General features: G+C 61.2%; 47 protein-coding genes (1 of these 47 cut by a window edge). 15 read left to right on the top strand and 32 right to left on the bottom strand.

What is annotated here, in order from left to right:
• From AC0L2U_RS20845 to pxpA, 4 genes are all read right to left on the bottom strand, one after another.
• A protein-coding gene (locus tag AC0L2U_RS20845) for a 5-oxoprolinase subunit B family protein (protein ID WP_127811209.1) crosses the window boundary here: on the bottom strand, positions 1-713 show its 5' portion. It extends 163 nt beyond the left edge of the window; the window shows 713 of its 876 coding nt (coding positions 1-713); it begins with the start codon at positions 711-713; its stop codon lies off the left edge, out of view.
• A 9-nt stretch (positions 714-722) separates the two neighbouring features.
• The gene (locus AC0L2U_RS20840; protein ID WP_127811208.1) at positions 723-2,087 is read right to left on the bottom strand and encodes an acetyl-CoA carboxylase biotin carboxylase subunit; all 1,365 of its coding nucleotides are present in this window, start codon (positions 2,085-2,087) and stop codon (positions 723-725) included.
• Entirely contained in the window at positions 2,087-2,320 is a 234-nt protein-coding gene (locus tag AC0L2U_RS20835) for an acetyl-CoA carboxylase (protein ID WP_013533152.1), read from the bottom strand. The genes AC0L2U_RS20840 and AC0L2U_RS20835 overlap by 1 nt, the downstream gene beginning before the upstream one ends.
• A gap of 66 nt (positions 2,321-2,386) precedes the next feature.
• Positions 2,387-3,109, bottom strand: a complete 723-nt coding sequence (pxpA, locus tag AC0L2U_RS20830) for a 5-oxoprolinase subunit PxpA (RefSeq protein WP_128287401.1) — start codon at positions 3,107-3,109, stop codon at positions 2,387-2,389.
• Positions 3,110-3,244: 135 nt separating this feature from the next.
• Here pxpA and AC0L2U_RS20825 point away from each other — a divergent pair, with 135 nt between their 5' ends.
• Positions 3,245-4,150, top strand: a complete 906-nt coding sequence (locus AC0L2U_RS20825; protein WP_013533150.1) for a LysR family transcriptional regulator — start codon at positions 3,245-3,247, stop codon at positions 4,148-4,150.
• Between the two features lie 249 nt (positions 4,151-4,399).
• On the opposite strand, the gene AC0L2U_RS20820 is transcribed toward AC0L2U_RS20825, so the two are convergent.
• Entirely contained in the window at positions 4,400-5,131 is a 732-nt protein-coding gene (locus tag AC0L2U_RS20820) for an NADPH-dependent F420 reductase (protein WP_128362542.1), read from the bottom strand.
• A 363-nt stretch (positions 5,132-5,494) separates the two neighbouring features.
• On the opposite strand from AC0L2U_RS20820, the gene AC0L2U_RS20815 reads away from it, so the two are divergent.
• Positions 5,495-6,094: a TetR/AcrR family transcriptional regulator gene (locus AC0L2U_RS20815; RefSeq protein ID WP_473602598.1), complete on the top strand. Its 600-nt coding sequence runs from the start codon at positions 5,495-5,497 to the stop codon at positions 6,092-6,094.
• Between the two features lie 192 nt (positions 6,095-6,286).
• Here AC0L2U_RS20815 and AC0L2U_RS20810 read toward each other — a convergent pair whose 3' ends face one another.
• From AC0L2U_RS20810 to AC0L2U_RS20800, 3 genes are all read right to left on the bottom strand, one after another.
• Positions 6,287-7,426, bottom strand: a complete 1,140-nt coding sequence (locus tag AC0L2U_RS20810) for an alpha-hydroxy acid oxidase (RefSeq protein WP_292134021.1) — start codon at positions 7,424-7,426, stop codon at positions 6,287-6,289.
• A 103-nt stretch (positions 7,427-7,529) separates the two neighbouring features.
• Complete coding sequence (locus tag AC0L2U_RS20805; protein WP_473602597.1) at positions 7,530-8,627, bottom strand: isocitrate/isopropylmalate dehydrogenase family protein; 1,098 nt, start codon at positions 8,625-8,627, stop codon at positions 7,530-7,532.
• A 25-nt stretch (positions 8,628-8,652) separates the two neighbouring features.
• Positions 8,653-9,396 (bottom strand): glucose 1-dehydrogenase, encoded by a 744-nt coding sequence (locus AC0L2U_RS20800; protein WP_127811203.1) that lies wholly within the window; start codon positions 9,394-9,396, stop codon positions 8,653-8,655.
• Between the two features lie 141 nt (positions 9,397-9,537).
• Between AC0L2U_RS20800 and AC0L2U_RS20795 the strand changes: the two genes are divergently transcribed.
• Positions 9,538-11,034 carry an aldehyde dehydrogenase family protein gene (locus tag AC0L2U_RS20795; protein ID WP_473602595.1) on the top strand — a complete coding sequence of 499 codons (1,497 nt, stop codon included), beginning with the start codon at positions 9,538-9,540 and terminating at the stop codon, positions 11,032-11,034.
• Positions 11,035-11,131: 97 nt separating this feature from the next.
• Here the strand turns inward: AC0L2U_RS20795 and AC0L2U_RS20790 are convergent, their stop codons facing one another.
• The 10 genes from AC0L2U_RS20790 to AC0L2U_RS20745 all read right to left on the bottom strand — a co-directional run bounded on the left by AC0L2U_RS20790 (position 11,132) and on the right by AC0L2U_RS20745 (position 22,833).
• The gene (locus AC0L2U_RS20790) at positions 11,132-11,614 is read right to left on the bottom strand and encodes a LysR substrate-binding domain-containing protein (RefSeq protein WP_473602593.1); all 483 of its coding nucleotides are present in this window, start codon (positions 11,612-11,614) and stop codon (positions 11,132-11,134) included.
• On the bottom strand, positions 11,563-12,027 hold the full coding sequence (locus tag AC0L2U_RS20785) for a LysR family transcriptional regulator (protein WP_473602592.1): 465 nt from the start codon (positions 12,025-12,027) through the stop codon (positions 11,563-11,565). Before AC0L2U_RS20785 ends, AC0L2U_RS20790 begins: the two co-directional genes overlap by 52 nt.
• A 124-nt stretch (positions 12,028-12,151) precedes the next feature.
• Positions 12,152-13,651 (bottom strand): sugar ABC transporter ATP-binding protein, encoded by a 1,500-nt coding sequence (locus AC0L2U_RS20780; protein ID WP_292335669.1) that lies wholly within the window; start codon positions 13,649-13,651, stop codon positions 12,152-12,154.
• A 3-nt stretch (positions 13,652-13,654) separates the two neighbouring features.
• Positions 13,655-14,749 (bottom strand): NHL repeat-containing protein, encoded by a 1,095-nt coding sequence (locus AC0L2U_RS20775; protein ID WP_292335670.1) that lies wholly within the window; start codon positions 14,747-14,749, stop codon positions 13,655-13,657.
• Entirely contained in the window at positions 14,746-16,863 is a 2,118-nt protein-coding gene (locus tag AC0L2U_RS20770; protein ID WP_127326922.1) for an ABC transporter permease, read from the bottom strand. The genes AC0L2U_RS20775 and AC0L2U_RS20770 overlap by 4 nt, the downstream gene beginning before the upstream one ends.
• A gap of 12 nt (positions 16,864-16,875) precedes the next feature.
• A complete protein-coding gene (locus tag AC0L2U_RS20765; RefSeq protein WP_292335671.1) occupies positions 16,876-17,892 on the bottom strand; it encodes a sugar ABC transporter substrate-binding protein in 1,017 nt (338 codons plus the stop codon).
• Positions 17,893-17,927: 35 nt separating this feature from the next.
• The gene (locus AC0L2U_RS20760; protein WP_236383139.1) at positions 17,928-18,881 is read right to left on the bottom strand and encodes an ABC transporter permease; all 954 of its coding nucleotides are present in this window, start codon (positions 18,879-18,881) and stop codon (positions 17,928-17,930) included.
• Between the two features lie 392 nt (positions 18,882-19,273).
• The gene (locus AC0L2U_RS20755) at positions 19,274-20,098 is read right to left on the bottom strand and encodes an alpha/beta hydrolase (protein WP_292335778.1); all 825 of its coding nucleotides are present in this window, start codon (positions 20,096-20,098) and stop codon (positions 19,274-19,276) included.
• A 10-nt stretch (positions 20,099-20,108) separates the two neighbouring features.
• Positions 20,109-21,590, bottom strand: coding sequence for an NAD-dependent succinate-semialdehyde dehydrogenase (locus AC0L2U_RS20750; RefSeq protein WP_473602590.1), 1,482 nt, complete (start codon positions 21,588-21,590; stop codon positions 20,109-20,111).
• Positions 21,591-21,606: 16 nt separating this feature from the next.
• Positions 21,607-22,833: an iron-containing alcohol dehydrogenase gene (locus AC0L2U_RS20745; protein WP_473602589.1), complete on the bottom strand. Its 1,227-nt coding sequence runs from the start codon at positions 22,831-22,833 to the stop codon at positions 21,607-21,609.
• Between the two features lie 175 nt (positions 22,834-23,008).
• Between AC0L2U_RS20745 and AC0L2U_RS20740 the strand changes: the two genes are divergently transcribed.
• From AC0L2U_RS20740 to AC0L2U_RS20695, 10 genes are all read left to right on the top strand, one after another.
• Positions 23,009-23,710 (top strand): GntR family transcriptional regulator, encoded by a 702-nt coding sequence (locus tag AC0L2U_RS20740; protein ID WP_473602588.1) that lies wholly within the window; start codon positions 23,009-23,011, stop codon positions 23,708-23,710.
• An 11-nt stretch (positions 23,711-23,721) separates the two neighbouring features.
• Positions 23,722-25,314, top strand: a complete 1,593-nt coding sequence (locus tag AC0L2U_RS20735; protein WP_473602586.1) for a sugar ABC transporter ATP-binding protein — start codon at positions 23,722-23,724, stop codon at positions 25,312-25,314.
• The gene (locus AC0L2U_RS20730; RefSeq protein ID WP_127395959.1) at positions 25,302-26,300 is read left to right on the top strand and encodes an ABC transporter permease; all 999 of its coding nucleotides are present in this window, start codon (positions 25,302-25,304) and stop codon (positions 26,298-26,300) included. Before AC0L2U_RS20735 ends, AC0L2U_RS20730 begins: the two co-directional genes overlap by 13 nt.
• Positions 26,301-26,354: 54 nt before the next feature.
• Positions 26,355-27,305, top strand: a complete 951-nt coding sequence (locus tag AC0L2U_RS20725) for a substrate-binding domain-containing protein (RefSeq protein ID WP_023808960.1) — start codon at positions 26,355-26,357, stop codon at positions 27,303-27,305.
• Positions 27,306-27,377: 72 nt separating this feature from the next.
• Entirely contained in the window at positions 27,378-27,971 is a 594-nt protein-coding gene (locus AC0L2U_RS20720) for a DJ-1/PfpI family protein (protein WP_013533129.1), read from the top strand.
• Between the two features lie 1,283 nt (positions 27,972-29,254).
• On the top strand, positions 29,255-31,990 hold the full coding sequence (locus AC0L2U_RS20715) for an AMP-binding protein (protein ID WP_473602585.1): 2,736 nt from the start codon (positions 29,255-29,257) through the stop codon (positions 31,988-31,990).
• Positions 31,987-32,970: an NAD(+) synthase gene (nadE, locus tag AC0L2U_RS20710; protein ID WP_281061695.1), complete on the top strand. Its 984-nt coding sequence runs from the start codon at positions 31,987-31,989 to the stop codon at positions 32,968-32,970. The genes AC0L2U_RS20715 and nadE overlap by 4 nt, the downstream gene beginning before the upstream one ends.
• A 3-nt stretch (positions 32,971-32,973) precedes the next feature.
• Complete coding sequence (gene asnB / locus AC0L2U_RS20705; RefSeq protein ID WP_473602583.1) at positions 32,974-34,995, top strand: asparagine synthase (glutamine-hydrolyzing); 2,022 nt, start codon at positions 32,974-32,976, stop codon at positions 34,993-34,995.
• The gene (locus AC0L2U_RS20700) at positions 34,992-36,545 is read left to right on the top strand and encodes a class I adenylate-forming enzyme family protein (RefSeq protein ID WP_164873901.1); all 1,554 of its coding nucleotides are present in this window, start codon (positions 34,992-34,994) and stop codon (positions 36,543-36,545) included. The genes asnB (AC0L2U_RS20705) and AC0L2U_RS20700 overlap by 4 nt, the downstream gene beginning before the upstream one ends.
• 40 nt (positions 36,546-36,585) lie before the next feature.
• On the top strand, positions 36,586-36,852 hold the full coding sequence (locus AC0L2U_RS20695; protein ID WP_127398978.1) for an acyl carrier protein: 267 nt from the start codon (positions 36,586-36,588) through the stop codon (positions 36,850-36,852).
• 58 nt (positions 36,853-36,910) lie between these two features.
• On the opposite strand, the gene AC0L2U_RS20690 is transcribed toward AC0L2U_RS20695, so the two are convergent.
• The 7 genes from AC0L2U_RS20690 to AC0L2U_RS20660 form a co-directional block, all read right to left on the bottom strand.
• Positions 36,911-37,603, bottom strand: coding sequence for a N5-glutamine methyltransferase family protein (locus AC0L2U_RS20690; protein ID WP_164873900.1), 693 nt, complete (start codon positions 37,601-37,603; stop codon positions 36,911-36,913).
• A gap of 114 nt (positions 37,604-37,717) precedes the next feature.
• Complete coding sequence (locus AC0L2U_RS20685) at positions 37,718-38,929, bottom strand: polysaccharide biosynthesis/export family protein (protein ID WP_292632279.1); 1,212 nt, start codon at positions 38,927-38,929, stop codon at positions 37,718-37,720.
• A 37-nt stretch (positions 38,930-38,966) separates the two neighbouring features.
• On the bottom strand, positions 38,967-40,226 hold the full coding sequence (locus AC0L2U_RS20680) for a hypothetical protein (protein WP_127811194.1): 1,260 nt from the start codon (positions 40,224-40,226) through the stop codon (positions 38,967-38,969).
• A complete protein-coding gene (locus AC0L2U_RS20675) occupies positions 40,223-41,227 on the bottom strand; it encodes an SDR family NAD(P)-dependent oxidoreductase (RefSeq protein ID WP_473602582.1) in 1,005 nt (334 codons plus the stop codon). Before AC0L2U_RS20675 ends, AC0L2U_RS20680 begins: the two co-directional genes overlap by 4 nt.
• An 86-nt stretch (positions 41,228-41,313) precedes the next feature.
• The gene (locus AC0L2U_RS20670) at positions 41,314-41,988 is read right to left on the bottom strand and encodes a sugar transferase (RefSeq protein ID WP_127811193.1); all 675 of its coding nucleotides are present in this window, start codon (positions 41,986-41,988) and stop codon (positions 41,314-41,316) included.
• Positions 41,985-43,121 carry a DegT/DnrJ/EryC1/StrS family aminotransferase gene (locus AC0L2U_RS20665; RefSeq protein ID WP_127811192.1) on the bottom strand — a complete coding sequence of 379 codons (1,137 nt, stop codon included), beginning with the start codon at positions 43,119-43,121 and terminating at the stop codon, positions 41,985-41,987. The genes AC0L2U_RS20670 and AC0L2U_RS20665 overlap by 4 nt, the downstream gene beginning before the upstream one ends.
• Positions 43,122-43,160: 39 nt before the next feature.
• On the bottom strand, positions 43,161-43,883 hold the full coding sequence (locus AC0L2U_RS20660) for a nucleotidyltransferase family protein (RefSeq protein ID WP_127396530.1): 723 nt from the start codon (positions 43,881-43,883) through the stop codon (positions 43,161-43,163).
• A gap of 510 nt (positions 43,884-44,393) precedes the next feature.
• Between AC0L2U_RS20660 and AC0L2U_RS20655 the strand changes: the two genes are divergently transcribed.
• Positions 44,394-45,068 (top strand): LuxR C-terminal-related transcriptional regulator, encoded by a 675-nt coding sequence (locus AC0L2U_RS20655; RefSeq protein WP_127811191.1) that lies wholly within the window; start codon positions 44,394-44,396, stop codon positions 45,066-45,068.
• On the opposite strand, the gene AC0L2U_RS20650 is transcribed toward AC0L2U_RS20655, so the two are convergent.
• On the bottom strand, positions 45,061-46,803 hold the full coding sequence (locus AC0L2U_RS20650) for a PAS domain-containing protein (RefSeq protein ID WP_292632284.1): 1,743 nt from the start codon (positions 46,801-46,803) through the stop codon (positions 45,061-45,063). The two genes, AC0L2U_RS20655 and AC0L2U_RS20650, sit on opposite strands and share 8 nt — an antisense overlap.
• A gap of 213 nt (positions 46,804-47,016) precedes the next feature.
• Here AC0L2U_RS20650 and AC0L2U_RS20645 point away from each other — a divergent pair, with 213 nt between their 5' ends.
• The gene (locus tag AC0L2U_RS20645) at positions 47,017-47,724 is read left to right on the top strand and encodes a helix-turn-helix transcriptional regulator (RefSeq protein ID WP_292699520.1); all 708 of its coding nucleotides are present in this window, start codon (positions 47,017-47,019) and stop codon (positions 47,722-47,724) included.
• An 82-nt stretch (positions 47,725-47,806) separates the two neighbouring features.
• On the opposite strand, the gene AC0L2U_RS20640 is transcribed toward AC0L2U_RS20645, so the two are convergent.
• The 6 genes from AC0L2U_RS20640 to AC0L2U_RS20615 all read right to left on the bottom strand — a co-directional run bounded on the left by AC0L2U_RS20640 (position 47,807) and on the right by AC0L2U_RS20615 (position 57,089).
• Complete coding sequence (locus tag AC0L2U_RS20640) at positions 47,807-48,847, bottom strand: glycosyltransferase family 2 protein (protein WP_127267494.1); 1,041 nt, start codon at positions 48,845-48,847, stop codon at positions 47,807-47,809.
• Positions 48,844-50,211 (bottom strand): oligosaccharide flippase family protein, encoded by a 1,368-nt coding sequence (locus AC0L2U_RS20635; protein WP_292655408.1) that lies wholly within the window; start codon positions 50,209-50,211, stop codon positions 48,844-48,846. The genes AC0L2U_RS20640 and AC0L2U_RS20635 overlap by 4 nt, the downstream gene beginning before the upstream one ends.
• 183 nt (positions 50,212-50,394) lie before the next feature.
• Positions 50,395-52,626 (bottom strand): GumC family protein, encoded by a 2,232-nt coding sequence (locus AC0L2U_RS20630; protein WP_292699517.1) that lies wholly within the window; start codon positions 52,624-52,626, stop codon positions 50,395-50,397.
• Position 52,627: 1 nt separating this feature from the next.
• Complete coding sequence (gene asnB, locus AC0L2U_RS20625) at positions 52,628-54,625, bottom strand: asparagine synthase (glutamine-hydrolyzing) (RefSeq protein ID WP_292699514.1); 1,998 nt, start codon at positions 54,623-54,625, stop codon at positions 52,628-52,630.
• Complete coding sequence (locus AC0L2U_RS20620; RefSeq protein WP_128287387.1) at positions 54,625-55,884, bottom strand: O-antigen ligase family protein; 1,260 nt, start codon at positions 55,882-55,884, stop codon at positions 54,625-54,627. The genes asnB (AC0L2U_RS20625) and AC0L2U_RS20620 overlap by 1 nt, the downstream gene beginning before the upstream one ends.
• Positions 55,881-57,089 carry a glycosyltransferase family 4 protein gene (locus AC0L2U_RS20615; protein WP_128287386.1) on the bottom strand — a complete coding sequence of 403 codons (1,209 nt, stop codon included), beginning with the start codon at positions 57,087-57,089 and terminating at the stop codon, positions 55,881-55,883. Before AC0L2U_RS20615 ends, AC0L2U_RS20620 begins: the two co-directional genes overlap by 4 nt.
• Positions 57,090-57,671: the final 582 nt, after the last annotated feature.

Here is a 57,671-nt window from a genome sequence, read left to right as displayed (position 1 = left end):
TTGACGATGTCGCCTGGCTCGAACAGGCACATATCATCTGAGAGGTAGCGCACCTTCCTGGTCGGGTCGTAGATCGGAGCCGGGGTTATGCCATACATCTGGTAGCCGCCAGCGCCGCGCACCGAATAGATCGCTGCAAAGCAGCCGCCATGGCCAATGGTGAGCTTGGGAGTGTCGGTGCGTGGACGCAAGTATTTCGGCGCCTGAATCTGTTTCTTGCGCTCAACCATCTGGTACAGGAAGGGGAGTCCGGCGACGAAGCCGACCATGGACACGAACCAGGGCTGGCCGGAATATGCCGTGATAAACTCTTCCACCGTGGCGTAGCCGTTGATGCGTGCCGAATATTCAAGATCGGTGGAGGAGGGGTCCTGATGGCGCTCGCGGAAGCGCAGGCAGGTTTCACGCGTCCATGGATCCTGGAAATAAACCGGCAGTTCGATGATCCGGGTCTTCAGCACCGGGTCCGCCTTCGAGGCCGCCTCTTCCATCGACTTCAGTTCGCTGAGCAAATCCTGCGGCTTGACGATGTCGGGGTTGAAGCGAATCTGGAAGCTGGCGTTGGCTGGGCAGATCTCGGTGACACCTCGGATGCCTGCCGTACGCACCGCGTTCGTCATCGAAAGGCCGGTAAAGAAGGAGGTGAGCGACATTTCTTCGGACACCTCGCCGAAGATATGTTCGTCACCGCCAAAGTTGAATCGTATCGACATCGGTCCTCCTTAACCCGCCAATGTTGCGGCGTTTTCGATGAGCCAGCCTTCCAGCCAGCGGGTATGCACGTCTCCCGCCCGTACCGCCGGATCGGCGGCCAGCGCAAGAAACAGCGGCTTGGTGGTCTTGAGCCCGCCGATCTTCAACTCGTTGAGCGCGCGGATCAGGCGCACTATCGCCGCCTCGCGCGTTTCTGCATGCACGATCAGCTTGGCAAGCAGCGAATCATAAAAGGGCGGCACCTGATAGCCTTGGTAGAGCATCGAATCGAAGCGTACGCCCGGACCGCCGGGAATGCGAAGCTCGGCCACCTGCCCAGGGAATGGAGCGAACTCCTTCGCCGGGTCTTCGGCATTGAGTCGGACTTCGATCGCATGCCCCTTGACGGAGACATCGCCTTGCCGAATCCGCAGCTTCTCGCCGCCGGCGATGCGAAGCATCTCCGCAACGAGGTCGATGCCGGTGATCGCTTCGGTGACCGGGTGCTCGACCTGGATACGGGTGTTCATCTCGATGAAGTAAAAGCGATCTGCTTCATCGTCATAAAGATACTCTACCGTGCCGGCACCAGAGTATTTGACCGCCTTGGCCAAAGCGACCGCCGAAGCGCAGAGATCCTCGCGCAGCCTGTCTGAAAGTGCGCGCGACGGCGCCTCCTCCCAAACCTTCTGGCGTCGCCGCTGCAGCGAGCACTCCCGCTCATAGCAGTGAATGGCATCGCTTCCGTCTGCCAGCACCTGCACCTCGATATGGCGGGCCTTGCCGATCACTTTTTCCATGTAGAGGCCACCGTCGCCAAAGGCGGCGAGGGCTTCTGCTTCGGCCTGAGGAAAGGCTTGTTCGAACTCGGCGAGCGAGTTGGCGATGCGGATGCCCCGCCCGCCGCCGCCTGCCGCCGCCTTGATCATCACCGGAAAACCGGTTGCGGTCAGCACCTCGTGGCCAGCCTTGAGGCCCTCGACCCGGCCAGCCGAGCCAGGCACCACAGGGACACCTGCAGCGGCGGCGGCCGATCGCGCCGAGACCTTGTCTCCCATCATCCGGATCGCATCTCCCGACGGGCCGACGAAGACCAATCCAGCGCCTGTGACCGCGTCGGAAAACGCGGCATTCTCGGCAAGGAAACCATAGCCAGGATGAACGCTGTCGCAACCGGTGTCGCGGGCAGCCTTCAGAATTGCTTCGACATTGAGATAGGACTTCTTTGCTGCTGGTGGGCCGATGTTGACCGATTCGTCCGCAAGCTGGACGTGGAGCGACTCGGCGTCTGCGGCCGAATACACCGCCACGGTGGCGATCCCCAAATCTTGCGCGGCCCGGATGATCCTGACCGCTATCTCGCCCCGGTTGGCAACCAGAAGCTTTTTCAGCATCAGTCGAGATCCGCGATAGGTGCGCCGGCCATGATCGGGTCTTCATTGTCGGCAATGAAGCGGATGTTCGTACCGGCCGTCTCGGCCCTCACTTCGTGGAACGACTTCATCACTTCGATGAGGCCGATTACGTCTCCGGCGGAAACCGCGTCGCCATCCGCCTTGTAGGGCGGCTGGTCTGGCGAAGCGCTGCGATAGAAAGTGCCGGGAAGAGGCGAAAGAATCTGGGCCATAAAAAGCTCCGGAAAACTGCAGACAGACTAATTTGGAACCGCCTGCGCGGGCGGGTTCGGTCGAGTTCAGTGCCAGGGAGCGATTGCGGTGCGCACGGCCCTGGCTATTTCGATGGCGTTCGGCGTATCGGAATGCACGCAGATGGTTTCGCAGCGTACGGGGAAGAAACCGCCGTCCTCTGCCGTGCCCTCGCCCTCCCTGATGGCGCGCACGCACCGCTCGGCCATCTCTGCGGGGTCCTTGGCGTCATGAACGCGCGTCAAGATCAGCTTGCCGGAGGCATCGTAGTCGAGATCGGCATAGAACTCGGCGACGAATGGGATACCGCGCTCTTGATAGATCTTCTCATGCAGGGTGCCCGTCATGCCGAAGAGGGGTACGCCGAAAATCTCTGCCGCGTCGCACACGCCATGGGCGATTGCCTCCTGCTGCATGGCCATGAAGTAGAGGCTGCCATGCGGCTTGATGTGGTGGAGTTCCACACCCTCGGCCCTGAGGAAGCCGGCAAGCGCTCCCACCTGGTAAATGATGGTGTTCCTGACTTCTTCGCGGGTCATCCGCATCTCGCGCCGGCCGAAACCCTGAATGTCGGGCAAGCCTGGATGGGCGCCGATCTTTACGCCACTCGCCTTGGCGCTGCGGACGGCGGCGTGCATGTGATCCGGATCGGAGGCATGAAAACCACAGGCGACATTGGCAACGTCGATGATGGGCATCATGCCCATATCATCGCCAACCTTGTAGAGGCCAAAGCTTTCGCCCATGTCGCAGTTTAGCGTCACCGCCATCGCATTGTTACCCCTCGAAGCTGCCGTCTTTGCGGCGTTGCAGCATTTTTTGCGCATGCGAGGGCGTTTGTGAAATAGTAGTTTATTGATTGTCATATCAAAAAAACAGATAATGGTTCTGGGCCGGAGCGCACCATGACCATCACCTTGAAACAGCTTGATTATTTTATCGCGACCGCCGAGAGCGGACAGGTCAGTCATGCTGCGGTGGAACTCAACATCTCGCAATCGGCCGTCACTGCGGCGATAAAGACGCTTGAGGCTGACCTGGGCGTACGGCTTTTGGAGCGTAACCACGCTGGCGTAAGACTGACTATGGAGGGCGCGCGGTTTCTTGAACATGCGCGTGTTATCACCGGGGCCGTCGCTGCCGCCGTCCGAAGCCCGTTGCGCGATAGGAAAGGCCTGGCGGGCAAGCTGCGGCTTGGCATGACCTACACGGTCGTCGGCTACTACATGTCGCGCCACTACGCGCGGTTTCGAAAGACCTATCCCGAGATCGAGGTCGAGGTGCTGGAACTGCCCCGAGACGCTCTCGAAAGCGGGTTGATGTGCGGGGACATCGACATGGCCGTGATGCTGGTGTCCAACCTGGAGCACACCAAGGAGTTGGCGCAGGAGGTCTTGATGCGGTCGAACCGCCGGCTCTGGCTTTCGGCTGATCATCATCTGCTCGCGCGGCAGGAAATCAGCCTCGCCGATGTGGCGGCGGAAGATTATGTCATGCTGACGGTTGACGAGGCACGTACGACGGCCGCCCGTTACTGGGATGCCGCGGGGCTTTCGCTTCGCGCCGTCCTTACCACCAGTTCGGTCGAGGCCGTGCGGTCGCTCGTGGCTGCCGGCATGGGGGTCACTGTCCTGTCCGACATGGTTTACCGCCCCTGGTCCTTGGAGGGGCAGCGCATCGAAGTGCGCGGGCTTGTCGAGCCCATTCCTACCATGGATGTCGGCCTGGCCTGGTCGCGGGACAGATCAATCGAACCGGCCGCGGCGGCCTTCCGGGCCTTCATGTCCGTGACCATGGGCGGCGGCGGCTAACCGCCTGCCGTCAGGCAGGCGCTATGGCTCAGGCTCGCTGGTTGAGCAGCGGAGCGTGGGAGTTGATGCCTCGCATCATCAAGGGGGATTTCACCTTTGTCGCAAATAACGCCAAGGGCTTCACAAAACTCTAAAGAGCCGGTTCACGCCGGCCTCGTCATCGTCGCTGGCAGGTTGTTCCCGACAAACAGAAGGAACTCTTGGAGAGTCTTCTTGGTCACCACCTCGGGCCGGAATCGGAAAAGTCTCTCATCGGAGGGCGGTGACTTCACGGTTGCGGGCTACGATCTGCTCGTGGCGGAGGGGGGTCGTCGCCTCCATGAAGCCCTTGATCAGTGCGTCGCGAGCTCCGGGTGCGCGCGCCTTTTCCGCCGTGGACAGCGCATGCTGAAGATCAGGCAACGTCAGTTCCGTGCAGTAGGCTGGCGTGCCCGGTTGCTGGCGCCAGGAACTCGCGAGATCGCCGGCATCAAGTGCGTCGAAACCGGTCTCGTTCACCAGTTCGCGTGCGATCGCTTTGGCATGCGCATCATCGCCTGCGACGGGGATCGCGATCCGTTCGGCCGTTCCGCCACCTTCGGCGAGCGTTTGGGCGAGGACCGCATTGAACGTCTTGACCACCGGCCGGCCGAGTTGTTCGCTGGACCAGACGCTTTCCGGCTTGCCATCGTCAACCTCCGCGATGTTCCCGTCGCGCATAGGATAATAATTGGAGGTGTCGATCACGACCACGTCGGCTGGTACATCGGCAAAGATGTTGGCGACATCGGGAATCTTCGCAAACGGGATCGATAGAACGATCGCCTCGACATCCCTGGCTGCTTCGTGCGCGGCAACCGGGAGCGCACCAACCTTCATCGCCTTCTCGCGGATGTCATCAGGCCCCTTCGAGCCCGCCAGCTTCACCGCGTGTCCGGCCGCTGTCAGCTTTCGTGCGAGGGTGGTGCCGATATTTCCCGCGCCGATAATGCCGATGTTCATGTCGATTTCCTTCCAGGTAATTGTGATTGTGAGCTCAGCGCATGATGCGCGGATCGATCCCGTGTTGAGCGGGACATCCAGATGGTCGCGCAGGGTGGTGCCGCCATAACCCCCGATGGAACAGCCCGCCTCGAACTTCGTATAGCTTGCTCGCGGCATCTACTGACCGCGCGCCAGGCCCCAGGCAGGTTGCCGTACCGTTGCCCAGATGCATGCCGGTATCATCTGCCTGATCATCGTCCTCGTTTCGCCGGCTCATGCCGACCTGTTAGAACAGTCGACCACGGGATATATGGAGACTATCTCCGCTTCGACTTTAGATACGGAGAGTGTCTCCGATCTTCAAGGGTTCAAAGGTCAGTCATGTCTCAATCGTCGATCACGTCAGCCCTCCGCAGGGACGCGCAACACAATCGGGCGCACATTCTCGAGGTGGCGCGACAAGCGTTCGGCAACGACAGTGTTGACGTCTCGATGGATGCTATCGCGAAGCTGGCGGGCGTGGGGGCAGGGACGCTCTACCGCCATTTTCCAAACAAAGACGCCCTCCTGGCTGCGCTGCTAATTCTTCACTATGAAAGCCTCGACCATCGTCGCGTTGAAATCGAAGCCGGGGAGAGCGATGCAGGCCGCGCACTCGAACTCTGGGTTGAAGCTCTCGGCGACTGGATGCTGGCTTATGAGGGCTTGCCTGAACCGTTACGGGCCGCTTGCCGAGTAGAATCCCCGCTGACGCCGACCTGCCATGCTGTCATCGCGACGACGGAGCGAATCCTGAAGGCTGCACAGGACGAAGGGCTTGCACGACGGACGATGACCGGGCGCGACATCTTTTTCGGAGCACTGGCGATCGCTTGGGCGAGCGGCGCAACGGCAGCGGGCGAAGACACTCGGAACGTGCTTCGCGATGTCCTGAAGAACGGATGGATGGAACCGAAAACAGCACCGGGCGGCGGAGTTTAGTCCGCCTATCCGACTGCGCAGCCTTTCGAATTTCATAACGCTGTCGCCAGCGCGTGTGCATCAAACAAACGCTTTCTGAATGGCTGCCGTCGTCTGGATGGACGGCGGCTTTTGGGCCTGGGAAGAGCGGCGTGCGAGGGCGGCAATTGGTGGCTGAAACTTTGCGACCAAGCGTGAGCACACGTCTTGGCGCTATGCTATGATTTCTGATCCCGCTTCCTGAAAACGGGGGATTCCGCAGAGCCTGAGGCAAGTCACCACTTCGTCCAGGATGATATCGAGTGCCTTGGCCACACCGGCCTCGCCAGCCACGGCGCCGAACAGGGCGGCCCGGCCGATCGCCGCGACGGTGGCGCCGCGTGCCTTGGCCTTGATGATGTCCGTGCCCGTGCGGATACCGGAATCGATGAGGATCGGGACTTGGGCGCCAAGTGCCTGACGGATGGCGGGCAGGGCATCGATGCTCGATACAGCACCGTCGAGCTGACGGCCTCCATGGTTGGACACCCAGATGCCATCGGCACCAGCCGCGACCAGTCGCGACGCGTCGCCCGGGTGCAGGACGCCCTTGACCAGCAGCCGGCCTTTCCACCAGTCGCGGATCTGGCGGAAATCGTCCCAGTCGAAACCTGCATGGAGGCTGCCGCCAACACGCGCGGCGATCGTCAGGCTGGCGCTGTTGTCACCGAGATAGCCGCGGACGTTCTCGAACTGGGGCAGACCGCCGCTCAGCAGGCGCAGCGACCAGCCAGGATGAAGCATGCCTTCCCAGAGATGCCGGGCCGAAGGCCGCAGTGGGATGGATATGCCGTTCCTAAGATCCTTTTCGCGCTTGCCCCCGGCTTGCAGATCAACGGTCACCACCAGCGTCGAATAGCCAAATTCTTCCGCTCGCCTGACCAGTTGGCGATTGAAGTCGAAATCCTTGAGCACATAAAGCTGGAACCACAGCGGCCCCTGTACGGCTCGCGCCATGCCTTCGATGCTGGCCGTGGCCATGGTGGAGAGTGTGTAGGGGATGCCGCGAGCGGTTGCCGCCCTCGCGATGGCAATGTCGGCTCCGGGCCTGACCAGCGCGCAGGAACCCATCGGGCTGATTACGAGCGGTGTCGGCAAGGTCTCGGACCAGAGCGTCGTGGAAACGTTCGGATGCGAAACATCGGTAAGCACGCGCGGCAAAAGTCTGATCTTTTCGAAATCGCTTCGGTTGGCGTTAAGGGTGAGTTCCTGCCCCGCCCCGCCATCGATGAATTCGAAGATGGATTTCGGCAGGCGACGACGGGCAAGCCTGCGAAAATCCTCGACCGAAACCTGGCGATCGAGAGCGCCCATCTCAAGCCTCGCCCTCGTGCCGGTCGGCAATGAATATCCGGCGCATGAGCGTCTGGCCGACCTTGCGAGGTCCAACAAGATCTATCTTCACCTTGATCATCAGTCACGCCGCTGCCGCGAGCCGGTCGCAGATCGAGCGGGTTATCTCGCTGGTCGACGCCCTGCCTTTCAGGTCGGCGCTCAGAAGCCCGTTGGCCAGGCAGTCCTCGGTCACGCGACGGATGCGCGCCGCGGCCTGGTTGAGCCTCTCGTCGCCATGCTTGTGGCCGAGCCAGTCGAGCATCGAGGCTGCCGACAGGATCGTCCCATACGGATTGGCGATACCTTGGCCAGCAATGTCGGGCGCCGAGCCGTGCGCGGCCTGGAAGAAGCCGTTGGCCGCGCCGATCTCGGCTGAAGGCGCCATGCCCATCCCGCCCACCGTCGCGGCGGCGAGGTCGGACAGGATGTCGCCGAACATGTTCTCGCTGACGATGACGTTGAAATGGCCCGGTTTCAGCACGAGATGCATCGCCATGGCGTCGACCAGCGCGTGCTCGGTCGCGATATCGGGATAGTCCTTCGCCACTTCGTCGAAGACGGAGCGGAAGAAGGCATAGCTGCGCAGCACGTTGGCCTTGTCGCAGCAGGTGACCCGGCGCACGCCGTCAAGAGGCGCGCCGCCCGACTGGCGCGCCAGTTCGAAGGCCTTGCGCACGATGCGCACGATGCCGGAGCGGGTCTGCACCAGCGTGTCGACCGCCACTTCGCCGCGCAACAGGGCGCCCGATCCCCGCGCGGCGTAAAGCCCTTCGCTGTTCTCGCGCAAGATGATGTAGTCGATATCGCCGGCCTTCACTCCGCTCAACGGGCTAGGCACGCCCTCGAAGAGCCTGATGGGGCGGACGTTGGCATAGAGATCGAGTTCGAAGCGCAGTCTCAGCGTGAAATCCAGGCCTGCTTCGGTTCCATCGGGATGGACGACGCCCGGCAAGCCGCCCGCACCATGCAGGATGGCGTCCGCCGCGCGGCAGGCCTGGAAGGTCGGCTCGGGAAAGCTCTGGCCGGTCTTCAGGAAATGCTCGGCTCCGGCCGGGTATTCGCTGAAGTGCAAGGGGTTGCCGGGACCAAGCGCTGCTTTCACCACTTGAACCGCTGCGGCGCAGACTTCCGGGCCGATGCCGTCGCCATGCACCACGGCGATTTCGTAGACAGGCTTCATCGCCAACTCCCAAATGGTCTAACGCTCAGATGCACTTGCCGCCGTCGACATTGAGGTCGACGCCGGTGATCATGCTGGCTTCGTCGGAGCACAGGAATGCCGCGGCGTTGCCCATGTCCGCCGGCGTAGACAGCCTGCCGATCGGAATGGTGGCGACGACGCGGGCGCGGTTTTCCTCGCCGGAGCCGATGAAGGTGGACAGAAGCGGCGTGTCGCCGGCAACCGGGTTGATGGCGTTGACGCGGATGCCGAAGGGGGCGAGTTCCACGGCCATGGCCCGGGTGGCGGCAATCGCCCAGCCTTTGGAAGCATTGTACCAAGTCAAATTCGGGCGCGGCGAGACGCCGCCGGTGGAGGCGACGTTGAGGATGGCGCCCGATTTGATGGATTTGAAATGCGCAACGATCGCACGGGCGCCATTGTAGATGGATCGCATGTTGACGTTGGCGATCCGGTCGAACATCTCTTCATCCATCGTCTCGAGCGCCAGGGGCGGCTGGGCCACGCCGGCATTGTTGACCAGTATGTCGAGACCGCCAAAGGCCGAGCGGGCCAGGTCTGCCGCCGCTTCGAAGCTTGCGAGTGTCGAGACGTCGCCAGTGATTGGCCGCACATTTTTGCCGACTTCGGCAGCAACGCGGGCCGCGGCGGCCTCATCACGGTCCATCAACACGACCCGCGCACCTTCGGTGACGAATTTCCTGACGATGCCTTCGCCAAATCCCGAACCGCCGCCAGTGACGACAGCGACCTTGCCAGCAAGTCTCATATCTGTTCCTCCGTTGCCGGCACCATCGGGGAAGTCGCGTACATTGCACAGTCCGATTATCTGAACGCCCTTTTAGCTTTCCTTGTTTGAGGTCGACCGGCGTGGGAGGCATAGTCGCCACGGAATTGTGAGGAGGAAGGGATGACGCTGAATTTCGACCCGCGGGCGAAGGCCACGGCGCTCTACCACGGCGAATTCCGGCCGATGTTCGTCGGCGGCAAGTGGGTTCCGGCACAATCCGGCCAGGAGATGCAGGCGCTCAACCCGGCGACTGGCGAAGTGCTGGCCACCGTCCCGCGTGGCTCGGCCGCCGACATCGATGCGGCGGTGGCCGCTGCGCGCACGGCCTTCGAAGGGCCGTGGTCAAAATTCTCGCCCTATGAGCGGCAGTGCGTGCTTCTGCGCATCGCCGATCTCTTCGAGACCCATTGGGAAGAGCTCAGCGTTTCCGACACTCTCGACATGGGACTGCCGATCACGCGCACGCTCGCCAACCGGCGGCGCGTCATCGGCATGCTGCGCTTCTATGCGGGCATGGCGACCGCGCTGCATGGCGAATCCATAGACAATTCGATCCCCGGCGAGATCGTCAGCTTCACAAGGCGCGAACCGGTGGGCGTTGTCGGCGCGATCATCCCCTGGAACGCTCCGACCGCCGCGTCGATCTGGAAGATCGCACCGGCGCTCGCCACCGGCTGCACCATCGTGCTGAAGCCCTCGGAGGATGCCTCGTTGACGCCGCTGCTGATCGCCAGGCTGATGCAGGAGGCCGGCGTTCCCGACGGCGTCGTCAACGTCGTCACCGGCACCGGGACGGAGGCCGGTGCGCGGCTCGCTGAACATCCCGACGTCAACAAGATCGTCTTCACCGGCTCGACGCTGACCGGCCAGGCCATCGCGCGGGCGAGCGTGACCAACCTCAAGCGCGTTTCCCTGGAACTCGGCGGCAAATCGCCGATCATCGTCTGCCGCGATGCCGACATCGACAAGGCGGTTCCTGTCGCCGCGATGGCGGTGTTCGTGCATTCGGGCCAGATCTGCATCGCCGGATCGCGGCTGTTCGTGGCGCGCGAAATCCATGACGAATTCGTGCGCCGGGTCGCCGAGTTTGCCGGCAGGCTTCGCATCGGCCATGGCATCGAGGCGGAAACCGAAATCGGCCCGCTCATCAATGCCAGGCAGGCCGGCAAGGTGGCGGGCTATATCAAGGCCGGCCGCGACGAAGGGGCGGAACTGATAGCGGGCGGATCTCGACTGACGGGCGAGCCCTACGATGGCGGCAATTTCATCGCGCCGACCGTCTTCGGCGCGGTGTCGGACAAGATGACCATCGCGCGTGAAGAAATCTTCGGTCCGGTGATTTCGGCGATGCCGTTCGACACGCTCGACGAAGCCGTGGCGCGGGCCAATGCGACGCCCTATGGCTTGGCAGCCGGCATTTTCACCACCCATCTGGGCACCGCGCACAAGCTCGCCCGCCGCATCAAGGCCGGCTCGGTGTGGGTCAACATGTACCACGCCATCGACCCTGCGGTGCCGTTCGGCGGCATGAAGATGTCCGGCTACGGCCGCGAGGGCGGCATCGAACATCTGCATGAATATCTGGAGACCAAATCGGTCTGGATCCAGACCGACTGAGGGTGCGCTGATATTCAGGTGAGGCCGGGCTGCGAATGACGGCGTTCCCGCACTATTCTCGGCGCTCGTGCAAGGTGCCTGTCCGAAGGCGCGATGCTCAGTTTGCCAGTTCGCGCAAATTGGTGCGGATGAGGTTCATCAGCTGTTCGGAGAAGGAGTGGTGCACATAGCCCCGCGCGGTGATGATGCCGACGGAGCGGTGGGCGTCGCGATGGTCGATCGGCACCACTCGCATGCGCTCGTCATTGCGCGAAATGGCGATGCCGGGCACCACGCAGACGCCAAGTCCCGAACACACCAGCGCCACCGCCGTCTGTGCGCTTTCGACCTCGTATTGCGGCTTGAGCTCGATGCCTTCCGCCGCCGTCAGCCGATCGACAAGGCCGCGCACAGCTGTTTTGCGGTTGAGCAGGATGAGCGGATAGCGCAGCAGGTCGGAGAGCAGCAGCTTCTTTTCGCCGCCGTATATTTCCGTGGGAATGCAGGCCATCAGCGGATCGTCGAGGATAGACTCGAACTGGAAGTCCGTCAGGTTTGGCAGTTCGGGGCCGATGTAGAACTCGACCTCCTGCTGTTGCAAAAGGCCAAGCGCGGCCTGCGGCGGGCTCTCGATGACCTCGACGATGCTGCGGGATAGCGCAACTTGAATGTCGCCAGGATATCGCCCAGCCGGCTTGCCGCGAGCGTCGGGGCGCAGGCGATCTGCACCTTGCCCTTGCGCCGAGCGGCGACCTCCGTCAGCCGGTCGAGGCTGGTCTGCACCTGTGACATCACATTGGCGATCTCCTCGAACAGGATCTGGCCTTCCGGCGTCAGGCTTGCACGCTGTGCGGTGCGGATAAACAGCGAGATGCCGATCTGCTCCTCAAGGTCGCGAATCTGCATCGAGACCGCCGATGGCGAACGATTGCTCTCCTCGGCAGCACGACGGAAGCTGCCGTTTTCGGCGGCAAGCAGGAACGTCTGCAGAAGTTTGAGGTTAATGCTGGGCATATCCGCTCGGGCAGGGTGATCTGACCCCTGACCTATTCAGACGCGGAACCGATTGCAAGGCAATAGGACCGGCCAGACATTGGTCCTGGCTTGACCGGCAAAAGTGTCTCTCTTGTCGGGCCGCTCAATGAACCGCGGCGAACATGACGCGCTCCTCGGTGGCCTCCGACAGCATCATCTCCTCGACCACGCGGCCGCGCTTGACCACCAGAATGCGATCCGAAACGGCGAGAATTTCAGGCAGATAGGACGAGATGACAACGACGGCCATGCCTTGCTCGGCGAGATCGCTGATGAGCTGGTGGATCTCGACGATGGCGCCGACGTCGACACCGCGTGTCGGCTCGTCGAAGATCACCAGCCTAGGCTTCTGGATCAGCGATTTGGCGATCACGACCTTTTGCTGGTTACCGCCGGAGAGCTCGATCATCCGGGCTCGGTCGCTGGTCTGCCGCAGGCTCAGGCGTTCGCCCCATTCGCGGGCCAGTTGCCTGGCCCGCGCCAGCGACACCATGGAGACGGGATTGGCGCCCTCGGTCAGTTCACCCACTTGAAGGTTCTCGCCCGCAGTCATGGTTTCGAAGAAGCCGTCGACCTTGCGATCCTCGGTGACATAGACGATGCCGTCGCGCACCGCAGGCCTGGGCACCCGATAGCGCACCGACTTGCCGAGCAGGCGGATCTCGCCGCCGTGGAAGATGTTACGCTTCAACAGTCCGGCGACGACCTTGGCCATTTCGGTCCGGCCGGCGCCGACAAGGCCGAACATGCCGGTGACCTGGCCCGAAAACACCGAGAAGGAAGAGTTGCGCACCAGGCCGGCGCAGGACAGGTTCTCGACCGAAAGCAGCTTGTCGCCATAAGGCCGCGCCGTGCGCTTGACGTCGCCATGCAGCGTTTCGGTGAGCGTGCGGCCGACCATGGCCTGCACGATCGAAGCGCGGGTGAAGCCCTTGGCTTCGCCGGACGCGACGATCTCGCCATCGCGCATGACCGTGATGCGGTTAGCGACAGCAAGCGCCTCTTCCAGCGCATGGGTGATGAAGATGACGGCGATGCCCTCCTTCACCAGCCGCTGCAAAAGTTTGAAGAAGTGGCTTTTCTCTTCGGGCGTCAGCGTCGCGGTCGGCTCGTCGAAGATGATGACGCGGGCCTTGTGGTGGACGGCGCGCGCGATCTCCACCATCTGCTTGTGCGCCGCGCCCAGCGTGCTGACCTGCGCGGACGGGTCGACCTGGAAGCCCATGCCGGCGAGGAACTGCCGCGCCTGAATGTAGAGGCCGCGCAACCGGTTGAACATCTTCTCTTCGCCGAGATAGAGATTCTGCGCCACCGTCATGGCCGGCACCAGGTTGGTTTCCTGGAACACCATGGCGATGCCGGCGCGCAGCGCTTCGGCGGGCGTGGCGAAGGACACATCCTTGCCGTCGAAGGTCATCTTGCCCTCGGTCAGCTTGAAGACACCGGCCATGACCTTGGTCAGCGTCGACTTGCCGGCGCCGTTTTCCCCGAGCAGCGCATGGATTTCGCCCTTGCGCAGGTCGAAATTGACATTCTTGAAGGCCGGAATGCGCGCGAACGCCTTGGCGGCGTCCCTGAGTTCAATGATGTTGGCGTCCGACATCGCTTAGCCTCGCTTGCCACTGGCGGCGCTCGCCACGCGCACGATCCGCGATCCGCCGCGCGAGGCGACCAGAAGGTCATCGCCCAGCTCGCAGGCGCTCAGCGTCCCGTGCACCTTGCCGTCGGCGCGCGAATGGAAACTCGACAGCGGCTTCATGTTCTGGTCGCAAAGGACCACCAGCCCGTAGGACCTTGTCACCGCGTATGGCTTCAGCACGTTCATCTGCTTCAACTGGCTGCCTTGCATGGGCTCGCGATAGTCGCGCCATGAGCCGAGCGACGGCGCCATCCAGTAGGCCTCGGGGACTTCCGCCAGCATGCGGATGCGGTAGGTGTCCTCGCGCAGGATGAACTCCACCAACTGGTTGCGCACGGAATAGAAGGTCAGCCAGTAGCCGGCGTTGAAGGCCGGTGCGATGCGGGCGGGGTAGGCCGGCAGATGCTCCAGCACGGGCAGCGTCGCCTTGGTGGCAAGGTCGATCGCCAGCACGCGGTGGCGCCAGGCCTCCGAGACGTAGATGCGGTTGGAGCCGGTGGTGGCGATGCCGGCCGGCCAGGCCAAGCCATCCCTGATCAACCCCAGCCGGCCGTTTTTCAGATCGAGCCGCCAGACCGAACCGGATACGCTCTTCTGCATCAGGTCGCGACGCCAACCGCTCGCCGGCACTGAGGCCGAGCCGTTGGCCATCAGCAAGGTGTTGCTGTCGAGGAAGGTGAGAGCGGTGATGCAGGAGAGGCGGCGAGCCTCCTCGCCCGTCGCCTCGCGCCCGTCATGCAGGCCGCCGCGGATGACGACGCCCTTGCCGTCGATGGCCATCGCGGTCATGCCGCGGGCATGGGCGAGTGCAGTGATCTCGCCCGGAAATTCCTGCAAGGTTTCGGCATGGCCGTCGGCGCTAAAGCGCATCAGCCGGTTCGCGCTGCTTGCCAGGAGGCCCTTTTCGATGCGCACGAGATTGTCGGCCTCGGCGAGGCCGGCGAATTGGCCGGCTTCCTCCAGTCCTTGGTTGGGCAGCAACGGCCCGTCGAGCGTCGGCACGGTCACGGCCCACTCGCCACGGCCGAGAAAGCGGTCAAGAAGCTGGTTCAAACCGCTCATGACTTTTTGCCCCAGTAGGAATCCGAGCTGAACCAGTCGGGATCGACGCCTTTCAGGGGCAAAGTGCCCATGCGGTTGTTGAAGATGCCGCAGAGATAAAGGATGCCCTTGTGCTCGCGCATCGAGGTGATCATCGGATGCTTTTCGCCTGCCTGGTCCCACAGGCTTTCGAGGATCTGGCCGTTCTCGTCGAAGCGCAGCACGCAGCCGGTGTTGAGATTGGGCATCAGCCACGCATCTTCCGATACGCGCCGCGCCATGCGGCGGCGGAAGCCCGGCATTTCAAGCGAGAGATCCAATGCCGGCGTGCGCATGCCCATCAGGGCCAGCCAGTAGGTGCCGTCGGAGGCGCGGTTGATGTTGTCGGGATAGCCGGGCAAGCCCTCGATGACGCGCTCGACCTGGCCCTTCTTCGGGCCATCGAAATAGTAGCGGCTGATGCGGCAGGCCCAGCTTTCGGCGAACAGCACCGACTGGCCGTCGAAGGCCGTGCAGATGCCATTGGGGAAGACGAGGTTTGACAGCAGTGTGCGTGTCGAACCGGATTTGGGATCATGGACGATGATGCGTCCGTTGCCGCGGCTTTCCAGCGCGTCGGCATACCAGTCGTGCATCTCGAAGCGCACTGTCGCTTCCGAGAAGACGATGCGGCCGTCCGGCAGGATGTCGCAGTCATCGGCGAGCTTCATGGTGGAGTCGTCGACCACCGAGGTCAGTGAGCGGTTGGTCTCGGCGGTCAGCAGTTTTACATCCCCGGCCGGCGAGACCTGGTAGAGGCCCATGCCGGCGACGCAGATGACGAGATTGTCGTCGCGGTCGAAAGCCATGCCGAGCGGCGAGCCGCCAATATGTGCGAACACTTCGCTGTCGGTGTAGTGCGGCGGCTGGAAGCGCAGGATATCGCCTTGGCGGCTGCCGGTGTAGAGACGGTCCTGCCGGTCGAAGATCACATCTTCCGCGCCGTCGAGAAAGCCGAGGCCGATGACGCCGACGTCCTTCAACCGGTCGTTCACCGCCATCGGCGCGCCGGGCGCGGTCGAGATCGCCTGCGGCATCTTGGCGAAGGTCGGCGAGATGTAGACGCTGCGCAGGATCTTGTGGCGGTTCTTCACCCAGCGTACGTCGAGAAGCACCGACAAGAGCAGCACGATGCCGAGGATCAGGAAATTGACCGGGCCGGGCACGGCCAGCGCAAGCAGGCTGTTCGACAGGACAAGCACGAAAACGGTGCCCATCAGCGCCTTGGCGACCGAGCCGCGCCCGCCGCCGAGCGAGATGCCGCCGAGCACGGTCGCGGTCAACACCTGCAGTTCGAGCCCGGTGCCGATGTCGGAAGCAGCACTGCCGATGCGGGCCGAGAAGAAGAAGCCGGAGAGCGCCACCAGCACCGAGCACAAGACATAGGCGCTGAACAAGATGAAGCGCACATTGATGCCGGCATTGTAGGCAGAGCGCCGCGCGCCGCCGACCGCGAACAGCCGCCAGCCATAGCGGGCGCGCGACAGCACGAGATGGATGATCAGCGCGATGACGACGAAGACCACAAAGGATGTCGGCACGCCCCAGATCGTGCCGAAACCAAGGAAATCATAGGCCGGCGAATCCGAACCGCTGGTGACGATCCGCGTCGAGACCTGCGGGAAGACGATGTCGAAGGTCGAGCGGTAGATGATGAGCGTCACCAGCGTGGTGAGAAAGGCCCGCATGCGCAGGAAGCCAACCAGGAAGCCGTTGATGGCGCCGCAGACGACGCCGAGGCCCAGGCACGCCAACAGGCCGGTACCAAAGCTCCACTGCTCGACATTCATGCCATAGAGCGTGACCAGCACGGCGAGCGCGAAGGTCGACCCGACAGACAGATCGATGCCGCCCGATACCATGACGATGGTCATGCCGAGGACGACCAGCCCAAGCTCGGCTGTCTGGCCGCTGAGATTGGTCAGCGTCGCCAGATCGAAGAAGCCCGGCACGATCGAGCCGAAGATCGCGCACAAAATGACCAGCGCCGTAAAGGGGATGACGCTGTCGATCCACTTCTTGGTCAGGATCTCCCCGACCACGTGGTCGGGGAGCAGGCGGTAGCGCCAGCGCACAAGGCTTTCGGCCATGCTCATCAAGGAAGTCCGTTACTTGAGCTCGTCCAGCTTCCAGCAATTCCTGCCGGTCGCATTGGCCTTGTCGACGCGGGTGATCGGACCGAAGAAGATGGTCTTCTCGCTGCCCGCTTGCCGGCCGGACTGCTGCAGCAGCTCGGAAATCTGCTGTGCGGCGATCTCGGCCTGGATCGGGGCATTAAAGTTGAAGATCACGTCGAGCAGCCCGTTCTTGATGCTCTCGCAGCCCGTGGCGCTGCCGGCGCCATTGGTAACGATCGTCACCTGGTCCTGTTTGCCGGCGGCCGCGACGGCGGCGCCTGCGCCGACCTCGGCATTGTCCCAGATGCCCATGATGCCGCACAGGTCCGGATGCTGCTGGAGGACCGTCTCGGTGATCTGGCGGGCCTTTTCGCTCATGTAATCGGCCGGCTGGTCGGAGACGAGCTGCAGCTCGGGATTGGCCTTCAGCACCTCGTCGATGCCGGTGCGCATGTAGATGTTGGCGGCGCCCGTCTGGACACCGGCGAGCCAGACCACCTTGTGCGAGACGGCATTGGGGCCGGTGCAGTGTTTGGCCAGTTCGCCCATTTCGAGACGGCCCATTTCGATCCAGTCGTTGCCGACATAACTGTCGGTCTGGGTGGCCGACTGCATGTTGACTTGCAGCACCTTGATGCCGGCCGCCTGCGCCTGTTTCAACAGGCGTGCGTAGGTTTGGACATCGGGGTTCTGCACGATGATCAGGTCCGGCTTCTCGGCGATGGCGCCCTGCATGGCGCGGATGCCGGCATTGGTGTCGCCGGAGGGATCGCGCACTTCAAGGCTGAAGCCGTAGCGTGCCGCGTGACGCTGCCACACCACCACCCATGCCTGGTTGAGGTCCATGCCCTGTGAGATCGGCACGAAGATGACCTTCTTGCCCTTGAGCGCCTCGAGATACGTGGAGCGGCCGACCTGATCGGTTTCCTGCGCCGTGGTGATTTTCGCCGCGCCCAGCAGCGCGAGCGCTGTCATGCCCGCGAACAGGCAGTTCTTGAACAACTTCATGTCTCTCCTCCCAGATTTAAGTCTCGGTTCTTGTTTCAGATGTCGCCGCTTTGCGAGGTCTGCTCGTCGCGCGGATTGATGATGGCGTCGATCGCCAGCGCGCCCAGCAGGATCACGCTCTTGATCAGGTTCTGGCTGGTGTAGCTGAAGTTCAGGATCGTCATCCCGTTGGTCAGGATGCCGACCAGGATGGTGCCGACGATGACGTTGCGTACGCCGCCCTGGCCACCGGAGAGGCCGATGCCGCCCAGCACGACCACCAGCAGCACGTCGTAGATCAGGCTGGAATTGTAGAGGCGCGTGTCGATGCCGGTGACCAGTCCCAGCATGATGATGCCGGCGGTATAGGCAATGAGGGCGCTGATGACATATTGCGTCACGATGATCGGGCGCGTCGGTAGCCCGGTGGTGCGGGCCGCGTTCGGGTTGTCGCCAGTGGCATAGACCAGCCGGCCGAAGCGGGTCTTCCTCAGGAAGAAGCCCATGAGCGCGGCCACCGCCGCGAAGATGATCACCGACATCGGGATGCCGAGGATGGTTCCGTTGCCGACGAATTTCAGCCAGCCAATATCGGAGGGGGCATAGAGCACGTCGGACGCAAAGACGATGCGGCCAGAGCCGTAGACCGAGGATGCGATGGCAAGGGTGGCGAAGATCGGCGGAATTTCGGCCACTGCCACCATGACGCCGGTGAACAGGCCGATGACCGCGACCAGGATGGCGCCGCACATGATGGCCAGCGTGAAGTCGACGCCCCAGGTGGAGATCCAAATGCTGAAGGCGACGCCGACCACCATCACCGCCACCATGGTCAGGTCGATGCCGCGCCCGACGACGATGAACCCCATGCCGACGGCCAGCGTGCCGAGGATCGAGACATTCTTGAGAATGGCAAGGATGTTGCCTTGGCTCAGGAAATTGTTGAGCGTCGCCGAGAACACCAGGAACAGGACGGCCGAGATCGCGCCGACGACGAGTTCCTGGGACATTTTGATGCCCAAGCGCGCGGTGTCGGATTTGCCCGAACCAGCCAAGTCAGTTCCTCCCTCGCTGCCGGTTTGAACCAGCGGCGTGCCAAAGCGGCCTTGCCCCAGGGCTTTGCCGCGACGACGTTTCCTCCACAGCCCTAAGCCGGCTGCTTGCGTTAAGACCATCGCGACTCAGGGCGGCAGGGGCAATTTCGATTTTCTGATGCGCTGTGCAGTTCGTCAGTGTGGAGAAAGAGGATGAGGAATCGTCGGTTGTGTCCTCTGCCGGATTTCACCTGCCGCAAAGCTCAGCCCGATGCCGGTAGCGTGCCGCGATCCCGTGACGGTACTTTCTTGAGTGACGGGAGTGTCTGGCCCGGCAGTCAAGCGGCTCTGCTTCCCCAGGTTCCGTCCTATAGGCAGTTTCCCTCGATCATCGCCATCAGGCAATCGCCAGATTGTGTGCCGCTGATGCCCAGATCACGCACGCTGTTCATGTGGTTTCGGTCATTCAGGCGGAGGTCGCAGACAAGGTGCCCCTGCGCGCGCAAGCGCTTTCCGAAGTCGGCGGCCTGCTGGTGAAAAGGTGACGTTTCCTGATCTCCGACGAGAATGGTCGCTGCCGTCTCCGGGTCATGCCACCGCGTCATTGGGGTGAAGGCAGCTGCCTCCTCATCGGTGATTCCGATTAGCGGCTGGAGGAAGGACGTCTGAAGGGGCTTGAGGTCGTAAAGGCCGCCTAGCAGCAGCGCCGCACGTATGCGCGATGGCATTGGCGTCTTTTCGAACAGGAATGTGGCCAGGTGTGCGCCCGCCGAATGACCACTTACGCTTAGCCGGGCAGGGTCACCGCCATGAGCGGCTATATTGTCCAGCACCCATTGTTTGGCGCGCCGGACCTGGGCGACGATTGCCGCCATCCTGAATTCGGGCATCAGCGCATAGTCGACGATGACCGCGATCGCCCCAGCTTTGGTGACTGTGTTCGCTACATAAGAATAGTCGCTCCTGGAGAACATGCGCCAGTAGCCGCCATGGATGAAGATGTGCACGGGAAGATCCCTGCGCGCGCCGGGCGGAAAGAAGAGGTCCAACCTTTCGGCCTTGCCCTCGCCATAGGCGATATCAGCCGACATCGGCAGGGTCGCCCGGGTTTCGGCGCTGCGGCTTACTATGTCGGCCACGATATCGTCAAAGTCGGCCACATGGTCGCGGGTGCGGAAAGGGTCCTTTGACATGACTGCCGGTTCAGAAGGTGACGGCAATATATTTAGCCTCCATGAACTCGGCGATGCCGTGGTGCTGGCCGCCTTCGCGGCCAAGGCCACTCTGCTTGACGCCTCCGAATGGTGCGGCCGGATCCGACATCAGTCCTCGGTTGAGACCGATCATGCCGGCCTCGATCCCCGACGCCACCCGCATGCCGCGTCCAATATCGCGTGTGTATATATAAGCGGCCAGGCCATACTCCGTGTTGTTAGCATGTGCGATCGCCTCGGCCTCGGTGTCGAAGCGTGTGATGGGTGCCACCGGGCCGAAAATCTCCTCGTGCGCCATCTCCGCATCGGGCGGCACATCGGACAGCACTGTGGGCGGATAGAAGAATCCTTCTTCCTCCGAAATTGACCCGCCGCAAAGCACCTTGGCCCCCCGGCCCACGGCGTCCTTGACCAGGCGGTCGATCTTGTCGACAGCCTTTCTGGTGATCATCGGCCCGCATTCTGTATCTGCATTCGGTCCCGCTCCCACCTTAAGTGCCGCCATGCGCTTGCGGAGCCCGTCGGCAAAAGCATCACAAATTCCCGATTGTACATAAAGGCGATTGGCGGCGGTGCAGGCTTCGCCGGCGTTGCGCATCTTGGCGATCATTGCGCCGTCGAGGGCGGCGTCGAGATCGGCATCGTCGAAGACGACAAACGGGGCATTGCCGCCGAGTTCCATCGAACAGGAAATGACATGCTTTGAGGCCTCGCCGAGCAAGGTTCTGCCGACACCCGTCGACCCCGTGAAGGACAGCTTCCTGACGCGCGGATCGGCGAGCATGGCCGAAGTCAGCGGCCCGGGACTGGTCGTGGTCAGCACGTTGACGACACCGGCAGGCACGCCGGCTTCGCTGTAGAGTGCCGCCAGCGCATAGGCCGTCAGCGGTGTTTCACTTGCCGGCTTCAAGACGACAGTGCAGCCCGCCGCCAGCGCCGGCGCGATCTTGCGGGTCGCCATAGCGGCCGGAAAATTCCACGGTGTGATCAGCACGCAAATTCCGATCGGCTCATAATCGACCACGATGCGATTGCTGCCGGAGGGCGCGGTGCCGAACTCACCGGTGATGCGGACCGCTTCCTCAGCATTCCAACGGAAGAACTCGGCGGCGTACGCCACTTCGCCGCGCGCGTCGCGCAGCGCCTTGCCATTCTCCAGGGAGATCAGCATGGCAAGCGTTTCGGAGCGTTCGACCATGAGCTCAAAACAGCGCCGAAGGATTTCCGAGCGTTTGCGCGGCGCAGTTTCCCGCCATCCCTTAGCTGCTTTGGCCGCGGCCGCGACGGCGGCGGTGGCGTCCTCGACCGTCGCATCGGGAACTGCCGCGATCACCGCCCCGGAGGAGGGATCGACGACATCGATGAGCCGACCGTCGAAGGACGGCCGCCAAGTGCCGTCGATGTAAAGTCCGTGCGAAAAACCGCGCACGTCATAGCCATCCTGGTCGAGTTGCTGAGCCTTCAAATTCATCGCTTTGTTCCGTTTTTCACATAACGCAGGCGGCGAGGTCGCCGTCATGGGCAGCCTGGACGAGGCGTCGCATCGTGCCGAGATCGAAGGCACGCGGATTGTTCTTGATCAGGCGGTCGATGCCGAGCGCTTGCTCGGCGGTCCAGTCAAGCTTATCGGCGGGGAGGCCTAAATCCGCCAGTGTCGGCGTAATGCCGATCGCCGCGAACAATCGCCTGATCTCCTCGATTGTGGCGGCTGCCATCTCGGCGGCGGTTCTGGCCTTGGTCTCCAAGCCAAGTGCCGCGCCGATCTCTGCCATCTCGTGAGCGGCGACGCGGCTGTTATAGGTCATCACGTAAGGCATCATTGTCGCTACGCCCAAACCATGGGCGGTGTGGGTGAGGGCGCCTGCCGGATATTGCACGGCATGTGCCGCCGCCGTGCCGGCGGTGCCGAACGCGCAGCCCGCCGCCAGAGCGCCCATCATGACATCGGCGCGCGCGTCGGCATCGGTGCCGTCGCTGCAGGCTTTCTCCAGGCTCCTGCCAAGCAGTTTTATCGCGAGCAACGCGAAATGGTCGGTCAGCGCAGTCTTGCCGATGAAGACATGCTGTTGCGGCAGATTGGGGTCTTCACCGCGCCGCATGGCGGTGAAGGCCTCGATCGCATGGGTCAGCGCGTCAGCGCCGGCGATCGCGGTCAGGCCAGGGGGGCAGGTCATAGTCAGTTCGGGATCGCACAGAGCGACTGCGGCGATAAGGTGAGGGCTCGATATGCCGACCTTGAGCGTCCGGTCCGGGTCGGAAATCACCGCGACCGGCGTCACCTCGGAGCCGGTGCCGGCCGTGGTAGGCACGGCGATCAGCGGCAGTGTCGGACCCGGCACCTTGAACTCCCCGTAATAGTCCTGGAGCTTGCCGCCATGGCTGAGAAGCAGCGTGGTGCATTTGGCGAAATCGAGACAGCTGCCGCCGCCGACTCCGATCACCATGTCCGGCCTGAACCCCTTCGCTTCCTCGACACAGATGCCGACCGTGTCGCGTGGCACGTCGGGCAGAACGCGGTCATGCACGAGGACTTCGATCGAGGCTGACTGAAGGGACTTGATGATGTCGGCGAATACCGCTGTGCCCGCGAAACGCTCATCGGTGCAGACCAGCGCGCGTCGGCCGAACCGGGCGGCGACCGTCGGCAACACATGGCGCTGCCCCTTCCCGAACAGGATTTCACGCGGCAACCGCAGGGCGGCGAAGAGGGTCATGATCGGTCCTTTGACGGCGGCTGACTGGAAACGGAGGCATTGAACTGGGCTTGGATCGGACGGTCTAAGAGTGTGTCTCTCGCCCTAAAACATATCCGCTTTAAAATCGTATAGGATATAGGATTGCATCGACGGAACCATCGTGTTAGCAGTCCTCACTGTCAAGAGGCAAAATATGCAGACCGCAAACTTACCCGACCCAAGCGACGCCACCATTGGAGCTGGTCGCATCCAGCGCGCCAACAGTCTCGTCGAAGATGTCTATGAAGCCATCTTCGCGCAGTTGATGGCGCTGAAGATCACGCCGGGCTCACGTATTACAGTCGATAGCCTGGTCAAGGAATTCAACGTCTCGCACACGCCGATCCGCGAAGCCCTTGGCCGGCTCGAAGGCGAAGGCCTCGTGCTCAAGACGCATTTGATCGGTTATCGTGCCGCACCCCAGATCACCCGGCGCCGTTTCGACGAATTGTACGAGATGCGTCTGCTGCTCGAACCGCATGGCGCCGCGAAGGCCGCCGCAATGATGGACGAGGCCAAGTTCAATGTGTTGCTCGAAGCCGCCGGCGTGATGTCACGCCGCGAAGGCAAGGATGATCGCGTACGCTATTCGAACTTCGCCAGGCAGGATGCGATCTTCCACGACAAGATCTTGGAGTTTTCTCAAAACGAACTCATCCGCGAGACGTTGAGCCACCAGCACACGCACTTCCACATCTTCCGCCTGATGTTTCATGCACGTGTGACCGAAGAGGCACTTGACGAACACGAGGCGATCCTTGCCGCGTTCGGCTCTGCCGATCCCGATGCCGCCGCAAAGGCGATGCGCATCCATATAGAGCACTCGCGCGATCGCCTGCTCCCGGCATTCGATTGAGGTCGAAACGGATGTCCATTGCCGCGAATATCGCCGGGGAGGGCGGGAGCACGTTGTCCAGCAATGCGCATGGTTCGCTCGAACCGGTGCTGCGCGCCCAGCAATTGTCCAAGCAATACGGCCCGGTGACGGTGTTGTCGGACGTCACCCTAGACGTCCTGCCCGGTGAGATCCACGCCATCATTGGCGAGAACGGTGCCGGCAAGTCGACGTTGATGCGACTGCTGTCCGGCTATGTCGAGCCAAGCCACGGCACATTGTCGATGAGCGGACATGCGGTGAAATTTGCCAAGCCCAGCCAGGCACAGGATGCCGGTATTGCCTTGGTTCATCAGGAGATCCTGCTCGCAGAGGGGCTCACGGTCACCGACAATCTGTTTCTCGGGCGAGAGCTTTCGCGTGGCCTGGTCGTGGATGACCGCACCATGCGCCGGCTGGCGGCCGAGAAACTGGCGCAGATCGGTTGCGTGGTCTCGCCGAGGGCACTGGTGCGCGACGTCTCGCTGGCAGACCGGCAGATGGTGCAGATCGCTCGTGCTCTGCTTGACGACTATAAATTGGTTATCTTCGACGAGCCGACCGCCGTTCTGACCGGTGGCGAGGTCGAGCGCCTGCTGGAGATCGTCCTGCGACTGAAGGCTCACGGCACCGCCGTGCTGTATATCAGCCACCGGTTGGACGAGGTGCAACGGGTGGCCGACAAGGTGACCGTTCTGCGCGACGGCAAGATGGTCGGCACCTATCCCGGCAAGACGCTGAGCCAGATGGATATGGCGCGGCTGATGGTCGGTCGCGAACTGGCCGCACTCTATCCTGAAAGGACCGCAGCGCCTTCGGATGTACCGATGCTGAGCGTGAGGAACGCCTCCGTTCCCGGCTATGCGGAGGACGTGTCGTTCACGGTCCACAAAGGCGAGATCCTCGGGTTCGCCGGCATGGTCGGCGCTGGCCGAACCGAACTCTTCGAGGGCATTATCGGCCTGCGCCCGGCGGCCGCCAAGGTCGAACTTGAGGGCAAGTCGATCCATTTCCAATCGCCGCGCGCGGCGATCGACGCCGGCGTCGGTTACCTGACCGAGGATCGCAAGGGCAAGGGACTGCTGCTGCAGGAGCGCCTGGCGCCTAACCTGACGCTGTCGGCGCTCGGTGTGTTCCATCCCGGCCTCTCGATGGGTCGGCGCAGTGAAGCGAAGGCCCTGGAACAGGCCGTGGAGGCATATGACATCAGGCTGAAGAGCCTCGGCGCCAAAGCGGGCCAGCTTTCCGGGGGCAATCAGCAGAAGCTGCTGCTGGCGAAGGTGCTGCTGACCGATCCTTCGGTGGTCATTATCGACGAGCCCACGCGTGGCATCGACATCGCCAACAAGGCGCAGATCTATGCCTTCATCCAGGAGCTTGTGGCGAAGGGCAAGGCCTGCATCGTCATCTCTTCGGAGATGCAGGAATTGATCGGCATCTGCGACCGCATCCTGGTGATGCGCGAAGGCCGCATCACCGGCGAGGTCAGCGGCGCCGAAATGACCGAAAGCAACGTGGCGGTACTGGCGACCAGTGGCCCCAAGCCAGGGCCAAAAGCCAAGGGAGGCACAGAATGGCTGTCATGACCGAATCCGCACCCAGGCGTCGCGCCCTGGATCTCAATGTCAGTTGGACCGACATCGGACCCTTCCTTGCGCTGGCGGCCCTCCTGGTCGTGGGTTACCTCATCAACCACGATTTCCTGTCCGCCACCAACCTCGCCAACGTCATCACTCGCAGCGCCTTCATCGCCATTATCGCGGTCGGCGCGACATTTGTGATCTCGTCCGGCGGGCTCGATCTTTCCGTCGGCTCGATGGCCGCCTTCATCACCGGCATCACCATCATGTTCATGAACACGGTGGCGCCGCATGCCGGTATCTGGGCTATTCCCGCCGGCATGGCGGTGGCGATCCTGGTCGGCCTGCTGTGCGGGCTTGCCAACGGCCTCATCGTCACGGTCGGCAGGATCGAACCGTTTATCGCCACGCTGGGCACGATGGGGATTTTCCGGGCGCTGATAACCTATCTGACCGACGGCGGCACGATACCGATCGACCGATCGCTGCGCGAGGCCTACCGGCCTGTCTATTTCGGCACGGTTGCCGGCATCCCGGTTCCAATCCTCATATCCATCGCCGTCGCCGCGGTCGCATCCTTCATCCTGTACAAGATGAAATACGGCCGCAAATGCGCGGCGGTCGGCGCCAATGAGGATGTCGCCCGTTATTCCGGCATCTCGGTGATCAGGACACGGACCGTCGCCTATATCGTCCAGGGTGTCTGCGTGGCCATTGCCGCGATCTGCTACGTGCCGCGCCTGGGCGCCGCAACGCCGACGACCGGACAGCTTTGGGAACTGCAGGTCATCACCGCAGTGGTGATTGGCGGCACCGCGCTGCGCGGCGGCAAGGGCCATGTGTGGGGAACAGTCGCCGGCGCCGTCATCCTGGAGCTCATCGCCAACCTCATGGTGCTGTCGGACTTCGTCTCCGAATACCTCGTCGCCGCTGTTCAGGGCGTCATCATCATCATCGCCATGCTCATCCAGCGGTTTTCGAATTCGAAATAGCGCCGCGTCCGGACCACGCGGATCAACGTTCTTGTAGGTCCAAGGGAGAAGACAATGTTCAGTAGAAAATGGATTGCGGCGGCGACACTTGGCGCGCTGCTGCTGGCCGGCCAGGCCATGGCGCAAGACAAGAAGGTCATCGCGGTGTCGATACCGGCAGCCGACCACGGTTGGACGGCGGGCATCGTCTATCACGCACAAGCGGCGGCCAAGGAAATCAATGCTGCGTTCCCGAACGTCGAGGTGGTCGTGAAGACGTCGCCGTCCGCGGCGGAGCAGGTCAGCGCGCTTGAGGACCTGTCGGCCAGCCGCAAGCTGGACGCTTTGGTGATCCTGCCTTACAGCTCGGAAGAACTGACTCAGCCGGTCAAGGCTATCAAGGACATGGGCACGTTCATCACCGTCGTCGATCGCGGTCTGACTGACGCCTCCGTCCAGGATCTTTACCTCGCCGGCGACAATATCGCGGTTGGCACCAACACAGCCAAGTTCATGATCGACAAGCTCGGCGGCAAGGGCGACGTCGTTGTGCTGCGCGGCATTCCGACCGTCATCGACGACGAGCGCATCAAGGGCTTCCAGGACACGATCAAGGGTACGAACCTGAAAGTCCTCGACATCCAATACGCGCATTGGAACAGCGACGAGGCCTTCAAGCTGATGCAGGACTATTTGGCCAAGTACCCGCATATCGATGCGGTCTGGGCCAATGACGACGACATGCTGCTTGGCGTGCTCGAAGCGGTCAAGCAATCGGGCCGGACCGATATCAAGCTGGCGCTCGGTGGCAACGGCATGAAGGACATCGTCAAGAAGGTGATCGACGGCGACGCCATGACGCCGGTCGAGACGCCATATCCGCCGTCGATGATCAAGACCGCGATCTACATGACCGTCGCCAACCTGATCGGCCAGGCACCCGTCCGTGGCACCGTCAAGCTCGACGCGCCGTTGATCACCCAAGCCAACGCCAAGGAATACTATTTCCCTGACTCGCCATTCTAACCCTATCCGATTTCACCGAAAGGCAGGGCGCGGTCTGCGCCTCGCCTAGCTCAAACACTGAGAGGAAGAGCCATGCCAGGCAAAAAGATACTGATGCTGACCGGTGAGTTCACCGAAGAATACGAAATCTTTGTCTATCAGCAAGCCATGGAAGCCGTCGGCCACACCATCCACGTGGTATGCCCGGACAAGAACGCCGGAGATCTGATCAAGACCTCGCTGCACGACTTCGAGGGCGACCAGACCTACACCGAAAAGCTCGGCCACTATGCGCTGATCAACAAGACTTTCTCGGAAGCTGAGAGGCAGCTCGATCAATATCATGCCGTCTACTGCGCGGGCGGCCGCGGCCCGGAATACATCCGCACCGACAAGCGCGTGCAGGCGATCGTGCGCCATTTCCACGAGGCCAAGAAGCCGATCTTCACCATCTGCCACGGTGTGCAGATCCTGATCGCTGTCGACGGCGTGGTGCGTGGCAAGAAGGTCGCAGCACTCGGCGCCTGCGAGCCTGAAGTGACACTGGCGGGTGGCACCTATATCGACCTGTCGCCGACCGAGGCCTATGTGGACGGGACAATGGTTTCTGCCAAAGGCTGGACGGCGCTTGCTGCGTTCATCCGCGAATGTTTGAAGGTGCTGGGAACGGAAATCCGCCACGCGTAAGCTTCTGGAACCGACGCATTCCCCAAGGGATGCGTCGGTTCTCTTCAATAGCGCCTCCATATCCATATCAATTCGGTCGGGATCGCGGCTGTCGAGCGCACCGGTATAGGCGAGATGCTCAAGGAGTGCCGCCTGGTTGCGCTGCTTTCGTCCTTCTTGTGCTGGCGCGCGGCGCTGTTTCGGCGTCCGGATTAGAGGTCGTGTCGTCGACCGTGCGGCCCGTCGTCGCCCCAAGCGATCACGCTCGGTGCCGAGGTCCGGTGAACAAGTTCCCACAAAACCTTCTGACAACCGTTCGATCGGCGCTCAGGCGCGACGTCACCATGAAAGCGGGATGCGCCTGAGTTCAGGCCTGCGTCAGTCAAGCTGGCATCGCGGGCAAATGGTCTCCCGGCGTCCGGGTTGGTCATCGGCCTGACGAAAAGAACGGCGTCTAGGAACGATTCCGGCCGGCTGCCGTTGCCTAACATTAGATATCTCTTATGGAAGTTGCGAAATGCCGCTGTGTCAGAATCTATGCCCTCTTGAAATGACGTTCAAATGCCCGCGTTGCGGATTGGCTTTGCTGAAACCCGGGCGCTGGTTTCAGGTTGCATCCAAATATCGCTGCGAGGGGTGTCACAGCGAAATCCGGATTACTTATCCCGACAAGATTGCACTGTTCCAGAAGCATGCGGCGCAGCGCGAGGCTCCACCTTCGCCAAAGCATAGCTCAGTCCTGACCAAGTCATTCAGCGGCTAGGCCATGGTCCTGCCCGGGGGCGGCGGGGCGACTGAACGCTGACTGCCGGCGGCAGGGTTGCCTGTTGCATGGAACGAAATCCGTTCCCTGCGGTTGGAAGGTCATGCCTCCAGCTACACGCAATTGAACCGGCCATGCCCTGCAGTCAGGAGCAGTGATGCAAACATACCTGGTAGAGCAAATGGAAGGGGACGACGTGGTTGCGGCGAGTAATGTCAATGCGTCCAGCCCGTTCACGGCGGCGACTATATCAACAGGACGCCAGGTTACCCTGAGGACATGGGAAAACAACTGGGTTCGTGTCACGGATGAGCTTGGAGGGGAAGTATTCGCATACTGCTTCGTTTCAGGCACTGGCGAAGCGGACCGCAGCGCACAGCCCGACACTTCGGTAAGGTAGCACAGCCGAGCGAGCGCAGGCTGGCATGCTCAACTTCGAACGATTTAAGCGATCAAGACCGCCTCGCGCATCATCCGAATGATTGATGAAAAGATCATGCCGCGGGGCGATAAGCGGCAACAATCCTAGCGTGGGGCCCTTATGTCTCTGGCGCATTTAGAATCTTCGAGGGCGATTCAAACGGTGCAGGCTGACTACCAAGCGGTGGTCTCTTGTCGATGGTCAAAAGTTCGCGATCATGCTCTTGACGAGGGCGGGCCCGTTCTACGCCTGCATCAACGGATGGGAACTGGCTTCGTCGATATTCCGGTCTTTGATCACCTGAGGGAAATCGCCGGGCGTTATTCCGAGAAATTAGCCGCCAGCGACGGCACCAACCGACTGACCTATTCCGAGCTTTTTCGGGCGGTCGAGGCCTTGGCCAGCCGGATTGAAGCCGTCGTTCCCGACGGAAATGCGGTTGGAATACTTCAGGCCAACTCGGTCTGGTACACCGTTGCCATGCTGGCCAGCATGGCATCCGGTCGACCGTCGGTGCCGCTTAACGTGCGAGATCCGGACTCGCGCATCAACGAAATCGTCGCCGACGCGAGGCTCTCCGCCATAATTGGCGACAAAGGCCTCCACGGCCTTGATCTGCCCCAGCACGTTGCCCGGATCGAGATAGCGCAATCGTTGCAGGCAACGCTTCGTCCAGCTGGACACCGTACCGTTTCTGTCGATGCACCGGCAATCGTGCTTTATACCTCCGGCAGCACGGGCCGCCCCAAGGGAATTGTCAACAGCCAGCGGAACTTGCTGTGCCGGGTGCAGCAATATGTCGACGCGTGCCACATCAATGCGCAGGATGTTTTCCTGCCCCTGACCGGCCCGGCAACCATCGCCGGTTGTCGGGAAATCCTTGCCGCTCTTCTTACGGGTGCTACGTTGCAGCTTGTGGAGGTCGAAGCCGTGGGCCTGCGCGCGGTTCGCGGCCGCATGCAATCGGAAGGCGTGACGATCACCTATCTGGTGCCGGCATTGCTTCGCGCTCTCCTGGCGGATGAGCCCGCGGACGCCTTTGGTTCACTCAGGGTTGCCCGAATTGGAGGCGAGAAGGTGTCCTCGGCCGACATCCGCCTGGTGCGCAAGGCTGTCCCGCCAACTTGCCTGGTGCAGATCGGCTATTCATCGACGGAAACGACTGGATCGCAGTGGTTCTTGCCGCACGATTGGCCGGAATTCGATTCCTCAGCTCCCGTCGGTTGGCTGCTTCCGGGAATCGGCTTCGCGATTGTCGATGAAGAGGGTTACCCGGTTCAGCCCGGCAAGATCGGAGAACTGTTGATCAGAAGCCCGTATGTCGCACTCGGATATTGGGAAAATGGGGCAGTCGTTCCGTTTGAAATAGATCCCGACGACCAGACGCTTCGTATCTTTGCGACGGGCGATCTTGTGCAAATTGGGAGTGATGGCCTGTTGCGGATCATCGGTCGCAAAGGGCGCCAGATAAAGGTCAATGGGCGGCGCGTTGAGCCGGCCGAACTCGAACGGGTTCTGCGTGGCGCGCCGTCGGTGAAGGATGCCGTGGTTATCGTCACCCCGGCGAATGAACTGGTTGCGTTCGCCGTCCCGCACGGCGGGGCGGGAGCCAGTTTTTGCGACGAGCTGCGCCAACTTGCCAGGACAAAATTGCCGCCGGCGCTTTGCCCGCTGCGGCTCCATGCAAGCGCCGAGATACCGCGACTGGCCAGCGGAAAGATCGATATGGCAACGCTGGCTGCAATCGACCTTTCGGTTCGGGAAACAACGCCCCCACCGCAAATCGCCCATGCGGGAAATGAAGTTCCTGCTCATCAGATAGTACGGCGTGCCTGGACCAAGGTCCTTAAGACGCGGGTCGCCCTGGGGTGCTGGGATGAAGCGGGGGGAGATTCGCTTAAGCTGCTCCATTGCGTGATGGAAATCGAAAGCGCGATCGGGCAGGAGCTCGGATTGGAAGCCTTCACGGTTGGAATGAGCTTCGATGAGATGGTTGCAGCGGTCATTTCCGCTCAAGGAGGCGGAGAGCACGCGCCCGCCTGGAAACACGAGCCTCCGCTGCTTTTCCTTTTCCCCGGTTCGGTCGGCTATGGTCCGAGCCTTGCTTCGTTCGCATCGGCAATAAGCAAGGTCGCCAGGGTGTCTCCCATCAGATATCCGGCCCTGGGCATGATCCTGCAAGGTCAGAACACTGTCGCCGCAATGGTCGAAGCTGCAATCGATCATATCAACCGCGTGCAGCCTACCGGCTGTGTTCGCCTGCTTGGCCACTCGCTCGGAGGAGCGGTCGCTTTTGAGGTTGCCGCGCGTCTGCTTGATCAAGGGCGAGCGGTAGCGTTCACGGGCATTCTGGATACCAGTCTGGTCGGCGAGCGCAGCAAGCGTTGGGAGACCATTACCCGGACATTTCACCGGATCCGAACCAATCGTATATCGGCTAGTCGGGTGGCGTGCCGCGCGCTTGCCAAGGTCGCGGTCAAAATGCACTGCGAATCCCGGCTTGCCAGCTTCCTCGACCGCTATGCCGAGGGTCAGTTCAACCCGACGAGCTTCAGAACCAAACTGGAACTGCAGGAGGTTCTGCGGGCGCGCGCCTTCTTCCAATGGCTGGCAGAACCCAGGCCGATACTGCCGATCACCGGCACCTTGTTCCGTTGCGCGCGGCCCGGAATGCCGCTTGCACTCGGGTGGGACCGGGCATTCGTCCATCTGGACGTCATTCCGATCGCCGGCACTCACATCGACATGGTCGTGGAGCCCCATCTGACCATCAATCGCCCGCTCATCGAAAACGCTGTGACCGAGACCTACTCTTCAGTCGAGTCACGCCAACAGGAGGCAGTGTCATCGACCTGATCGGGGAATTCAGCAGCGATGTGCTGGCGCTCGATGCCCGGCTGGAGATCGATCGCATCGTCGAGACTTTGCGCGAACAGGTTCTCGGCACACAACGGCGTCGCGGAGTGGTCGTCGGGCTCTCCGGAGGCATCGACAGTTCGGTCGTCGCAACGCTGTGCGCACGGGCGTTCGGGAAGGACAAGGTGCTCGGCCTGTTCATGCCGGAGCGCCATTCGTCAGGCGACTCGTTGAGGCTTGGCCGCAGCGTCGCCGGGCAGCTTGGCATCGACACAATCCTTGAAGATATCGAGCCGGCGCTTGAAGGCATCGGCGCCTACGCCCGACAGATCGAGGCCATCCGAACTGCCGTCCCTGGATATGGCGAAGGCTGGAAATGCAAGCTGGTCATGGCATCGGTGCTGGAGAGCAGCGGCCTCAATATCACGCGCCTTACGGTCGAGGATCCGCACGGAAAGATCGACACCGTGCGTCTGTCGCCGGCGGCTTACCTGCAGATCGTCGCTGCCACCAACTACAAGCAGCGGGTTCGCAAGATGACTGAATATTATCACGCGGACCGCCTCAACTATGCAGTGGCAGGCACGCCGAACCGGCTCGAATACGACCAAGGCTTCTTCGTCAAGCAGGGCGACGGCGTCGCCGACGTGATGCCTATCGTCCATCTCTACAAGACCCAGGTTTACCATCTGGCGGAATATCTTGGTATTGACCAGGAGGTGCGAACAAGGCCGCCGACCACGGACACGTTTTCCATGGCGCAAACCCAGGAGGAGTTCTACTTCGCCTTGCCCTATCAGCTGATGGATTTGTGCCTCTACGGCATGAATCACGGAATTTCGGCCGGCGTGGTTGCCGCTGCCGCCGGCCTCACTGCCGCGCAAGTCGAGAAGGTCTATAAGGATATCGTCAGCAAACGCCGCGCTGCACGCTATCTTCACGCACGGCCACAGCTGCCCGCTGCGATGGACAGGGACTGACCCATGTGCGGCATCGCCGGAATTGTGGCGCTGAACGCGGCTGCGGAGCCTCCTTCACGAGCCGCGCTTCTACGAATGGCAGCCGCGCTCTCCCATCGAGGCCCGGACGAGAGCGGCCTTTACCGCGACAGGCGAGCGGGGCTGGCGCATACCCGCCTGTCGGTCATCGATCTCTCGACCGGACAGCAGCCTCTTGCCGACACAGGCAATACCACCTGGATCGTCTTCAACGGCGAGATCTTCAATTACGTCGAGCTGCGTGACCAGCTCATAGCCCTGGGACATCGTTTCCGCACCCGCAGCGATACGGAGGTCGTCGTGCATGCCTACCGCGCCTGGGGTGTGGGCGCGTTCGAGCGGCTGAACGGGCAATGGGCACTCGCCATCTGGGACTCGCTGACAGGCCGCCTCGTCCTGTCGCGCGATCGGTTCGGCATCTGCCCGCTGCATTTGTGCGAACACGCTGGCCGCCTGCATTTCGCCAGCGAAGTTAAGGCCATCTTCGCAGCCGACCCGGCGATACCGCGGGCCTTCGATCCGGCGGGGGTCGACCAGACTTTCACGCTGTGGACGGTCGTACCGCCGCAAGGCGTATTTCAGGGGATACAGGAACTTACCCCCGGCCACGTCCGCATCTACGACAATGGCAGCGTTCGTGAGCACGCTTTCTGGAAACCTTGCTATCCCGAGAGCGAGGACCTGGCCCATGGCACCTTCAGGGGCTCGCTGGAGGATGCGGTGGACGAAGTGCGCGGCGCCTTGCAGGCCGCGACGGCGCTTAGAATGGTCAAGGCGGATGTGCCGGTCGGCTGCTACCTTTCCGGCGGGCTCGACAGCTCACTTGTCGCCATGCTCGGGAGGCGCTTCGCCGGCGCGCCGCTCCAGACTTTCTCGTTGCGTTTTGCTGACGCCGAGTATGATGAAACCCGTTACCAGCGGCTGGTTGCCGGTGCGAGCGGCGGCGAGCACCACGAGGTGGTGGTTTCGCGCGGTGACATCGCCGACATCTTCCCGGATGTGATCCGTCACGCCGAGCGTCCGATTCTCAGGACGGCGCCGGCGCCGTTGTTCCTTCTCTCTAGGCTGGTGCGCGAACATGGTATCAAGGTCGTGCTGACCGGCGAGGGGGCCGACGAGATGTTCGCCGGCTACGACCTGTTCCGGGAAGGCAAGGTCCGCCGCTTCTGGGGGCGGCAGCCCGCATCCGCCCGCCGCGCGCGACTGCTGGAACGCCTCTACCCCTATCTGAGCCGCTCGCCGGTCAAGCAGCAGGCGATGGCGCGCCAGTTCTTCGGACACGGTCTTCATGCATTTGGCGCGCCCGGCTTCGCGCATGACACCCGCTGGCGCACCACCAGCGCCATCAAACGGCTGTTCTCGGCCGACATGCATGCCGAAGCGGCGCGCCACGACGCAGTGGCGGACCTGCTCTGCCGTCTGCCCGAAGAGTTTCTACGATGGGGTCCTCTCGCGCAGGACCAGTATCTTGAGATCAGGACGCTGATGTCGGGCTACCTGCTCTCCTCTCAGGGTGACAGGATGCTGATGGCCCACTCCGTCGAGGGGCGCTTCCCGTTCCTGGACGACAGGCTCGTGGCCTTGGCGAATTCGCTACCGGCCGACTACAAGCTGCGCATTCTGGATGAGAAACACGTGCTGAAGCGTGTGGCGAAATCGATCGTCCCCGCGGAAGTCGTGGCCCGCAAGAAGCAGCCCTACCGGGCGCCCAACGCACTTTGCTTCATGGGCGATAGCGCACCCGCCTATGTCCGCGAAGCACTCTCGGAGACTGCCCTGCGCGCGGCGAATGTCTTTGATCCGAACTCGGTCGCGCGCCTGCTGGACAAATGCGCTGCCAAGACCGGCGATGGCGATCTGTCCAACTCGGACAACATGGCGCTGGTCGGCGTGCTGTCGACGCAGCTCCTCCATCAGCAGTTTGTCGCAAGCCGTCCATCAAGCGGGCGTGCGGTCGACCTCAGGATAGATGTCGATCGCCTGCACAGGGAAGAGGTGCTGGTATGATGCATGGCGCCGTCCCTCTGCTGCACGACTACCTCAGCCATTCGGCCGGCCGGCTCGGCGACAAGGTGGCGCTGGTGTGCGGCGGGCACCGGCTCGCCTATGATGAGCTTGAGACACGTTCCAACGCGGTCGCCCATCATCTCGTCACGTCCGGGGTCGCCCCCGGTGACCGCGTCATGATCTTCGCCGACAACACCGTCGAGACCGTGGTCAGCTTCTGGGCGGTTCTCAAGGCGAGCGCCGTTGTGTGCATCGTCAATCCGCTCACCAAGAGCGACAAGCTGGGGTATTTGCTCAACGATTGCCTGCCGGCAGCATTGATCACCGACAAACATTTGCAGGCAATCTTTACTGAACCGGCGCGTAACTGTCCGTCGCTGCGGCGGCTCATCGTCTCCGGTCCGGTGGACGTCGCCGAGCTCCGGGGATTGCCGCATGCCGTGCGCTGGGATGAGGCGGCTGCCGGCCACGGCAAAGCGCCGGCCCGCCGCCGCATCGATATCGATCTCGCAGCCATCATCTACACGTCGGGCTCGACCGGCGAACCCAAAGGCGTGATGCTGACGCACAGGAACATGATGGCAGCCTGCACGTCGATTGCCTCGTACCTCGAACTTGGCGAAGACGATGTGATCCTCAATGTCTTGCCCCTGGCCTTCGACTACGGCCTCTATCAGATGATAATGGCATTCCGTACCGGGGCGCGCTTGGTCCTCGAGCGCTCGTTTGCCTTCCCCGCACAGATACTTGCGATCATCGAAAGGGAGAGAGTTACAGGCTTTCCCGGCGTGCCAACCATCTTTGCCGCGCTGTCGGATCTCAAGACGCTGAAGGCAGATGATTTTGCAAGCATAAGGTATGTCACGAACACTGCCGCGGCACTGCCGCTCAAGCACATTCGCCTGCTCCAGGAACTGTTTGCCGATGCTCGCATCTATTCGATGTACGGCCTGACCGAATGCAAACGCTGCACCTATCTTCCGCCGGAAGATCTTGCTCGAAAACCGTTGAGCGTGGGGATCGCCATCCCGAACACCGAAATGTGGATTGTCGATGAGGATGACCGAAGGGTCGGTCCCAATGTCGTCGGCCAGCTGGTCATTCGCGGGGCAACGGTCATGAAGGGCTACTGGGGTAAGCCGGAGGCTACCGCGAGGAAGCTCAAGCCTGGCCCTTCGCCCGGCGAGCAGGTTCTGTACACCGGCGACTACTGCCGAATGGACGAGGAAGGCTACCTCTATTTTGTCGGCCGCAGCGATGAGATCATAAAATCGCGGGGAGAAAAGGTGGCGCCCAGGGAAGTCGAAAACGTGCTGATGGAAATCCCGGGAGTACGGGAAGCCGCGGTCGTTGGAGTTCCCGACGACCTGCTAGGGCAAGCAGTGAAAGCGTTTGTCGTCATGGAGCAAGGAACGATCATGGGCGAAAAGCAGCTGCGGATGGAATGTCAGAAGCGGCTGGAAAACTTCATGATTCCGAAGTCCATCCAGATTGTGTCCAGTCTACCGATGACGGACACGGGCAAGCTCAAGAAAATAGCGCTTTCATAAAGCGAACACCTGGAAATCATTTGGATCGGAGGCCAATTCAATGCTGAGCACGAACAACAGAATTGACACCTACAGCGATCAGATACGCGCCTTTCTGGCGTCAAACTTCTACGTGGCCGACCCGCGTGCGCTGGAGGTTGAAACGTCGTTGCTCGACCAGGGCATCATAGACTCGACTGGAGTGCTTGAAGTTATCGGCTTCGTCGAGGAGACATTCGGCATCACTGTCGAGGACAATGAACTTCTGCCTGAGAATTTCGATTCCATCCAGGGAATTGCACGTTACGTCCTCAGCAAGGAAAACTGATCGCCGGGCTACGGTTTAAGGGCGTCTTCCCAACCGAGCGCGCAACCCATGGCGCGGCTCATACTGGCGCTTTGGCCCGTGCACAAACCACCCTGGCTTCACCAGCTTTGTTCGCAACCGTGCGAATGCTCTCGTAGGCTTTGGAACGCTCAACCAAATTCATGACTTGCCGGTCCTGGCCAAGCCCAACCTCGAAAAGCAGCATACCACCTTGCCGCAGATAGCGCCGCGCCTCCTTGATCACCCGCATATGAATGCTCAGGCCGTAAGGCCCAGCAGCGAACGCCTCACGTGGTTCAAGTTCCATCAGATGCGCGCGGTCGTTTTCGAGCCGCTTCTCGGAGATGTAAGGCGGGTTGCAAACGACCAGATCGATCGTGCCTTCGAGCTCTAGACCCGAGAAGGAATTGAACAGGTCGCCCTGCAGCACCGAAATGCGTCCGGCCAGGCCAAGATGGGCGACATTCCGGCAGGTGGTTTCGACACAGCTGTCAGTGAGATCGCTCGCCCAGACGCGCGCGGTGGGGACCTTGTATCCAATGGCGCAGGCGAGATTGCCCGCTCCGCAGCACATGTCCACGACACGCGGGACCGGCCGATTAAGTTCACGAAGCACATTGAGGGCGGTGCTGCCGAGCAATTCCGTCTCCGGGCGAGGGACGAGCACGCCGGGCGCGACAACCAACTTCAGCCCCATGAAGCCGATGCGGCCGGTGATGTAGGCGCTGGCGACATCTATTTCACCAATCACGACAACCCCGCTTTCTTGATTTGCCCATGCCCGATTTCTCAGGTCGCCCGGGTCTTCATGCCGTGAGGCGAGGCATCAGCCACCGTCGTTCCCGGGTCGGTTCACGTCGCGTAACTACTGGATCGCCGCGCTCTGCAGGTCGCTGCTGAACCTCACCTCGATGGTGTCTCCAGGCGCGACCTCAGTGTCCTGGTCGACCGGTCGACTTCTCGACGCGTCGCCGGCTCCACCGGTTATTGTGATCCGCGCCTGGAAGGTTTCGCCGGCGACCGGCAGTGGAAGAGCGGACGCCCCTGATGGCTGAAGCTTCTGGCTGGCTGCGTGGAGCCTTGCAGTGGTCTCGGCGAGGCGAAGGTCGGTGTCCCTCAACTCGTTCAGAAGGCCGATCCTTCGTTGATTTTCATTGCGTTCCTGCTGCCTGACGAAGTCTTCCTGCTGGCGCCGCGTTCTCATGAGTTCGACCGAGGTCTCGAGCGCCCGGCTCGACGACATCAGCACCGCACGTCTGACATCGGCGAGCCTGCTGTTGGTCAGGTTGCCCGATTCGAACGATTTGGTGACCCGCGCCAGATCGTCCTCATCCTGTTTCACCGCTGCCGCTTCCGTCTGCTCGCGCTTGAGCAGAACCTCGACCTCAGCCTCGGCATCCTTGGCGGTCTTGTCGAGATAGCTTTGCTCCTGTTGAAAATTGTTCAGCGAAATTCTGAGACCCTCCGCTTCCGCCTGCGCGACCGCCGATATCAATACATTCGACAGGGGCGAGCCCTGCGGCGGCTGCATGTCAAATTCTGCCTGGTTCTGAAGTTCGGCGCGGATGCGGGCGCCATGAAAGTAGTCCCTGATGTAATCCCCCCAGATCGACTCGTAGTCGCGTCGCAGATCAACGGGATCAGGTCCGCTTTGGCTTGCCCGCGACCGCAGAAGGCTGAAACCGCCGGCGACCGCAATCGCCTGCCGGACTGTCATGAGTGGCCGGTAAGCCTGCTGCCCTGGCGTCAGCACATCGCCAGTCACGTAGATCGGCCGGTACTCCGCGATCACGGCCGTGACGTCGCTCGGCTTGATGACGATCATTTGCTCCCGTCCATCAGGCAGACGCTGGTGGACGATCTTGGTTGGCAGCACCGCTTCCATGCGCGTCTGCAATTCGGCCGGCGTCAACCCGCCAACCGGGACCATCCCGAACTCGGGCAGCGCGATCGAGCCATCCATCTGGACAACCGCGCGTTGCGTTCGTTCCGCTATGGAGGCAATTCCTATCTCCACCGTGTCGCCGGGGGAGAGCTTGTAGGCGGCCGGCGCTTCGGCCGCGGTTGCGCTGCTCAAGGCCAGGCATCCGACAAGTGCTGCAAAGGAAATTCGGCTAACGAAGGCCATTGGTGGCAATCTCCTTTTGATTCAGAACCGGCTGCGGCGGCCAATCGAGATGGGCGACGAATTCGTAGACCGGTCCGCCCGGTACCCCCCAATTGCTAGACCAGATCACTTGCGACCCATCAGGGGACGGGGAGGCGTGTGTCTCGCTCCAATAATCGAACGGAGCGTTCCGCGTCTGCACGATCCGTCGGACCTCTCGACTGCCGTCGACACGCAGCGCGATCACCTCGCGCGAGTATGGAGCCCAGTCCGGCTGGCTTCGAACCTCCTCGGGATTGCCCCCGTAACTCATGAATGCCCATTCGGGCCGGTCCAAAGCGCGCAGCGACGCATGCTCGGCCTCGCCGAACTTCATGAGCGACGTGACCTTTCCATCGGACAGCCGACGTTTGATCACCTGATATTTGTCCGGGCTGGATTTGCTGATTCCGACGTAAATTTCGCTGCCGTCCGCGTCGAGAGTCATATCGCCATGGCCGGGCCGATGATGGTCCTTCCACGTCTGGCGCAAGGTGCCGTCGATTGCGAAAATGGCTCGCTGCTCGGTGCCGTCGGCCAGGTTTTGGAAACACAGGATGTTTTCTCCAAGCGGAGAAATGGTGCAGGAACTGGTCGTTCCGGCAACCTGGGCGAGATTGATGTCCGGGTATTTCAGACGCCGGTCGAGATCATATGCGAAGGCGACGGCAGCACCATCATCGCGGGTCGCGCGTACGGCAATGCGGCTGCCGTCACGACTTGGATTTCCCTTGGACGGGCCGAATTTGAGATCCCGATATTTCGCAGCGGCAAAAACTATGTCCTCACGATTGCTGCGGGGCGCCCAGGTCGAGATCTTCTGATCATCGACACAAATCATCAGATCCGCGTTTCGAGGGTGCCATTCGCACTCACCCGGCTTGTTGCGATGGAACAAAGGAACGTAGTTTTTCCCGTCGAGGAAGCACATGCCGTTGCAGCCGTTCATGAGGACAAGGAGGCTCTGATCGGCATTCCACGCTTGCGCGCTCGAGTACCGATGACTGCAATATATTTTGCCGCAGACAATTCCGCCGCCAAGAGCTCCGGGCTTGGTGATCCGAGTGAAGCTGATCCCTGTCGCCGGATCGGTTGCAGGTTTCAGGTAAGCGGGCAGATCCATTGCCGGCTCCGTGCCTGCCGCACCGCTCGGCCGGTTTCCGGCTGTGTGCAGCGCCAGCAGAGCGGCCATCAGCAGCACAGCCGGTATGAGCCGCGGAAAGGTCACGTCATATAGCTCATTTCGCGACGGACGCGGCCCTCGCTGAGGCGCGAACGCCACCACTCGATGGTTCTTTCCAGACCGTCACGCAGGCTTGTATGCGCCCGCCATCCGACTTTACTTTCAAGGTTCGAGGAATCGGCGAGCAACGCGCGAACCTCGGAGTTCTGCGGCCGCATCCGGCTTTCGTCGCGACGGACCGGTTTCCTGGTGCCACTCAACTCGAGCACCAACTCCAAAACGTCCGAGACACTGATGGCGCGCTGGCTGCCGGCATTGAAGGCATGGCCAAATTCAAGCTCGGCGGCCCCTGCCGCCACAAATGCCGCCGCAGTGTCTTCCACAAAGGTAAGGTCGCGGATAGGGCTGGTGTCGCCGACCATGATCGCCGGACAGTTCTCGTCCAGAGCCTGCCTTATGATGGTCGGCACGATGGCCCGCTCGCTCTGGCGCGGCCCGTATGTATTGAACGGCCGCAGGATTACCACCGGCACATCGAAGGACCTGGCATAAGACGCCGCCATCATGTCCGCGCCGATCTTGGATGCGGAGTAGGGGGACTGTCCCTGCAACGGGTGGGATTCGTGGATCGGCATGGTCAGAGCGGTGCCATAAACCTCGCTCGTGGACGTATGCACAATGCGCTCGGTTTCCCAGTGGCGTGCCGCTTCAAGGACATTCACGGTACCCAGCACATTGGTTTCCACATAGGATTGGGCAGCCGCATAGGAATAGGGAATCGCAATCAGCGCAGCCAGATGAAACACCACCGCCTGGCCGCGCACGATCCGGTTGATGAACGCGCTGTCACGAACGTCGCCACGAATGCATTGCAACTGGCTTCGAACGTGGTCGGGCAAATCATCCAGCCAGCCATGGCTGTCGAACGAGTTGTAGAGGGCCAGTGCCGTGACATCGGCCCCTTCGCGCACCAGCGCTTCCGTGAGGTGGGATCCGATAAATCCATCCGCACCGGTGACCAGGACTTTCCTGCCGCGATAGCTCACGACCGTGCACTCCTTCGATCGTGTGAGCCGTCAAACTGGCGAACGAACAACAATCCATTCATGCCAACTCTCCTCACTTGCCAACTCTACCCACTTGCCGCGGGAGGCAGGGACACGCCGAAAACCGCCCTAAAGCCCCGCATTATCCAGACGAGGTCCGATGCAATCGTGCGCCGCGGATAGTAGGCGAGGTCGATCGTTGCCTTGGCCGGGAACAGGACCTCTCGATAAAACAGGAGCGGATCAAGGGAGGGCGGGTAAAAACAGGCTTCGTGACGGAAGAGAACCTGGGTCGGGCCGAGCAGGCCAGGCTTCCACTGTAGGACAGCTTCATTGCCGCCGCGGAAACAATCGGCGAAGGCAAGGCTTTCCGGCCGCGGCCCGACAATTGCCATGTCCCCCGTGAAAACGTTCCACAGTTGGGGCAGCTCATCAAGTTTCGTTGCCGCGAGAAAACGGCCTACCTGCGTCATGCGGCTGTCATCGTTCATGGTCAGCGCAAGGCCGAAAGGATCGGCTGTCGTCTTGAATTTGCGGAACTTGTACATGCGAAACGGTTTTGCGCCGGCACCCAGGCGCGTCTGTACGAAAAACACCGGCCAACCACCTTCGACAAAGAGTGCAACGGCAATCAGGAGCATTAGTGGAGCGAGTACCATTCCCGCTGCTGCAGCGAGGATGATGTCCATCGCGCGTCTGGCAATTCCGTGGCTGGTGCCAGCGACGGCGGGCCGATGCATCGTCACGTCGAGTGCGTTCATGCCGCGGCTCCCGCACGCCCGCTGCTTTCAATCGCGGTGGCTAATGCAACAACCACCGACTCGATCGCACTTGCCGTAATTTGCGGGTGTAGTGGAATCGTCAATTCCCGCTGCGCGAAGTCCTCGGTCTTCGGCAGATGGATTTCAGTGAACATTTGGCGATAAAGTGTCATCTGGTGCACGGGCGTGTAGTGGATTGTAGTCTGTATCCCCTTCGTTCGCAGATGGTCGATCACCGTTTGCCGGTCGACGTCATGTGGCAGGAGGACAGGCATGATGTGGTACGCCGAGGTCCGCGGTTTGCCGAACGGGACTGTCACAGCGGAGCAATAATCTGCGATCAGACGCCGATAGAGGACGACCAATATGCGCCGGATTTCATTCCATTCCTGCAGATTCTGAAGTTGGACCAAGCCAATAGCGGCGCGCAACTCGTCCATGCGATAATTGAAACCGAGCATCGTCACGTCGTATTGCGGCGTGCGGCTGTTCAACCGCTGATGTGTGCCACTGGTCATTCCATGTCCGCGAGCCTGGCGGATCGTTTCACGGAGCTGTGCATCCCGGGCAATAACGGCCCCACCTTCCGCGGTGGTCATGTTCTTGTTGCCGTAGAAGCTGAAGGCCGCGGCCGCACCGTAAGTCCCCACCTCCTTAAGGCCGGGAGCATGCGCGGCATCCTCGACGATATGCAGTCCTCGCACACGGGCAAATCTCTGCCATTCTTCCCGGTCGGCAAGATAGCCGGCAAAGTGGACGAGAATGACAGCCTTGGTACGTCCGGTGCATTTGGCCTCCGCGTCACTTAGGGACATCAGTGGCACTTCGGCCGACTCTATGTCGACGAATACCGGTGTTGCTCCTACGTAGAGCACTGCATTCGCGGTCGCCACGAAGGTCAGCGAGGGAACCAGCACTTCGTCTCCGGGGCCGATCCCAAGCCCATGGAGAATGAGATGCAGGGCGGCGGTGCAAGAGCTGACGGCGACGCAATCGACCGCACCATGCACGGCTGCGAAGGCCTCTTCAAAGGCTCTTACCTGGTCCCCCATCGTCAGCCACCCACTGTCGACAACTTTGGCCAGGGCTGCCTTTTCCGGAAAGCCAAGAATAGGAGCGCTGACCAAGAGCATTACGACCTCCTCATATTGGCGCGGCAGGGCGTTCAGCCCTCAAGCGGCCGCTGCCGAGACCTCGATCGATGCGGACTGCTCTTCCCAGGCGATGGTTTGTGCGTTTTGAAAATCTTCAACGCGTCCGATATCCAGCCAAAGCCCGTCATGTTTGTAGACGTGCACATTCGTGCCGTTTTGCATCATCTGCAGCATGAGGTCGTCGAATCCAAAGGCGATGCCGTCAGGTATAAAACGAAAAACATCTGGATTCATGCAATATATACCCATACTTACCAGATGAGACAGCGTCGGTTTTTCGCGAAATACCTGGACAGTATTGCCGACCTCGTCGATGACGCCGAAGTCCATCTTGATGATGCGGGAAGCTGTGGCTATGGTGACTGGATCCGTATGAGTGCGGTGTGACGCCACAAACCGGCTGAGACTGAGATCGGTAAGTACGTCCCCATTGAGAACAATGAACGGCTCGTCCAGTTCCTCCCTGATCAGGGAGAGCGGGCCAATAGTGCCGAGAGGTTCCAACTCCTGGGTATAGCGTATCCTTAGATTCCACTGTGATCCGTCTCCGCATACGGTGCGGATCAAGTGCCCCAGATAGCCGGTCGTGACGTAGACATCCTGAATGCCGTTCCGTCGCAGCCACTTCAAAAGCAATTCAAGAACCGGTCGAGCACCGATCGGCATGAGAGGCTTGGGCAAGATGGATGTGAAAGGCCGAAGGCGTGTTCCCATTCCACCGCACTGAATGACCGCTTTCATCTCGTCCTCCTGTTGATACGACTGTCGCGGTGTGATGGGTCCAGCCCACCCGGCCGGAAGGTACGCCAGTGTTGGCTTCGCCTCTCCGGAGTGCAGCGATGGTAAGTGGCGCCCGAGAAGGCGTCGTCGTGCATTTGAATGGCACTTTCCCGGCCTTTTGATTTCAATATTCCAGCCGGCAGGGCATGGCGCGGCAGGGCAATCAATCAGCGCTGGGGAGCCGTAGCCGCTCGACTGGCAACTGCTGTGCGCATGTCCGGCGCCGGTAACGACCTTCTCGGAAGGGCATCGCTACCATTCGTACGAAAAAAACACTTCAATATCTGGCCCTGAAATGCGTGCGAGTGTAAGCTATATTAGAAAGTTGAAATATGCGGATGGGCGGCGGCGAGCGTCGACATACGGGGGATCAGCGGGCGGCTGATCTGTGTTGGGTCACCGTACGGTCCATCCAGACGGAGGTTTCGGCAGCTAGGGACACATGCGGGGCTGCCAAAAGGTGGGTGGTTCATGTATCGTATTATCATCGCCGACGATCACGGCCTGTATCGTCGTGGGCTGCGACTGGCATTGATGGCCGGCATGCCAGACTTGGAAATATTCGAAGCGGCGTGTTTTGATACCGTCTTAAGCCTGCTTGAAGATCGGGCGCCCGTCGATCTCGCCATCCTCGACCTGAACATGCCGGGACTGTCGGGTCAGGATGATCTTCGCGACGTCTTACCGGCTCATCCCGACACACGGTTTGCAATTGTTTCGGGGACCGATTCACGCGCCGAGATTCTGACTGCCCTTTCGATTGGGCTTCATGGCTATATCGTAAAGTCCCAAACGGACGAGGAGGTGGTCCTGGCGGTGAACGAAATCCTGGCCGGCCGTATTTACGTTCCGGCACTTCTTTCACAAAGGCCCAAGGAGTCGGTACGCCTTCCATCCGTGGCTCCCACGCAAATGCCCCACAGGACCACCAGCGTCAACAATCTGGGCAGGCTTACGTCCAGACAGAAGGAAGTCCTCAGGTTGATGGCCGAGGGTTACTCGAACAAAGAGATTGCCCGCTCTCTTGAAATTGCAGAAGCGACGACGAAGATTCATGCCGCCGCCGTCCTGCGCGAACTTGGGGCACGAAATCGGACAGAGGCCGCGGTTCTGCTGAAGACATGGGCCGCCAGAGACGTCAACTAGCGCCGATTGCTTTTGGCGGCAGCCGGACCGAATATTTCAGTCCGTGATCCAGCATCTCGAGCTTGGAAGAGTGGCCCACGATAGGTTCACCGTCAGCTCCAATAATCAACGACCCAAAGCCACGCCGAGCCGAGGTGGAGACCCTGCGCTCTCCCGATTCCGACCATTCGAACACTATGTCGGCGCCGGGCTCTTGGGCTGCGAATTGCCACACGACCTCGATCCGGCCTGCCGGAGTGCCGAGAGCCCCATGCTTCACGGAATTGGTCGTAAGTTCGTGAACGATCATTGCGAAGCTCTCAGCCGAACCCTCTGCCATTTTTACTTCGGGTCCACTGATCGAAATGTTGTGCGTCCCCATATAGGGCTGCAATTCCTGAGCAATGAGGTCACGGAGGGAAGCCGACAGGCTGCCATCGCGTGAAAGAAGCAGATGCGTCGCCTGGAGTGCGCCGATTTTTTCGATCAGTGTCTGCTTGTAACGGGCAATATCGTTGTCGGGGGCACCGACCATATTTACAAGCGCCGTGATCACCGGAAACAGATTGTTGAGCCTATGGCGCTGTTCAAGCATGGCCCGCTCTCGCTTCTTCGCCGCAGCCCGCAGCAGAATGGTTATGCGTCGATCGGTGAGATCCGCGGCGACTCCTATTCGCTGTGCACGACCGTCGCGCAATTCGTCCCGGCCCCGAAGAGCAATCCAGCGGATATGCCCGCCAGCTCGCCTGATGCGGATCTCCGCATCATAGTTGGCGCCTGATGCAAGCTCTCCCGGGGCCGCCAGATTAGGCAAGTCGGCCGGGTGAACGACCGCGGCCAATTCCTGCAATGGACGGCTCGGCGCGGGTGCCAGTCCCATCATTTCCCAGAACGCGGCTGAGCCATTCACGGACCCGCTCTCGAAATCTATACGCCACGTTCCCAATCGGCTGGACGACAGTGCCAGGTCCAACCATTCCTTTTGAGCCTGGAGTGCCTCGCGGGCGGTTCGCTCTCCAGATATATCGTCCACCATTACAAAGATGCTTTGAGGGAGAGCATCGGCTGGCACGGCCAAAGACAGCGCCAATCTTGTCCACAAAACCGTGCCATCCTTTCTCAGGAGACGGATCTCCGAGCCGAAAGAAGTCGTGTCCTTGAGGCGAGTCAACGCTTCCGCCAAAGTGTGGTTGTCGTCAGGGTGGACGAGTGCCCTGAGCGGTAGACTCGAAAGCTCTTCCTCGACATACCCTGTCATCTCACAGAGACGTTTGTTGGACCGTTGCAATTCTCCGTTCTCGCTCATGTTGGCAAAGCCGATAGCGGCACGTTCGAATGCCCAGCGATAACTGTTTTCGGTTGCCTCCAAGGCCACGAGTCTAGCCTCTGCAACCTGCAAAAGGGTGCGGTAGTCCTGCCTCTGCCGGTGGAAAGTCAGGGCGATCATCGCCCCTGCAACCAGCAGCAGAATGGCCCTAATCCAAACCTCGACGTTAATTGGGTTGCTCAGGATATCCCGCGCCAACAAGCCGACGGCCACCATCACAAACGTTGCCGCAAGGGCAATCAGGCGATCTTCGAGATATGAGATGGCAATAATGGTGGGAACAAATTCAAAAAAGCCGATGTCGTATGCCATGGAGGCGGGCAGCGCCGTCTCGACCGCAAGTGTCGCGATCAGGAGCGACATCGAGGCAAGGTGGGTCAGCAACTTGCTTGAGCTGTTCGGATGCAAATTGAGCGAAAGCAAACGCATGTGCCAAACTATAACCTTCTGACTAGTCCGTCGAGATTAGACCGAAAAGCGTACAGACTAGTCCGACCGCAGGATTGTTCCCTGGGATTGTAGCGCGCATTTTGTCCGATGTCGGGGGCGGATCGGACCGCAATTCTCCAAGCGACCTGACTGACATGTTGAAGGCACCTCCTTTTGACAGGGAGGCGTTGCCGTTTTGCGGGAGGTAAGAAAATGGCACTGGTTGGTAGGCAAGATGATGGAGTTCTTGGTCGCCAATATGGAGGTTTCGGGGGAAAGCCCGTCTCGGCCTTGAGAACGCAGGGTGGCCATGGTTCCGCCTGGCACCAAGCACCACAAAGGTTCGACGGCGTGGCCGTCGAGCCAAAGCAGAGCAGCCTTGCATCTGTTGTGGGAATGCTTGATCGCATCGGGTGTGGCTATCTGATCCTGAACAGCGACAGGAAGGTCATGGAGTGGAATTCAGCCGCTCAAAGCACCTTGGAGCGCGAGGGCGAGGCAGCTGATACGGCCGGCAAGGTGTCGGTTGCTCTGAGGCGGCTGATCGCAAACGTGCCGGGGAATTTTCTTCCCGGCACGCTTTCATGGGTGGTGATCCGCGGCATGGGCGACAGGCCCTTGGTTTTGAACGAGAAGGGCATAGCAACGCCTGACGCGACGAGTATCGTGGCGCTGCTGGATCGTGAAAACAGGTCCGGGCCAAATCCCCAGACGCTGCAAAGAATGTTTGGTCTGACGAGTGCCGAAACGCAACTCGCGCTGCGCTTGGCGCAGGGCGATGCCCCTTTGGAGATAGCCCGCAAGCGGCGCTTGAGCCGGACCACGATAAGGTCACAGCTGGCGTCGCTGTTCGCCAAGACCGAAACTCGGCGCCAGGCGGAACTGGTAGCTCTTCTTGGGCGCATATGCGTCCTGCCGTGAGGTAACGGCCGTACCATGCGCGCGCGCAACAGGCTTGTGCGCGCGCAATCTGCTGCCAGCGTGCTTGTCCGCCAGACTCACCCTACCGCCGTCGTGTGCGCACCCGGCCCAATCTTGGGCGGATTGCAAACACGTGGTTAAGCACGTGCCAGCCCGCCACCTTCATGACGGAAGGCCGGAAGATCTGAATCCCGTCCAGGAACGTGGTCAACCAGGACTGCTGGTGGAACCTCATGGGAATACGAGCAACCCGCAATGCCCGCAGCAATGTCTCGGGAGGCGGGAGATGGTTGCGGTCCTTGATGAGATTCCAGTTAAGCTGCTTGACGGCGAGGGTCACTTCGTCGACCTCGCGGAAACTCTTTGACGTTGTAATGCTTGGATGGTTCGTCGCATCGTAAAAGGTAAGCGGATCGCTTATCGCCACCATGTCCCCATGGCTGGCTAGATCGACGAAGAACAGTTGATCCACTCCGGCCGGAATCTCTTTGTGCGTGCGCATCAAGCAGCCGGCACGAATGACGTCGCTGTTGATCAACAATGTGGATGGAATAATCCCCAGGCAGCGTGTCGCACGCACCAGATAGAGGTCCATCAGGCACTGCTGGCTGGAATAAAGCGAGATCGGTTCCTGCTCCTTGGGGACTTGGCGAAATCGCACTCGCTTGTCCTCGATTATGTTTGCGGCTGACGTCATGAAGGCGACTGAGGGATACTGTTTGGCAACTTCGGCGAATGTCCTGAGTGCACCTGGCGCAAGCCAGTCATCGTCATGCAGCAACTTGATCCATCGTCCGGAGCAAGCCAGCATAGCGTTGTTGGTGTTCTCCACCTGACCGCGACCTCGACTGTTTTCGATAATGCGGATGCGAGGTTCGCTCCGTGCGTAGTCGGTCACGATAGCCCAAGTCTCGCCCTCCGGTCCCTCGTCGTCGCTCACGACCAACTCCCAATCGGAGTAATCCTGGCCCAAGACGCTGTCGATCGCCCTGCGGATCGTATCCGGTCGACGAAAGGTTGGTATCCCGACCGAGATGAAAGGGCGTGACCATGAGACATCGGCCCGGTCATGCTGGGTGACCGCAACTGCCGCTTGAAGGTTGTCAATCGACGACGAATTCATGGTGTTTTTTCCTCGAGACATTCATGTTGGACGCACGTTGCAGCGCCTGCTGGTTGAGGGTCGTGGGTCAACAGGTACAGTGATGCTGCCATTTTCAGAGCGAAACCCGACGCGCCGCCGGCGGCCATGAAATAGATGACGGTGACTGGCTGCCAGCCCGCCTGGGCGCCGGCGAGCAGTGGGCCAAACACGAGAACCGCCCGTGCGAGGTCGATGACCAGTCTTGTTCCTTGCCGCCGTAACAGAGCGGGAACGTCGCTGAGCGGAGTCGACAACGCCTGTGCCGCGCCCATCAGCGCCAGTGCGGTCATGATTTCCGCAGTGGGCATCCAAGGCTCGCCCAGAAGCGGAACGACCACATAAGGCGCGGCGAGGCCGAGCAGCAAGATTGGCACCGCGGTAAAGGCGGCGGCCAGCAGGAGAAGCCCGCGCGCCACACCAAGCAGGTGTCCACGATTGCTGTTCCGGTTTGCTTCGGCGACAAAAACATTGCTGAGCGGTGTGGCGATCAGCGTCACCGGACCGGTGACCAGCCGCGCGGCCACGCCCAAATATCCGGCAAATGCGGTGCCGAACAGCCCGCCGACAAGGACTGCTGGAAGATTGTTGATTGCTATGCTCGCGAGCGTTGCGGGAATATCGAACAGAGGAAATTTGTATTCCCGCCGAGCCTTTTCCAGCACCGCACGCCAAGGTGCCCAGGCGATGCCACGCAAATCCTTCCAACTCATCACCCGACAGCCGATCAGCCCGATGAAGACGAACTGGCTCAGAATATGCGCATGGATCATGGCTTCGCCGCCGAGGTTGGCGATGCCGAAAGCCAATTGCAGTGCAGCCATGCTCGCCGGCAGGATCAGGCGCCCGAGAGCAAAATCGCGCAAAAGCCCGGCACGCAGACTCCAGCAGTTCATGGCTTCGACCAGACCTGCGCCTCCCATTCCAATCGGAATGAGCCAGGCGAGCGAGCCGAGGCGATCGGGAGCAAGGTTCGACAGCATCTGTCCGGCCGAAAAGGCCAGGACGGTCGTCACGAACACAGCCAAGAGAATAAGCTTGACCGTCACATAGGCCTGCGCGCTCCCCTTGACCCCATAGAGCGAAGCCTCGAAGCGCAATGCCGCGACCCCGGCGAGTATATTCACTATCGACAGGTAAATCGTAAAGACGCCGAAATCGGCCGGCGAATAGAGCCGCGCCAAAACCGGGATTGCAGCAAGAAGGGTGAGCTGGCCGACAATCGCCATTGCCGACACTCCGCTTGCCGCACGAATGATCGAGCCGATCGGGCTCGGTCGAACAACGATGATGGCTGTGCCGGCCGCAGGAACCGTCTTGGGTCTCAGAAGGTCGCTTGGTGCCATTGGTTCGCGCTTCCGAGGGAGGCAAATATCGGGGATTGCCGGAGCCTACGATGCACACCGGACCTTGCCATCATTCACCTGAATGACGCGCTCTGCTGACAGGCTGCACCGTGAATCGTCCTGGCCGCTCCCTGGATGAACCGCCCCCGGATCGTTCGTAGCCCAAGGACGAGCCTGTGGCCGTCATGCTATTTGCTCGCGCAAGAGGTCAGCGCTGTCCTCGAGCCGATATCCGGCATGTTTCTTCAGATTCACGCGCGTGAGGACACTGCCGACAGGTATCGCAAGAGAACCGTTGCCCTGAAGGAGTTCCAGCACCCCGCGAGCGAGGGTGCGTGGCGTTTTCCTCCATCGGATGGCGAAAAGAACCACGTCCGCCCATCCTGGCAGAAATTTGGCTTCCGGCCGCCCCAGCGCCGACGGCAGGTTTATGATCACGATGCGATAGGTCGCGTGCAGATCCGCCATCACTTTGCCTCCGTCCTCGCATGATAGCAGCGCCAGCAGGTCGTCCGACGGAGCGGCGGTCATCACGTCGATCCCGATTTCATGCAGCCTGGCAACGGCACCTTCCAGGTCGCAGCGATTGCAAACATAGTCAGCGAAGGAATGGCGGTTCTTGCGCTCGCTAAATTGGTGCAGGAACTCGAGCGTGAGCTGAACGCCCTTGCGTTCAAGATCGACCAACAGGACTCGACCGCCCAGTCGCGTGCCGGCGAGCGCCAGGCTCCACGCGAGCTCGGTCCCGCCATCCTGCGGCACGCTGGAGGTGACAAGCGCCGTGTACGACGAACGAGCCCTTAGCGCATTTGGTGCCGCCGCGATCAGCAACGACGTCACGGCGCGGCTATATGCGGACCTGCGCTCCCCCAGCACGAGGTTTCGCAGTTGTTTGGCATGCATTCCGCATGCTTCGGGGATCTGCCCCATACATGGAACCTTGAGCACCGCTTCCGCCTCGGCCTCGCCACGGAAAGTCCGGTCAAAATGATTGCGCATCGTGACGTACATCGCCCCAAGGATAGCGAATAGGATCATCCCGGGGGGAACAAGGAAGATGGCTGGCAATGTCTGCGGGATAGTCGGCGGCCAAGCCGCGGACAGGATCGAAATTCCAGCCGAGGGAACTCCGATACGCCGCGTCAAATCCTGTTGTCGACCAAGGAGTTCGTTATATCGCTGGGTCAGCAGGCTGACCTGCGGCTCGAGAGCCCGCAAGCCGGAAAGCCGGCTGGCGGTGTCGGCCATGACCGCATCCAGGATGTTCTTTCGGCTCTCAAGAGCGGCGATCTGGGCGCGGAAAATGTTTGCATCGGCAGCAATCTTGTCGACGCCTTGTTCGATCTTGCTTTGCGTCGTGGTTCTGAGTTCCTCGTCTGCCGGCGCGAGAGCCTGTCGAGCCGCAAGGTCGGCAAGTTCAGGCGCGCCAATAGCTTCGGCCAGGGCGATGAGAGAGGCCCCTTGCTCTCGAAGCTGCTGGACGTACCGTAGCCGAGATTCCACGGCGGCGAGATCCGCCTTTGACATCGACAATTGCTGGCTGAGGTCGGCCCGTTCCCTGGCTGCATTGTCCGCCGAGCCTTGGTCGATGGCTCCGTGACTCAGCCGATATTTCTCAAGGCGGTCAGCCGCTGCCTGCAGATCATTTTGCAGCCCGGGCAGACTGGCGGTGATTGCATCGAGCTCTTGCTGGTCGGATGCCTGCCTTTTCTTCGTTAGGGTGTCGACATAAACCTGAGCGAATGTGTTGGCCACGAGCGCCGCCCGGGCGGGGCTGTCATCGGCGAAAGCGACGGAGATCACTCTCGATCGCAGCTCCTGCCCGACCCGCATGCCTCGCCGCAAAGCTCTCAACTCGGAGGCATCCTCGGCTTGTGGACTGTTGGCTGCCTGGTCCGCCCCTGGCCACAGCCGGTCCAGTAGACCGTCGGCAAGTGAGCGTGTCCTTGGGGGAGGGGTGGCAGACGGTTCAAGCCGGGAATTCCTGCTAGCGGAATTGTCCTGTCCGGTTTCCGCCGCACCTGTCTTGCGTAGTGCCGCCATGACGCGGCGCAGGTGATCTTGCGACGATAGCATCGTGATGTGGTCATCTATGCTTGAATCAACGAGGTCCTGCGAAGACGGGGCGCCGACGGGCAGTGAACCGCGCGAGGGGGCGTCGACGATAAGCTGGGTTGTTGACTCATAGAGAACTGGTCGGAGGCTTCCCAGCAACCCCGCCAACAAGCCGCCCAACACAGCGAAAGCAACAATAGACCATTTTCTCCTTGCCAAAATCACGAAGAGTTGGCGCGACGCGGTGGGCGGCTCGACATATTCACGCAATGACCGCACGTGCACTCTGCCTTCGAGAACCGGTGCTGGCAGTTGATTGACCCGTGGCAGCTGGATCGGGCTGATTGCGGAACCTACCATCTTACACTCCTGCCAGGTCGAGTTCATGAGTTGGGCCGGTTTGCTGTGCTTGCCGATTGGCCTTGCTCCGCCAGGCCTGGAACATCAACGCGGACCACAATTCGCGCGAGCGGTTATGGCCATCAATGTGATCGCGCCAGCAGGCGTCGAACTTCGCAGTGTCCAATACGTCACTGCTTTCGGTTCGCATGTCGGCGAGAAGATCGGTAGCCCAGTTGCGCAGCGGACCCCGCAGCCATGCAGCAATAGGGACATCGAAGCCTTGTTTCGGACGCTCGATCAGGGGCTGCGGGAGATAGCGGCGTAGCAATTGGCGAAGGATCCATTTGCCGGCGCCATCACGAACTTTCATGTTGGACGGCAGCCGCCAGGAGAATTCGACAACGCGGTGGTCAAGCAGAGGACACCGACCCTCAAGGCTGTTGGCCATGGTGGCACGGTCCAGCTTCACCAAGATATCGCCAGGCAAATAGCCCGCCATGTCATCGTACAGAAGACGGGAGAGCAGGTCGTCAAGCGGCGGACCGCCGTAGCCGTGGGTTGGTTGTGTCGGCCGCTGATATCCCAAGTTTTCAGCCTGTGGCCGCGCCAGCCGCTGAAACAATTCGTCTTCGTTCGATGCCGTGAGCAGCCGGGCGAGGCGTTCCATTCGGTCGCTCCGGATAAAATGCCTCGCGCTCGCAGAGAGCGGCAGTTTGCCAACGGCATCGTCACGTCCGGCGCGTGCGAAAAAACCTGCCCCCGCCGCCAAGGTTCGGCGCAGTTGTCGGGGCAGGTGCAGGTGTCGTTTCAGCCGCTCCGCCATGAAGTGGCGGCCGTATCCTGCGAAGCACTCGTCACCACCGTCGCCCGACAGCGCTACGGTGACGTGCTGACGAGCGAGCCTGGCAACAAGCAAGGTCGGTATTTGCGATTCATCGGCGAAGGGTTCATCCCAGACCTGGGGCAACTCGGGAATGACGTCACGTGCGGCGCTTGGCGAGAGGTGAAGTTCGGAGTGGTCGGTACCCAGATGACGCGCAACGGCCGCTGCGTATGGAGCTTCATCAAAGCCGCCCTCTGCGAACGAGATCGTGAAGCTGCGAACCGGCTTGCAGGATTGGGCCTGCATCAAGGCGATCACGGCTGAGCTGTCGATGCCCCCCGACAGGAAGCCGCCCAAAGGGACGTCGGCGATCATGCGTTCCCGCACAGCCAGCCGAAGCCGGTTGTCCAGTTCGTCAATGAGGTCTTCGTCGGTGCCGATGACGGGGTTCCGTCGCCCATCGGCAGCGACGTCAGCCAGCGACCACCAGCGGTGAACGCATCGGGAAAGACGGTCCGCGCTGCGGTCTTCGGCAAAAGTCGCCGCCGTGACGGAAAGGACGGAACCAGGCGGCAGTTTGAACACGCTTCGCCAGATACAGCGATGGTCCGGTACCCATCCCGTCGAAAGCATTGCCGCGGCGGCATCAAGATCAAGGTCGGGAGAAAAGCCCGGAAAGCAATTGATCGCCTTCAGCTCAGAGGCGAAAACCAGCGCATCTCGGATCGATGCGACATAGAGGGGCTTTTTGCCCATTCTGTCGCGGGCCAGATGCAGGGTTCTTGTCTTGAGATCCCACAATGCGAAGACGAACATCCCGGCAAAGCGATTGAGGGCGGCCTCAAGCCCCCAATGCTCGATTGCGCACAGCATCACTTCGGTGTCGCTGGCGCCTTGAAAGGTTTGGCCCGCACTCTCGAGTTCGCAACGCAAATCGCGAAAATTGTATATCTCACCGTTGAAGGTGATCACGTACCGACCGCTGGCGGAATGCATCGGCTGGTGCCCGGCGGCTGACAGATCGACAATTGCCAACCGCCTGTGGCCCAGTGCGATTCCAGCTTCGCGGTCGATCCAGAGCCCTTGGCCGTCCGGCCCCCGGTGACGCAGCGATGCAGTCATCCGCCCGATCGCTCCGAGCGGCTTTATGTCCGCGGCGTCGGAAGCCAATAGAATTCCCGCGATCCCACACATTAGGACACCCTCGGTTCAGCAAGCTGCCGCCGAAGTGCGGTCGGATTTCCGGCAACGAGGCAGAAAGCCAGCGAAAACCACACGATTGGATGGCGGATGATCAGGTGAGGCATGCTGAAGATTATCGTCGAGACACCAAGCACCAGCAGGGCGTCGAATCCTCCTCGCCAGGCGAAGCACATGGCGGCTCCCCCGATCCAGACCAACGCGATGACGGCGAGCAATCCGCCCTGCAGGTAAAGGTCGAGAACAGTATTGTGCGCTTCGAAAGGTCGCTGCAGAAATTGACGGTCGGCGACGGGCGGCCGCTCGAGGTGAGGACCAGGACCCAGTCCCAGCGACCCGGATTTCAATCCTTTTTCGACGGCCTCCTGCCACAAATAGAGCCGGAGTTCGAACGTTTCGATGGTCCCTTCCCCGCCTTCGTCTTTGGTGAGGTTCTTGGCAAAATTGGCGACGCTGGTCTCTTCGGTGAGCGCGTACGGCGTCATTGCAAGCGCTAGAGGCAAGGAACCCGCCAACAGCAGAATTGCCGCCATGCGGGGCATGCTGGCGCGGCCACTCGCTGCTATCCATGCACGAAGCCTCAATCCGATAAAGATGAGGCAGCTCAGGATGCTGGTGTAGAGATAGGTGTCGCTCTTCGTCAGCCGGCCGACATAGAAGGTCAGGAGCAGGCATGAGAATGCAAGCAAACGAGCCCATGGGTTGCGGGTGGTCGTAGCAAGATGCAAAGCCAGTGGGCCAAAAAGCGCGCAATAGAGCGCAAGTTGGTTCGGGTTCTCGGACCAGCCACGGAACCTGTCCCAGAACCAGGGATCGACGCCGGACTGGTGGGCTACCCCAAATGCCAGTCCCAGCTGAATCACGAAGCTCCCATTGGCGATGGCGATCACCCACCACGCACTGCGGCGAAGGTGACGATCGGCGTCGGGCTCCGCGGCCGCCAAGCATGTGAAGCTTGCCAGCAACACATAGGCCATAACGTCATGTACCAGCCCGGTCAGATAAAGAACGGTGGTCAGGTAACCGACGATCGTGCCGATCCCCAAAGCGAGCGACAGGAGCAGCCAGAAGCTCGCCAGTTGGACAAAAGCGGGTGTGATCTGGAGACGACCGCCAGCGAGTATTCGTCCAATCGCCAGAACGATCCAGATCGCGATGAACAATTCGCCATAGCCGAGCGGCAATCCCGGAACACCCAGTTGCGTCGCATAAGACATCGCAACTCCCAGGGCGAGCAAGGCGTCCCGGATCATTGATGTGCCCCGCCTCGGTGATTTGCGAGGCCGCCTCCAAGCCCGACGGCAGGGAGCGGTCGCATGTGCCCCGCGCGGAGTGTGTTTTCGTAAAGGTCGCAGTACTGGTCGACCACCAGTGGCAGGGCAAACCGCCTCCGGACAAGTTCAACAGAACGGGCGCCCATCGCCTTGGCCGCCGCGCGGTCGGACAGCAAGTCTATCGTTCGCGAGGCGAGGGCATCGGCATCATGCGGCGCAACCAGGTAGCCATTCCATCCGTCTTCGACGACGTCGCTGCAGCCTGGCATCCTTGAGGCCACGATGGGGAGTCCCGCCAGCCCCGCCTCCAGCAATACACGCGGAATCCCCTCGCGATACTGAGTGGGAAAGGCGAATACATCGGACATGCCAAGGAGATCGGCGACATCGCGTCGCGGACCCAAGGCCAGCACATGAGGTGCATGCCGATCGAGCTCCGATTTGTCGATTGCGAATGAGCCCTCGGATTCTCGTGGGCCGACGAGCACAAACCGCGCCGCGGGCCTTGCGGACAGGATGCGAGGGATCGCATTGAGAAGGGTCGCCACGCCTTTCTGGCGCGTCAAACGGCCGACGAAGATCACCACTTCGGCGGACTGAAGGCCGAGGTCCTTTCGCATCTTCGTTGCTGAGGACCCGAGATGGCGCACCGTTGCGAACGCATCGACATCGATTCCGGAACTGCGTATCAGTCGCGAAGTTCCGCGGCCGATCAGCTGAAAGCGCTCGAAGAACAGTTGGTCGTCGCGATTTTGGAATACGGTCGCTGCCGTCCAGGAAGACGCAAGCCATTGCAGTGCGCAATAGACCGGACGCAAGGCCAGGGCTCGAGGCTCCAGCGATGAGAACGTCCACCCCAGTCCGTTGATGGTACGAATGACCGGAACAGTTCCCCGTACCGAAAGGGGCGTCAACAGATTTGGCTTGGTGTCGAAGCTCTGGATGAGGTCAGGCTGAAGCTCCTGCATCAAGCGGCGCATCGTTCGGAGAGTGCGCCATTCCCCGCCTCCGCTTGCAAAGCGGTCGAAGGAGAACCTGTGATGCGAAATGTCATGCCGAAGAAACGGTACGGGAGAACCGCTCGAGACCGCCGTAACGCGAAAGCCTTTCTCTCGCAGCGCGATGAGGAAGGGAACTCTCAAGGCGTGATCCTCGCCTCCTACGCAGACCAGGTGCGGGTTCATCTGCCTCTCCCAAGCGCACATGGCCGATTGGCTCTCGATGCTGCCATGGCCCGGTTTTCATCACCTCTGAGCGCATGCCGCCCGAGTGCACGCTAGGGGGACACCAGGTGCCTGTCCTCGTCCGTTTGAATGACACAAGGGATGTTTGGAAGGGTGGCGACCAGCGAGGCGAGATTCCCTCGCGATTGCCGGAGCGTTCATGTGACTCGTGTCTTGCGGGATGAGCGCGGTGCTTGCCTGAGCCGGTACGGGTGGCTGGTCTGCGCACCTTGGTTGTCAAAGGTTTTCGAGTGTCCAATTGCGGCGGCGCGGTGCCTGAGCTCCGCGGTTCGCTGATGGCAAAAAATCTTTGACGCGTGGTTGCGCTGGGCCGTCAAGTCGGCCCTCGGCCCGCGTCGCCCGGTCTTCAGGACGGAACCGGCACGTCAGCTGTTGGTCCACTCATCCGGAACATCTGTCGGGGGGGGGGGGGGGGGGGGGGGGGGGGGGGGGGGAGAAAAAAAAAAAAAAAAAAATAATGTGGGTGAGATGGTAAGGAGGGAAGAGAAAAGGAAGAGAGAGTAGGCAGCGAGGAAGTGAGTT

The sequence above is a fragment of the Mesorhizobium sp. WSM4808 genome, assembly GCF_055811675.1.
Note: the sequence above shows the minus strand (reverse complement) of the source record. Positions and strands in the feature narration are given on the sequence as shown.

Excerpts from the sequence above, each read along its gene's own strand:
- AC0L2U_RS20840 (WP_127811208.1), bottom strand. The coding sequence starts at position 2,087 with ATGCTGAAAAAGCTTCTGGTTGCCAACCGGGGCGAGATAGCGGTCAGG.
- AC0L2U_RS20835 (WP_013533152.1), bottom strand. The coding sequence starts at position 2,320 with ATGGCCCAGATTCTTTCGCCTCTTCCCGGCACTTTCTATCGCAGCGCT.
- pxpA (WP_128287401.1), bottom strand. The coding sequence starts at position 3,109 with ATGGCGGTGACGCTAAACTGCGACATGGGCGAAAGCTTTGGCCTCTAC.
- AC0L2U_RS20825 (WP_013533150.1), top strand. The coding sequence starts at position 3,245 with ATGACCATCACCTTGAAACAGCTTGATTATTTTATCGCGACCGCCGAG.
- AC0L2U_RS20820 (WP_128362542.1), bottom strand. The coding sequence starts at position 5,131 with ATGAACATCGGCATTATCGGCGCGGGAAATATCGGCACCACCCTCGCA.
- AC0L2U_RS20815 (WP_473602598.1), top strand. The coding sequence starts at position 5,495 with ATGTCTCAATCGTCGATCACGTCAGCCCTCCGCAGGGACGCGCAACAC.
- AC0L2U_RS20810 (WP_292134021.1), bottom strand. The coding sequence starts at position 7,426 with ATGGGCGCTCTCGATCGCCAGGTTTCGGTCGAGGATTTTCGCAGGCTT.
- AC0L2U_RS20805 (WP_473602597.1), bottom strand. The coding sequence starts at position 8,627 with ATGAAGCCTGTCTACGAAATCGCCGTGGTGCATGGCGACGGCATCGGC.
- AC0L2U_RS20800 (WP_127811203.1), bottom strand. The coding sequence starts at position 9,396 with ATGAGACTTGCTGGCAAGGTCGCTGTCGTCACTGGCGGCGGTTCGGGA.
- AC0L2U_RS20795 (WP_473602595.1), top strand. The coding sequence starts at position 9,538 with ATGACGCTGAATTTCGACCCGCGGGCGAAGGCCACGGCGCTCTACCAC.
- AC0L2U_RS20785 (WP_473602592.1), bottom strand. The coding sequence starts at position 12,027 with ATGCCCAGCATTAACCTCAAACTTCTGCAGACGTTCCTGCTTGCCGCC.
- AC0L2U_RS20780 (WP_292335669.1), bottom strand. The coding sequence starts at position 13,651 with ATGTCGGACGCCAACATCATTGAACTCAGGGACGCCGCCAAGGCGTTC.
- AC0L2U_RS20775 (WP_292335670.1), bottom strand. The coding sequence starts at position 14,749 with ATGAGCGGTTTGAACCAGCTTCTTGACCGCTTTCTCGGCCGTGGCGAG.
- AC0L2U_RS20770 (WP_127326922.1), bottom strand. The coding sequence starts at position 16,863 with ATGAGCATGGCCGAAAGCCTTGTGCGCTGGCGCTACCGCCTGCTCCCC.
- AC0L2U_RS20765 (WP_292335671.1), bottom strand. The coding sequence starts at position 17,892 with ATGAAGTTGTTCAAGAACTGCCTGTTCGCGGGCATGACAGCGCTCGCG.
- AC0L2U_RS20760 (WP_236383139.1), bottom strand. The coding sequence starts at position 18,881 with ATGTCCCAGGAACTCGTCGTCGGCGCGATCTCGGCCGTCCTGTTCCTG.
- AC0L2U_RS20755 (WP_292335778.1), bottom strand. The coding sequence starts at position 20,098 with ATGTCAAAGGACCCTTTCCGCACCCGCGACCATGTGGCCGACTTTGAC.
- AC0L2U_RS20750 (WP_473602590.1), bottom strand. The coding sequence starts at position 21,590 with ATGAATTTGAAGGCTCAGCAACTCGACCAGGATGGCTATGACGTGCGC.
- AC0L2U_RS20745 (WP_473602589.1), bottom strand. The coding sequence starts at position 22,833 with ATGACCCTCTTCGCCGCCCTGCGGTTGCCGCGTGAAATCCTGTTCGGG.
- AC0L2U_RS20740 (WP_473602588.1), top strand. The coding sequence starts at position 23,009 with ATGCAGACCGCAAACTTACCCGACCCAAGCGACGCCACCATTGGAGCT.
- AC0L2U_RS20735 (WP_473602586.1), top strand. The coding sequence starts at position 23,722 with ATGTCCATTGCCGCGAATATCGCCGGGGAGGGCGGGAGCACGTTGTCC.
- AC0L2U_RS20730 (WP_127395959.1), top strand. The coding sequence starts at position 25,302 with ATGGCTGTCATGACCGAATCCGCACCCAGGCGTCGCGCCCTGGATCTC.
- AC0L2U_RS20725 (WP_023808960.1), top strand. The coding sequence starts at position 26,355 with ATGTTCAGTAGAAAATGGATTGCGGCGGCGACACTTGGCGCGCTGCTG.
- AC0L2U_RS20720 (WP_013533129.1), top strand. The coding sequence starts at position 27,378 with ATGCCAGGCAAAAAGATACTGATGCTGACCGGTGAGTTCACCGAAGAA.
- AC0L2U_RS20715 (WP_473602585.1), top strand. The coding sequence starts at position 29,255 with ATGTCTCTGGCGCATTTAGAATCTTCGAGGGCGATTCAAACGGTGCAG.
- asnB (WP_473602583.1), top strand. The coding sequence starts at position 32,974 with ATGTGCGGCATCGCCGGAATTGTGGCGCTGAACGCGGCTGCGGAGCCT.
- AC0L2U_RS20700 (WP_164873901.1), top strand. The coding sequence starts at position 34,992 with ATGATGCATGGCGCCGTCCCTCTGCTGCACGACTACCTCAGCCATTCG.
- AC0L2U_RS20695 (WP_127398978.1), top strand. The coding sequence starts at position 36,586 with ATGCTGAGCACGAACAACAGAATTGACACCTACAGCGATCAGATACGC.
- AC0L2U_RS20670 (WP_127811193.1), bottom strand. The coding sequence starts at position 41,988 with ATGAACGCACTCGACGTGACGATGCATCGGCCCGCCGTCGCTGGCACC.
- AC0L2U_RS20665 (WP_127811192.1), bottom strand. The coding sequence starts at position 43,121 with ATGCTCTTGGTCAGCGCTCCTATTCTTGGCTTTCCGGAAAAGGCAGCC.
- AC0L2U_RS20660 (WP_127396530.1), bottom strand. The coding sequence starts at position 43,883 with ATGAAAGCGGTCATTCAGTGCGGTGGAATGGGAACACGCCTTCGGCCT.
- AC0L2U_RS20655 (WP_127811191.1), top strand. The coding sequence starts at position 44,394 with ATGTATCGTATTATCATCGCCGACGATCACGGCCTGTATCGTCGTGGG.
- AC0L2U_RS20650 (WP_292632284.1), bottom strand. The coding sequence starts at position 46,803 with ATGCGTTTGCTTTCGCTCAATTTGCATCCGAACAGCTCAAGCAAGTTG.
- AC0L2U_RS20645 (WP_292699520.1), top strand. The coding sequence starts at position 47,017 with ATGGCACTGGTTGGTAGGCAAGATGATGGAGTTCTTGGTCGCCAATAT.
- AC0L2U_RS20640 (WP_127267494.1), bottom strand. The coding sequence starts at position 48,847 with ATGAATTCGTCGTCGATTGACAACCTTCAAGCGGCAGTTGCGGTCACC.
- AC0L2U_RS20635 (WP_292655408.1), bottom strand. The coding sequence starts at position 50,211 with ATGGCACCAAGCGACCTTCTGAGACCCAAGACGGTTCCTGCGGCCGGC.
- AC0L2U_RS20630 (WP_292699517.1), bottom strand. The coding sequence starts at position 52,626 with ATGGTAGGTTCCGCAATCAGCCCGATCCAGCTGCCACGGGTCAATCAA.
- asnB (WP_292699514.1), bottom strand. The coding sequence starts at position 54,625 with ATGTGTGGGATCGCGGGAATTCTATTGGCTTCCGACGCCGCGGACATA.
- AC0L2U_RS20620 (WP_128287387.1), bottom strand. The coding sequence starts at position 55,884 with ATGATCCGGGACGCCTTGCTCGCCCTGGGAGTTGCGATGTCTTATGCG.
- AC0L2U_RS20615 (WP_128287386.1), bottom strand. The coding sequence starts at position 57,089 with ATGAACCCGCACCTGGTCTGCGTAGGAGGCGAGGATCACGCCTTGAGA.